Origin of the sequence: Ectopseudomonas khazarica (genome assembly GCF_004521985.1) — a bacterium.
In the GTDB taxonomy this organism is placed as follows: Bacteria; Pseudomonadota; Gammaproteobacteria; order Pseudomonadales; family Pseudomonadaceae; genus Aquipseudomonas; species Aquipseudomonas khazarica.
On the sequence record NZ_SBHZ01000002.1, the window covers coordinates 170,757 to 226,649 of the forward strand.

The 55,893-nt window shown below is 67.5% G+C and carries 53 protein-coding genes (2 of these 53 running past the window's edge); 24 read left to right on the top strand and 29 right to left on the bottom strand.

Annotated features, from left to right (window positions below; all coding sequences use genetic code 11):
* On the top strand, positions 1-725 hold the 3' portion of the coding sequence (locus tag EPK82_RS02610; protein WP_047587811.1) for an adenosine deaminase. It extends 223 nt beyond the left edge of the window; 725 of the gene's 948 nt are visible here — the last part of the coding sequence; its start codon lies beyond the left edge, outside the window; its stop codon occupies positions 723-725.
* 65 nt (positions 726-790) lie between these two features.
* Here EPK82_RS02610 and EPK82_RS02615 read toward each other — a convergent pair whose 3' ends face one another.
* The 9 genes from EPK82_RS02615 to EPK82_RS02655 form a co-directional block, all read right to left on the bottom strand.
* On the bottom strand, positions 791-1,327 hold the full coding sequence (locus EPK82_RS02615; protein ID WP_037051018.1) for a cytochrome b/b6 domain-containing protein: 537 nt from the start codon (positions 1,325-1,327) through the stop codon (positions 791-793).
* Positions 1,327-1,593 carry a PepSY domain-containing protein gene (locus tag EPK82_RS02620; RefSeq protein ID WP_037051020.1) on the bottom strand — a complete coding sequence of 89 codons (267 nt, stop codon included), beginning with the start codon at positions 1,591-1,593 and terminating at the stop codon, positions 1,327-1,329. The genes EPK82_RS02615 and EPK82_RS02620 overlap by 1 nt, the downstream gene beginning before the upstream one ends.
* Before the next feature lie 175 nt (positions 1,594-1,768).
* Positions 1,769-3,853: a TonB-dependent copper receptor gene (locus EPK82_RS02625; protein WP_134675697.1), complete on the bottom strand. Its 2,085-nt coding sequence runs from the start codon at positions 3,851-3,853 to the stop codon at positions 1,769-1,771.
* A 64-nt stretch (positions 3,854-3,917) separates the two neighbouring features.
* Positions 3,918-4,292, bottom strand: a complete 375-nt coding sequence (locus tag EPK82_RS02630) for a DUF2946 domain-containing protein (protein WP_134675698.1) — start codon at positions 4,290-4,292, stop codon at positions 3,918-3,920.
* Positions 4,292-4,786: a copper chaperone PCu(A)C gene (locus tag EPK82_RS02635; RefSeq protein WP_037051032.1), complete on the bottom strand. Its 495-nt coding sequence runs from the start codon at positions 4,784-4,786 to the stop codon at positions 4,292-4,294. The genes EPK82_RS02630 and EPK82_RS02635 overlap by 1 nt, the downstream gene beginning before the upstream one ends.
* Positions 4,787-4,820: 34 nt before the next feature.
* Positions 4,821-6,347, bottom strand: a complete 1,527-nt coding sequence (locus EPK82_RS02640; protein WP_134675699.1) for a PepSY domain-containing protein — start codon at positions 6,345-6,347, stop codon at positions 4,821-4,823.
* A gap of 11 nt (positions 6,348-6,358) precedes the next feature.
* Positions 6,359-8,518, bottom strand: coding sequence for a TonB-dependent receptor (locus EPK82_RS02645; protein ID WP_134675700.1), 2,160 nt, complete (start codon positions 8,516-8,518; stop codon positions 6,359-6,361).
* A gap of 81 nt (positions 8,519-8,599) precedes the next feature.
* Complete coding sequence (locus EPK82_RS02650; RefSeq protein WP_037051042.1) at positions 8,600-8,983, bottom strand: DUF2946 domain-containing protein; 384 nt, start codon at positions 8,981-8,983, stop codon at positions 8,600-8,602.
* 106 nt (positions 8,984-9,089) lie between these two features.
* Entirely contained in the window at positions 9,090-10,010 is a 921-nt protein-coding gene (locus EPK82_RS02655) for a LysR family transcriptional regulator (RefSeq protein ID WP_037051043.1), read from the bottom strand.
* A gap of 107 nt (positions 10,011-10,117) precedes the next feature.
* On the opposite strand from EPK82_RS02655, the gene EPK82_RS02660 reads away from it, so the two are divergent.
* From EPK82_RS02660 to EPK82_RS02670, 3 genes are all read left to right on the top strand, one after another.
* Entirely contained in the window at positions 10,118-10,411 is a 294-nt protein-coding gene (locus EPK82_RS02660; protein WP_037051044.1) for a putative quinol monooxygenase, read from the top strand.
* Positions 10,412-10,429: 18 nt separating this feature from the next.
* Entirely contained in the window at positions 10,430-11,446 is a 1,017-nt protein-coding gene (locus EPK82_RS02665; RefSeq protein ID WP_037051048.1) for a zinc-binding alcohol dehydrogenase family protein, read from the top strand.
* Positions 11,447-11,601: 155 nt separating this feature from the next.
* Positions 11,602-11,784 carry a hypothetical protein gene (locus EPK82_RS02670; protein WP_134675701.1) on the top strand — a complete coding sequence of 61 codons (183 nt, stop codon included), beginning with the start codon at positions 11,602-11,604 and terminating at the stop codon, positions 11,782-11,784.
* Positions 11,785-11,787: 3 nt separating this feature from the next.
* On the opposite strand, the gene EPK82_RS02675 is transcribed toward EPK82_RS02670, so the two are convergent.
* Positions 11,788-12,417: a TetR family transcriptional regulator gene (locus EPK82_RS02675; RefSeq protein ID WP_037051049.1), complete on the bottom strand. Its 630-nt coding sequence runs from the start codon at positions 12,415-12,417 to the stop codon at positions 11,788-11,790.
* 180 nt (positions 12,418-12,597) lie between these two features.
* Here EPK82_RS02675 and EPK82_RS02680 point away from each other — a divergent pair, with 180 nt between their 5' ends.
* The 3 genes from EPK82_RS02680 to adeC are packed head-to-tail and all read left to right on the top strand — an operon-like array spanning position 12,598 to position 18,320.
* A complete protein-coding gene (locus EPK82_RS02680) occupies positions 12,598-13,746 on the top strand; it encodes an efflux RND transporter periplasmic adaptor subunit (RefSeq protein ID WP_037051050.1) in 1,149 nt (382 codons plus the stop codon).
* A gap of 15 nt (positions 13,747-13,761) precedes the next feature.
* Entirely contained in the window at positions 13,762-16,902 is a 3,141-nt protein-coding gene (locus EPK82_RS02685) for an efflux RND transporter permease subunit (protein ID WP_134675702.1), read from the top strand.
* On the top strand, positions 16,899-18,320 hold the full coding sequence (adeC, locus tag EPK82_RS02690) for an AdeC/AdeK/OprM family multidrug efflux complex outer membrane factor (RefSeq protein WP_037051767.1): 1,422 nt from the start codon (positions 16,899-16,901) through the stop codon (positions 18,318-18,320). The genes EPK82_RS02685 and adeC overlap by 4 nt, the downstream gene beginning before the upstream one ends.
* A 90-nt stretch (positions 18,321-18,410) precedes the next feature.
* Here the strand turns inward: adeC and EPK82_RS02695 are convergent, their stop codons facing one another.
* From EPK82_RS02695 to EPK82_RS02710, 4 genes are all read right to left on the bottom strand, one after another.
* Positions 18,411-19,004 (bottom strand): HAD family hydrolase, encoded by a 594-nt coding sequence (locus EPK82_RS02695; RefSeq protein WP_134675703.1) that lies wholly within the window; start codon positions 19,002-19,004, stop codon positions 18,411-18,413.
* Between the two features lie 16 nt (positions 19,005-19,020).
* Positions 19,021-19,890, bottom strand: coding sequence for an acyl-CoA thioesterase II (gene tesB / locus EPK82_RS02700; RefSeq protein ID WP_047591382.1), 870 nt, complete (start codon positions 19,888-19,890; stop codon positions 19,021-19,023).
* Positions 19,891-20,035: 145 nt separating this feature from the next.
* The gene (locus tag EPK82_RS02705) at positions 20,036-21,625 is read right to left on the bottom strand and encodes a SagB/ThcOx family dehydrogenase (RefSeq protein ID WP_134675704.1); all 1,590 of its coding nucleotides are present in this window, start codon (positions 21,623-21,625) and stop codon (positions 20,036-20,038) included.
* The gene (locus EPK82_RS02710) at positions 21,622-22,182 is read right to left on the bottom strand and encodes a GNAT family N-acetyltransferase (protein ID WP_134675705.1); all 561 of its coding nucleotides are present in this window, start codon (positions 22,180-22,182) and stop codon (positions 21,622-21,624) included. The genes EPK82_RS02705 and EPK82_RS02710 overlap by 4 nt, the downstream gene beginning before the upstream one ends.
* 420 nt (positions 22,183-22,602) lie before the next feature.
* Between EPK82_RS02710 and EPK82_RS02715 the strand changes: the two genes are divergently transcribed.
* The 3 genes from EPK82_RS02715 to EPK82_RS02725 all read left to right on the top strand — a co-directional run bounded on the left by EPK82_RS02715 (position 22,603) and on the right by EPK82_RS02725 (position 25,629).
* Positions 22,603-23,685, top strand: coding sequence for an L-dopachrome tautomerase-related protein (locus EPK82_RS02715; RefSeq protein WP_134675706.1), 1,083 nt, complete (start codon positions 22,603-22,605; stop codon positions 23,683-23,685).
* Between the two features lie 121 nt (positions 23,686-23,806).
* Complete coding sequence (locus EPK82_RS02720) at positions 23,807-24,727, top strand: histone deacetylase family protein (protein ID WP_134675811.1); 921 nt, start codon at positions 23,807-23,809, stop codon at positions 24,725-24,727.
* Positions 24,728-24,804: 77 nt separating this feature from the next.
* Positions 24,805-25,629: a class I SAM-dependent methyltransferase gene (locus tag EPK82_RS02725; RefSeq protein WP_134675707.1), complete on the top strand. Its 825-nt coding sequence runs from the start codon at positions 24,805-24,807 to the stop codon at positions 25,627-25,629.
* 7 nt (positions 25,630-25,636) lie between these two features.
* On the opposite strand, the gene EPK82_RS02730 is transcribed toward EPK82_RS02725, so the two are convergent.
* Positions 25,637-26,770, bottom strand: a complete 1,134-nt coding sequence (locus EPK82_RS02730) for an aminotransferase class V-fold PLP-dependent enzyme (RefSeq protein ID WP_037051748.1) — start codon at positions 26,768-26,770, stop codon at positions 25,637-25,639.
* A gap of 113 nt (positions 26,771-26,883) precedes the next feature.
* On the opposite strand from EPK82_RS02730, the gene EPK82_RS02735 reads away from it, so the two are divergent.
* From EPK82_RS02735 to EPK82_RS02750, 4 genes are all read left to right on the top strand, one after another.
* Complete coding sequence (locus EPK82_RS02735) at positions 26,884-28,119, top strand: TIGR03862 family flavoprotein (RefSeq protein WP_134675708.1); 1,236 nt, start codon at positions 26,884-26,886, stop codon at positions 28,117-28,119.
* Positions 28,120-28,274: 155 nt separating this feature from the next.
* On the top strand, positions 28,275-29,276 hold the full coding sequence (locus EPK82_RS02740) for a response regulator (RefSeq protein ID WP_037051744.1): 1,002 nt from the start codon (positions 28,275-28,277) through the stop codon (positions 29,274-29,276).
* Between the two features lie 4 nt (positions 29,277-29,280).
* A complete protein-coding gene (locus EPK82_RS02745) occupies positions 29,281-29,730 on the top strand; it encodes a PAS domain-containing protein (RefSeq protein WP_037051742.1) in 450 nt (149 codons plus the stop codon).
* 76 nt (positions 29,731-29,806) lie between these two features.
* The gene (locus EPK82_RS02750) at positions 29,807-30,169 is read left to right on the top strand and encodes a VOC family protein (RefSeq protein WP_134675709.1); all 363 of its coding nucleotides are present in this window, start codon (positions 29,807-29,809) and stop codon (positions 30,167-30,169) included.
* A 59-nt stretch (positions 30,170-30,228) separates the two neighbouring features.
* On the opposite strand, the gene EPK82_RS02755 is transcribed toward EPK82_RS02750, so the two are convergent.
* From EPK82_RS02755 to EPK82_RS02765, 3 genes are all read right to left on the bottom strand, one after another.
* Entirely contained in the window at positions 30,229-31,581 is a 1,353-nt protein-coding gene (locus tag EPK82_RS02755) for a DEAD/DEAH box helicase (RefSeq protein ID WP_134675710.1), read from the bottom strand.
* Positions 31,582-31,882: 301 nt separating this feature from the next.
* Positions 31,883-32,485, bottom strand: a complete 603-nt coding sequence (locus EPK82_RS02760; protein ID WP_037051736.1) for a 3'-5' exonuclease — start codon at positions 32,483-32,485, stop codon at positions 31,883-31,885.
* 9 nt (positions 32,486-32,494) lie between these two features.
* Entirely contained in the window at positions 32,495-32,974 is a 480-nt protein-coding gene (locus EPK82_RS02765) for a LabA-like NYN domain-containing protein (protein WP_037051733.1), read from the bottom strand.
* A gap of 103 nt (positions 32,975-33,077) precedes the next feature.
* Between EPK82_RS02765 and EPK82_RS02770 the strand changes: the two genes are divergently transcribed.
* The 3 genes from EPK82_RS02770 (at position 33,078) to EPK82_RS02780 (ending at position 34,784) form a co-directional block, all read left to right on the top strand.
* On the top strand, positions 33,078-33,563 hold the full coding sequence (locus EPK82_RS02770; protein WP_134675711.1) for a YbaK/EbsC family protein: 486 nt from the start codon (positions 33,078-33,080) through the stop codon (positions 33,561-33,563).
* Between the two features lie 87 nt (positions 33,564-33,650).
* Positions 33,651-34,319 (top strand): YciC family protein, encoded by a 669-nt coding sequence (locus EPK82_RS02775; RefSeq protein WP_134675712.1) that lies wholly within the window; start codon positions 33,651-33,653, stop codon positions 34,317-34,319.
* Positions 34,320-34,349: 30 nt separating this feature from the next.
* Positions 34,350-34,784, top strand: coding sequence for a VOC family protein (locus EPK82_RS02780; RefSeq protein WP_047588400.1), 435 nt, complete (start codon positions 34,350-34,352; stop codon positions 34,782-34,784).
* Positions 34,785-34,796: 12 nt separating this feature from the next.
* Here EPK82_RS02780 and EPK82_RS02785 read toward each other — a convergent pair whose 3' ends face one another.
* Both EPK82_RS02785 and EPK82_RS02790 read right to left on the bottom strand, forming a co-directional pair.
* Positions 34,797-35,543 carry a substrate-binding periplasmic protein gene (locus tag EPK82_RS02785; protein ID WP_134675713.1) on the bottom strand — a complete coding sequence of 249 codons (747 nt, stop codon included), beginning with the start codon at positions 35,541-35,543 and terminating at the stop codon, positions 34,797-34,799.
* A gap of 10 nt (positions 35,544-35,553) precedes the next feature.
* On the bottom strand, positions 35,554-36,387 hold the full coding sequence (locus EPK82_RS02790) for an SDR family oxidoreductase (protein WP_134675714.1): 834 nt from the start codon (positions 36,385-36,387) through the stop codon (positions 35,554-35,556).
* 223 nt (positions 36,388-36,610) lie between these two features.
* On the opposite strand from EPK82_RS02790, the gene EPK82_RS02795 reads away from it, so the two are divergent.
* Positions 36,611-37,699 (top strand): endonuclease/exonuclease/phosphatase family protein, encoded by a 1,089-nt coding sequence (locus EPK82_RS02795; RefSeq protein WP_134675715.1) that lies wholly within the window; start codon positions 36,611-36,613, stop codon positions 37,697-37,699.
* A 94-nt stretch (positions 37,700-37,793) separates the two neighbouring features.
* Positions 37,794-38,528: a substrate-binding periplasmic protein gene (locus tag EPK82_RS02800; protein WP_134675716.1), complete on the top strand. Its 735-nt coding sequence runs from the start codon at positions 37,794-37,796 to the stop codon at positions 38,526-38,528.
* A 12-nt stretch (positions 38,529-38,540) separates the two neighbouring features.
* Here EPK82_RS02800 and EPK82_RS02805 read toward each other — a convergent pair whose 3' ends face one another.
* From EPK82_RS02805 to EPK82_RS02825, 5 genes are all read right to left on the bottom strand, one after another.
* Entirely contained in the window at positions 38,541-39,338 is a 798-nt protein-coding gene (locus EPK82_RS02805; protein WP_134675717.1) for an energy transducer TonB, read from the bottom strand.
* A gap of 1 nt (position 39,339) precedes the next feature.
* Positions 39,340-39,783 carry a protein TolR gene (gene tolR / locus EPK82_RS02810; protein ID WP_134675718.1) on the bottom strand — a complete coding sequence of 148 codons (444 nt, stop codon included), beginning with the start codon at positions 39,781-39,783 and terminating at the stop codon, positions 39,340-39,342.
* A 13-nt stretch (positions 39,784-39,796) separates the two neighbouring features.
* Entirely contained in the window at positions 39,797-40,513 is a 717-nt protein-coding gene (tolQ, locus tag EPK82_RS02815) for a protein TolQ (RefSeq protein WP_134675719.1), read from the bottom strand.
* A gap of 88 nt (positions 40,514-40,601) precedes the next feature.
* Positions 40,602-42,512: a phytase gene (locus EPK82_RS02820; protein ID WP_134675720.1), complete on the bottom strand. Its 1,911-nt coding sequence runs from the start codon at positions 42,510-42,512 to the stop codon at positions 40,602-40,604.
* Between the two features lie 131 nt (positions 42,513-42,643).
* Positions 42,644-45,118, bottom strand: coding sequence for a TonB-dependent receptor (locus EPK82_RS02825; protein ID WP_134675721.1), 2,475 nt, complete (start codon positions 45,116-45,118; stop codon positions 42,644-42,646).
* A gap of 388 nt (positions 45,119-45,506) precedes the next feature.
* Between EPK82_RS02825 and EPK82_RS02830 the strand changes: the two genes are divergently transcribed.
* The 3 genes from EPK82_RS02830 to EPK82_RS02840 all read left to right on the top strand — a co-directional run bounded on the left by EPK82_RS02830 (position 45,507) and on the right by EPK82_RS02840 (position 48,915).
* A complete protein-coding gene (locus EPK82_RS02830; protein WP_134675722.1) occupies positions 45,507-46,907 on the top strand; it encodes a purple acid phosphatase family protein in 1,401 nt (466 codons plus the stop codon).
* A 68-nt stretch (positions 46,908-46,975) separates the two neighbouring features.
* Positions 46,976-47,890: a GGDEF domain-containing protein gene (locus EPK82_RS02835; RefSeq protein ID WP_037051692.1), complete on the top strand. Its 915-nt coding sequence runs from the start codon at positions 46,976-46,978 to the stop codon at positions 47,888-47,890.
* A gap of 5 nt (positions 47,891-47,895) precedes the next feature.
* Positions 47,896-48,915: an AraC family transcriptional regulator ligand-binding domain-containing protein gene (locus EPK82_RS02840; protein ID WP_037051690.1), complete on the top strand. Its 1,020-nt coding sequence runs from the start codon at positions 47,896-47,898 to the stop codon at positions 48,913-48,915.
* A 22-nt stretch (positions 48,916-48,937) separates the two neighbouring features.
* Here EPK82_RS02840 and dsbG read toward each other — a convergent pair whose 3' ends face one another.
* From dsbG to dsbD, 3 genes are read right to left on the bottom strand one after another with little or no spacing between them, the layout of a single operon-like run.
* Positions 48,938-49,699, bottom strand: a complete 762-nt coding sequence (gene dsbG, locus EPK82_RS02845; RefSeq protein WP_134675723.1) for a thiol:disulfide interchange protein DsbG — start codon at positions 49,697-49,699, stop codon at positions 48,938-48,940.
* Between the two features lie 2 nt (positions 49,700-49,701).
* Complete coding sequence (locus EPK82_RS02850; protein ID WP_134675724.1) at positions 49,702-50,511, bottom strand: TlpA family protein disulfide reductase; 810 nt, start codon at positions 50,509-50,511, stop codon at positions 49,702-49,704.
* The gene (gene dsbD, locus EPK82_RS02855; protein ID WP_134675725.1) at positions 50,511-52,241 is read right to left on the bottom strand and encodes a protein-disulfide reductase DsbD; all 1,731 of its coding nucleotides are present in this window, start codon (positions 52,239-52,241) and stop codon (positions 50,511-50,513) included. Before dsbD ends, EPK82_RS02850 begins: the two co-directional genes overlap by 1 nt.
* A 144-nt stretch (positions 52,242-52,385) precedes the next feature.
* On the opposite strand from dsbD, the gene EPK82_RS02860 reads away from it, so the two are divergent.
* Together EPK82_RS02860 and EPK82_RS02865 are read left to right on the top strand one after the other, a co-directional pair.
* Entirely contained in the window at positions 52,386-53,066 is a 681-nt protein-coding gene (locus EPK82_RS02860) for a response regulator (RefSeq protein WP_134675726.1), read from the top strand.
* A complete protein-coding gene (locus EPK82_RS02865; protein ID WP_134675727.1) occupies positions 53,063-54,397 on the top strand; it encodes an ATP-binding protein in 1,335 nt (444 codons plus the stop codon). Before EPK82_RS02860 ends, EPK82_RS02865 begins: the two co-directional genes overlap by 4 nt.
* An 11-nt stretch (positions 54,398-54,408) precedes the next feature.
* Here the strand turns inward: EPK82_RS02865 and hrpB are convergent, their stop codons facing one another.
* Positions 54,409-55,893, bottom strand: partial view of an ATP-dependent helicase HrpB gene (gene hrpB, locus EPK82_RS02870; RefSeq protein WP_134675728.1) — the 3' portion only. It continues 1,050 nt past the right edge of the window; the window shows 1,485 of its 2,535 coding nt (coding positions 1,051-2,535); its start codon lies off the right edge, out of view; the stop codon is at positions 54,409-54,411.

Below are 55,893 nucleotides of genomic sequence, written 5' to 3' on the forward strand. Positions count from 1 at the left end.
ACGACCTGACCTGGGCCTACCTGCAACGCTGCAAGGCGCAGAACGTCATCCACGTCGAACCCTTCTTCGATCCGCAGACCCACACCGACCGGGGCATTCCCTTCGAAGTGGTGTTGCGCGGCATCCAGCAGGCGCTGCGCGACGGCGAGCAGCAGTTGGGCATCAGCCACGGCCTGATCCTCAGTTTCCTGCGCCACCTGCCCGAGGACGAAGCGTTCAAGACCCTGGAACAGGCGATGCCGTTCCGCGACGCCTTCATCGGCGTCGGCCTCGACAGTTCGGAAAAGGGCTTCCCGCCGCGCCTGTTCGAGCGGGTGTTCGCCAAGGCACGCAGCGAGGGCCTGCATGCGGTGGCACATGCCGGCGAGGAAGGGCCGCCCGAGTACATCTGGGAGGCCCTGGACCTGCTCAAGATCAAGCGAATCGACCACGGCGTACGCGCCATTGAGGACGAACGCCTGATGCAGCGCATCATCGACGAGCAGATCCCGCTGACCGTGTGCCCGCTGTCCAACATCAAGCTGTGCGTGTTCGAGCACATGGGCCAGCACAACATTCTCGAGATGCTCGAGCGCGGCGTGAAGGTGACGGTCAACTCGGATGATCCCGCCTATTTCGGCGGCTATGTCGGCGAGAACTTCGCCGCCCTGCATGAACACCTGGGCATGACCGAAGCGCAGGCCCGGCGCCTGGCGCAGAACAGCCTGGATGCGCGCCTGGCCTGAGCAAGAGCGTCGCCGCTGAAGCGCCTCCCACAACCGTGGGAGGGGCTTTAGCCGCGACCATAGGTTCAGTGCTCGTCCAGCTTGCGGCGCCTGCCGGTCACCATCGACAACGGCAGGTTGTCGCGCAACCGGTAGCTCTCGAACAGCGCGGCGGCGACATGCAATCCAACCAGTGCCATCAGGGCATTGGCACAGAATTCGTGGATTTCCAGCGGCAGGTCGGCGCCCCAGAAGTAGTCGACCTCCTCCATCAGAAAGCCGGTCACACCCAGGCCGAGCATCAGCGCCATCATCAGGATCATCACCAACGCCCCCAGCGGCGAATGCCCCAGGCGGTGATACGCTCGCCCGGACAGCAGCGCCCGCAGGTGCTCGCCCAAACGCGCAGGGGTTGGCCAGAAATCCGCCCAGCGCGCCGCCGGCGTACCGACGAAGCCCCACACCAGACGGATCGCCAGCCAGGCCACGGCGTAGTAACCGAACCAGCGGTGCCAGTTCTCGCCTTCCTCGGTGAAGAAGTAGTTGGCCAGGAACGCGCCGGCCAGGGACCAGTGAAACAGGCGCACCAGCGGGTCCCACAGGCGCACGGTCGCGCGGTTCATCAGCCTTCCACGTTGCTCTTGACCGGCTTGCCGCTGACCGGGTCGAAGTAGATTTCGACCTTCTTGCCGGCCTTGTCGAAGCCATAGATCTCGTAGCAGTTGCCGCTGGTGACCTTGAATTTCTTGATCTGGTAGCCCTCGGCCTTCAGCTCGCTCTGGAACTTGTCCTGGTCCTGCCACTGCGCCTGGTCAACGTTGGTGCATTGCGTGGCGGCAAAGCTTGCCGGGGCGGCCAGCAGCAGGGAAAGCAGAAACATCTGGTTCATCGTGTCGTCCTCGAAGCAGTGGAAAGTTGTTTGCTGCGGGGAGGCACTATCACGCCTGAACCTTAAGGCTCTCTTAGCGCGCAGAAAATCTTGGCGCGGATGCAATCCGGGGCCTGCTCGATGGCCCCGGGTTGCATCCGGACTACAGCACTCAAGTCCCTGCACAAGGGATGGCTCAGAAGTCGTAATCGACCTTGGCCCAGAAGGTACGCCCCGGCTCGTCGATACGGGTGTCGCCGGGGAAGCCGAATCCGGCGTTGCCAGCCAGGTTGAGGTGCTCGGCGTAGCGTTTGTCGAACAGGTTGTCGACGCCGGTACTGAGCTTGACCTCGGAGGTCAGGCGATAGGCGCCGTTGAGCGAGAACACGCCGAAGCCGGCGCTCTCGTCGAGGTCCTGCCCCACCACATTGCCCCGCCCCTCGGCGATGCGCCCCTGGCCATCGACCACGCGCCACAGTGCGCCGACGCTCCAGTCGTCGCGCTGGTAGCTAAATCCCAGGCGCGCCTCCAGCGGCGGCATCTGCGGCAGCGCCTCGTCGTCACTGCTGTTCTTGCCCCAGGCATAGGCCAGGGTCGCGTCAGCCTTCCAGTTGCTCGCGAAGCTGTAGGCCACGCCCAGCTCGCCACCCATGATGCGTGCATCGACGTTGTCGGCACGGGTGTTCATGCCCCGGTAGTCGAACAGGATGTAGTCGCGAACCTGCCCGGCATAGGCCGAGGCCCAGGCTTGCAGCGCGTCGTTCTGGTACTGGATGCCGACATCCAGCTGGGTGGTCTTCTCCGGCTTGATGCCATCGAAGGCGTTGTCCGCGCCGGCCGGACCATTGAGCCCGGCGGAGAACAGTTCCCAGTAATCGGGGAAACGCTGCACGTGGCCGATGCCGGCATAGACGGTGGTCGGTGAACCGGCCAGGTCATGCTCGTAACGCACGAAGCCGCTGGGCAGGGTATCGGCCCGGGTCTCCCCCGCCGTCGGGTTGGCCGTGCTCATGCCCATCATGCTGCTGAAGCGCTGGCGGAAATCCTTCGCCGAGGCGCGGTCGAGGCGGGCGCCGGAGATCAGCCGATCACGCTCGGCCAGATTCCAGGTGGCCTCCGCGAACACGCCGTAGTTGTGCATCAGCGCATCTTTGTTCCACGGGTAGCGATCGGCATCGGTGTAACCGCTCATCATGCTGTAGCTGGAACGACGCGCGCGGTGCTCGCTGCGCTGGGCGTCGACGCCGGTGATCAGCTCGAGCTCGTCCCAGCGCCAGGTGGCAGCCAGGCGCGCACCGAGGGTGCGGCGATCGACCTGCGAGGCCATCGGCATGGCCATCATGCTGCTCGGGTCCGGCACGCGCAGGCGAAAGTTGTCCATGATGTGGTCGGCATAGTTGTAGTAGACCTTGGCCTCCACCTTATCCAGCACGTCACCGAGGTTGCTGCGTTCGATACGCAGGCCGAGGCTTTCGCGCTTGAACTGGGTGCCATCCATGCCACGCCCGGCGTAGCGCGCCTCGCCATCGCCACGCCCGGCGGTGAGTTCGATCAGGCTGTCGTCGTCCGGCGTCCAGCCCAGTACCACATCGCCGTTCCACTTGTCCCAGCGCGAGGGGACGGTGTCGCCATTGCCGTTGTCGTAATCGTCCGAATGCGAGCGGTTGCCGGTGAACCGCAGGTAGCCCTGTGCGCCGCCGACGGCACCGTCGAGCGCCTGGTCGAAACGACCGTTGGAGCCGGCCAGCACGCTGGCATGCAGGCGCGCGCCCAGCTCGCCGAAACGCTCCGGCTCACGGTCGAAACGCACCACGCCCGCCGACGCACCGGGGCCCCAGATCACGGTCTGCGGGCCCTTGGTCACGGTCAGCAGGTCGAAGGTTTCCGGCGCGATGTAGGAACTGGGCGCATCCATCCGCCCCGGGCAGGCTCCGATCATCTGCCCACCGTCGGTGAGCAGCAGCAGACGCGAACCGAACAGCCCGCGCAGCACCGGATCACTGTTGCTGCCGCCGCTGCGGATGGCGGAGAAACCGGGAATGGTCTTGAGATAGTCGGCGGCATCGCTGGCCGGCACCGGCTGGCGCGGGTCCTTGGGATCGGCCACTACGGTGAGAGGCGAGCTTTGCTGGATCGCCGTGATCACGCTGGGCGGCAGTTCATGCACAGCCTCCTCGGCATGAGCGGCAGCGATGGAACACAGGCCACAGGCGATGGCCAGGGCGGACAGGGGAAAACGAACGCGCACGGAAGCGGCGCCCGGAACGAAGGAAGCGGACATGCGGATACCTGAAAGTCGGTTTGCGAAGAGACCCGGCAAGGGTCTCGATAGCCAATGGATGACCTCAGATCGGCATCGGCGGCGCGCGTGACAACGCATCAGGGAAGTGCGCACTGGCCCGTGGCGGAGCCGGCCACTTGACGGTGGCCGGTTGCGCCAGCGGCAATCGCCCGAGCAGCGGCCAGGCGCCATCGGCCAGCACCGGGCAGTGCGAGAACAGCGAACAGTAGCCACAGGCATCGGCCTGCAGGACGGGCCGATGAGCATCGACGGTCGCCGGCGCGCTGCCGGCTCCGTCATGACAGGCGAGTTCGTTCAGCCAGCGCCAGTCGGCCGGCTCGGCACGCAGTTGCGACGCCACGGGCGCCAGAACGATGAGGACGAACGCCAGCAGCCCGAGCCGGGCGGCGAGGTTTCGTCTGCGTGCCGTGAACAGCATCAGTGCTGGTGTTCGCCTTCGCCATGACCCGCAGCGTGGTCATGGGCGGCCGGTGCATCCTTCTGCACCGCGACTTCGACTTCGACATCGCCGGCCTTCTCGAAGGTCAGGGTCAGCGGGAAGCGTTCACCGTCCTTGGCCTGCTGCTGCAGGTTGAACAGCATGACGTGGTAGCCCATGGGCTCGAACTTCACCTCGCCACCGGCGGGGATGGCCACGTCCTGCACCTGCTGCATCTTCATCACGCCATCGGCATGCAGGTGTTCATGCAGCTCGGCCTTGCCGGCGACCGGGGTGCTGACGCGGATCAGGCGGTCGGCTTCGCTGCCCTTGTTGTGCACCACGAAGTACGCCGCGGCGGTCGGTGCCACCGGCGGCATTTCACGCGACCAGGGGTGGTCGATATGCAGTTGGCCGACCTCGTACTCGTGGGCTTGAGCGAACAGCGCCGGCAGCAACAGCGTCAGGCCGAGCAGGGTTTTCTTCAGGGTCATGGTATTACCTCCGGGTTTGAAATCGAATCATGGGTCAAGGGTACAACGTGTCACGGCGGCCAGCGCTGCGCGCAGGCCGAGCCCTGCTCGGCGACGGTCGCGGACGACGACGCAGGCGACGCCAGCCCAGCAGCGTGCCGCTGAGACAGATGAGCAGGCCGCCCAGGCTCGCCAGCCACATCCAGCCATCCCACAGCGGCCGGTTCTGCAACAGCGGCAACCAGTCCCAGCTGTGCAACAGGGCGAACAACCAGCGCGACGTGCGCTGACCTGCGTCGAGCCGGCCCACTACCGACCCCGTGCGCGGATCGAGGTGCAGCCAGGTCTGTGCCGGGTCGTCGAAACGTACCCGCAGGGCCGGCAACGGTCGCTCCAGATGACCGAGCATGCTGTGCTCGGCGCGGGCGTAGTAGTAGAAGTCGTAGGCGTTCAGGCGCTCGACCTGCAACCGCTCCTGCGGGCGAATCGCCTGCGCGGCGCGCAGCAGTTCCGCGTCCGTCAGGCCGTGCAGCAGCGTGCCGTCGCCCTCCGCCGGCAGCAGCGCGGTGGCGCCACTGGCATCGACACCCAGCAGGTAGGCGCTCCCACCGACCAGACGCCAGTGCAGCTCACGTGCGTTCAGCCCCGCCTCGCGCAGGCGCACGATGGCCTGCTGCGCAGGTAGCGGGAACGCCTCGGCACGCAGCTCTGCGCCCTGGTAAGCGGCCATGTCGAGCGGCGAGGGCGTCGTGAACAGGCGCCAGGGGTTCATGGACATCAGGCCACTGAATATCCAGGTCAGCACCAGCGCGCCGAACGCCAGGCCGCCGATATGGTGCCAGCGGGCCAGCCCCCGATAGGGGCTGCGTGCGCCACTGCGATAGGGCTTGGCGAAACGCCAGCGCAGCAGGCCCACGACGATGCCCAGCAGGGTCATCAGCGTGGCTGCCAGCGACAGGTAGATGACGATGTCGCCCCACCAGCGATCCAGCGTCCCGCCACGCAGCGGATACAGCCAGTGCAGCCAGGCGCCCAGCCAGTTCCAGCTGCGTTCGCTGGCCGTCGCATCACGCACCACCTCACCGCTGTGGCTGGAAACGTAGAGCAACGTGCCATCGTCCAGTTCGACACGATGCAATGGACGGTCCGCATCCAGCGCCCGGGAATGGGTCCAGGCGTCCTCGTCCACCAGCCCCTGGTAGGAGGCGCCACGTCCGGGGGCGAACTGCCGCGCCGCAGCCCGTGCAGCCTGTTCGTCGACGCCCGCCAGGCGCTGGCCGCTGCGCGCATCGACAGCCAGCACGCGCTGGCCATAGCGCAGCAGGTAACGGGGCTGGCCAGCGACAGTGGTCAGGCGCACGGCCGCCGGTGCCTGCCGTTCATCGGCGGCTGCCAGCACCTGCGCCAGGGGCACGCAGCAGTCCTCAGCGGACAACGCCGGCAGCTGCGCCAGGTGCTCGCGCGGGGTCAGCTTGGGATAGCCCACGTACATCATCACCAGCCCGGAGACGAACCACAGCGCCATCAGCAGACACAGACCGATGCCCAGCCAGCGATGCCACAGGTAGAGGTAGCGTTTCATGGCTGCTCTCGTCAGAACCGCGACTGCAAGGCCAGCTCGAACGAGCGCGGCGCCCCGAGGAACAGCATGTCGCTGCTGGCCCAGCTGGCGTACACCTCATCGGTGAGGTTGCGCGCGCGCAGCGTCAGACGGCTGTCGGCGTCGACCCGATAGCTGACGAAGGCGCCGAACAAGGTATAGGCAGGCGCCTTCAACTGATTAGCCGCATCGGCATACACGGAGGCGACGTAGCGGCTGTCGACGCCGACCTGCCAGCGTGGCGCCAGGTCATAGGTCAGCCACAGGTTGGCCACCTGGTCCGGCACGTTGGTCGGCGTATTGCCCTTGCGTGATACCGACTGGCCGGCGACGTTCTCGTTGAACGCGTCGTACTGGGCATCGAGCCAGGCCAGGTTGGCCTCGGCCAGCAGGCGCGGGGTGACCCGCAGCGCCGCGGCGATTTCCAGCCCGAGGGTCGACTGCTTGCCAACCGCCAGTGTCTGCCCGGGGTTCGCGGGGTCGCGCGTGGCCAGGTTCTCCCGCTCGATCCGGTAGGCCGCCAGCGCTGCCGACCCTCGTCCGGCGAGAAAGTCGAACTTGCTGCCCACCTCCAGCTGCCGTCCTTTGGTCAGGTCGAAATCCTGCACCTGGCTGAGGCTCACCGTGGTCAGGATGCCAGCGGGCGGGTCGGCCGCCGTGCTGTATTGCACGTAGACGTTGGCCGCCGGGGTGAGCGCGTAGATCAAGCCCACTCGCCCGGTGGTCGGCTCGTATTCGCGGGAGAAGAACGCCGGGTTGCTCGCCGTGGCGGCCTGGTGGTTGGTGACCTCCAGGTCGATGCGGTCGTGACGCAGCCCGGTGAGCAGCGACAGGCGCTCCGTCAGTTGCAGGCGGTTTTCGACGAACAGTGCCCAGGTATCGACCTGATTGGTGCGCTGCCGGGCATAACCGGGGCTCATCCCCGGCAGGTCGAAGAAATTCCCCGGAGTGAAGTGCTCGGCATCGACCACGCCGAAGGGGCCGGACACCGAGCGGGGGTAGCGCGTCTGCACATTGTGGCTGTAGTCGACACCCACCGCCCATTCGCTCGACAGCCCGAACAGCCCGTGCTGATGGCGCAGCTCCAGGCGATTGCCGTTGAGCTCCTGATCATGACGTTGCAGCAGGGCGTTGCTGCGCTGCACCTGGCTGTTGCTGGCATCGGTATAGGCGTAAGTCTCGAGGTTGCGGTACTCACGCCGGGCGTTGTAGTGGTACAGCGTATTGAGCACGCGGGTCGCGTCGCTGAAGCGGTACTCGGTCATGGAGCGCAACCAGCGCACGCGCTGCTCGTAGCGCCCGTCCTCCACGTTGTAGTTCTCGAAACGCCGACTCTCGTCCACCTTGAGATCGCCCGTCCGCCCCTTCAGCACCGGGCTGCCCCAGTACGGGCTGTCGACTTTCTCCTCCTGGTATTCCAGCGCCAGGGTGTGAGACAGCTGCTCGGTGAAATCCGTCAGCAGCGAGAACGCACTGGTCCAGGCCTCGCGCTGTTCCCGGTCGACGTAGCCGTTGCTGGCGCTGCGGCTGACATCCAGACGCACGTGGTTGTAGTCGCCCAGCGGCTGATTGAAGCCGTAGGCCAGCTCGTTGCTGTCGAACGAGCCATAGCGGATTCGCCCCTCGCTGAAGGCTTCGTCACGGCTGGCCAGCTTGGTCACGTAGTTGAGCGAGCCACCCACCGCGCCAGCGCCATTGAGAAAGCCGGACGCACCACCCACGGCCTCGACACGCTCATAGATCCAGCCATCCACGGGACGCGCGGCAATCGCGTCGTACTGCACGGTGATGCCATTGAACATCTGCGTCACCTGGCTTCCGCTGAAGCCACGCCAGGAAACCGCCCCCGCGAAGCCAGGTGGAGCCGCGGCGACCACACCCGGCACGCCCATGAGCATCTGCTGCGTGTTCTCGGCGCCGCGCCGCTCGATCTGCTCGCGGGTCACCACGCTGACCGAAGCCGGCGTCTCCCGCGGTGTGAGGCCGAGACGCGAGGCACTCTCGGCCGCTACGTCGAGGGAAAGCGCCGAGGCGGGCGCGGCGGCGGCACGGACCTCGGTGTCGGGGAGCGTGACGGCCTGCTCGGCCCACAGCATGGGGGAACACGTGCACAACAATACCGCACTCGATGCGCGGGAGAACGACCTGGACATAGCCTGTTGTTTTCCTGAAAACCAGAACGACAGCGCCGGCCAGACAAGGCCGCAGCGCATGCAACGCAGGAGTGGCGCGGATCAGGAAAGGGGTGAGGCGCGGGGGTTGGCCGATGGCCAGAGGTAGCGGATGGTGCGGGGGATGTGCAGTGTCAGCAGCGGCCTTGCGCGGTCGCTGGCGAGCAGCCCCAGCAAGCCGAAGAAGGCGGCGAGAATGATCGCCGTGAACAGGCTGCCCAGTGCACAGCCCGTGCCGGTCGCGGGGTTCGGCGGGACAATGCCGGAGCCGTCGAGGTCAGCGCCCGCACCGAAGTTGCCATCGAAGGAGCAGTACTGGCCATCCAGGCCACTGAGCTGCATGCCGGCCATCTGACCGTGACTGATCGCGCAGACGAACGCACCGAACAGAATGCTGAAGTACAGCACCCAGGCGGTCAGTGAGCGGTCTTTGCGAGCCAGTTTCATGGGGCGCGACTCTAAACAGAGGATGTAAGCACGACACTGCGGTGCGTTGCCGCAGGCATTTGCTGCGGGAGTCTAGCAGAGGCCGCCGCGACTATCGCGCGCGTCCTCAACACGCTTGCCAGGGCGCCGCGTCCAGCAACCGCCGGCAACGCAACTGCACGAACTCGCGCAGCAGGTGCACGGCCTTGCTCAGCTGTGCGCGATGGGCACACACGAGATACAGCGGCGTCGCCTCGCCGAGCCAGCCTGGCAGCAGCACCTGCAGCCGGCCCTCGCGCACATCCTCGGCGACGTCCAGCCAGGACTTGTACACCACGCCCTGCCCGGCGATGGCCCAGCGGCGGGTGACATCGGCATCGTCGCAGACCCGGTCGCCGCTGACGTGCAGGACGCTTTCGCGCTTGCCGTCGTGAAAGCGCCAGCGGTCGTGCACACGGCCGTGCAGCATGTACAGCAGACAGTTGTGCTGATGCAGCTCCTCCACCGTCCGTGGCGCCCCGTGACGGGCCAGATAGGCCGGTGAGGCGCAGAGCACTCGGCGGTTGTCGGGGGCCACGGGCAGCGCCACCAGGCTGGAGTCTTCCGGCGCGCCATAGCGCAGGGCGATGTCCACGGGCTCGCGAAACAGGTCGGCGACGCGGTCGGCCAGCAGCAGACGCAGTTGCAGCTGCGGGTGCTCGCCCTGGAACTCGTCGAGCCAGGGCAGCAACGTGTTGCGCCCGAGGTCGGACGGTGCCGACAGCTGCAGCACACCGCGAATGCCCTCCTGGCTGCCGGCCAGCTGCTGGCGCCCCTCCTCCAGGCTCTGCAGCGCCAGGCGCGCATGCACCAGGTACAGCTCGCCCTCGGGCGTCAGGCGCAGGCTGCGTGTGGAGCGCGCCAGCAGGCGCACCTGCAGTTGCTGCTCCAGGCGTTTCAGCGCGGCGCTGGCGACCGCCGGCGATACGTCCAGCACACGGGCGGCGGCGGACAGGCTGCCGGTCTCGGCAGTGCGAACGAACAGGTGCAGATCATCGAGACGCAGCATGGCAGCCCAACTTTCAAAAAAATAATGAAAGAGACTCTACTAGCAGCTTCTTTTTCTCGCCACACGAATAAACGAGCATGCACCTGTACCGCCAACGGAGCGCCCCGATGCCTACCCCAGTCACCCTCATCGCCACGATCAACAGCCTGCCGGGCCACGCCGAGGCCGTGGCCGCCGGCCTGCAGGCGCTGGTCGTCGCCAGCAACGCCGAAGCCGGCTGCCAGCGCTATGAGCTGCACACCAACCCGGCCAACCCGCAGCAGTTCGTGATGCTCGAACAATGGCGCGATGACGCCGCCCTCGAGCTGCACCGCAATGCGCCGCACTTCCAGCATTTCACCCAGACCTTCGCTGCACGGCTCGCCAGCATCGAGCTGCTGCCCCTGCAGCGTCTTGCCTGAACCACCGAGAGACCCCTCATGAAAGCCGTCGCCTACTACCAACCCCTCCCCGCCGAACACCCCGAAGCCCTGCAGGACGTGCAACTGGCCGAGCCGGTACCCGGCCCGCGCGACCTGCTGGTCGAGGTCCGCGCCATTTCGGTCAACCCGGTCGACACCAAGATCCGTCAGGGCGTCACGCCAGCGGACGGCGCCGCCAAGGTACTCGGCTGGGACGCCAGCGGCGTGGTCAAGGCCGTGGGCAGCGAGGTCAGCCTGTTCCAGCCGGGCGACCGGGTGTTCTACGCCGGCGCCATCGACCGGGCCGGCGCCAACAGCGAGCTGCATGTGGTCGACGAGCGCATCGTCGGTCATATGCCCAGCAGCCTGTCCTTCGCCGACGCGGCGGCCCTGCCGCTGACCGCGATCACCGCCTGGGAACTGCTGTTCGAACGCCTGCAGATCAGCGAAGGCTCGGCCAACCAGAACCAGACCCTGCTGATCGTCGGTGCCGCCGGAGGCGTCGGCTCGATCCTCACCCAGCTGGCTCGCCGCCTGACCGGCCTGACCGTGATCGGCACCGCATCGCGCGCGCAGACCCAGGCCTGGGTGCGCGAACTGGGTGCCCATCACGTGATCGACCACAGCAAGCCGCTGAGCGAGGAACTGGCGCGCATCGGCGTCGGCCAGGTGACCCACGTCGCCAGCCTGACCCAGACCGAGCAGCACTACGAGCAACTGATCGAGGCGCTGGAGCCCCAGGGCCGCCTGGCGCTGATCGACGACCCCGTGCAGCCGCTGGACGTGATGAAACTCAAGCGCAAGAGCCTGTCGCTGCACTGGGAGCTGATGTTCACCCGCTCGCTGTACCAGACCGAGGACATGATCGAGCAGCACCGCCTGCTGGAGCGCGTGTCCAGCCTGGTCGACAGTGGCGTGCTGCGCACCACCCTGGGCGAGCACTTCGGTCGCATCGACGCCGCCAACCTGCGCCGCGCCCATGCCTTGCTTGAAAGTGGCAAGGCCAGGGGCAAGATCGTCCTCGAAGGGTTCTGAGCGACGCCAGACAACCGCCCCGGTGCGCCTGGCGCGACCGGGCAGCGGTTATTCAGCCGGGCACGGCCAAGCCTTGATCCACGTCAGCAAACAGTCATGTGATGGGACTAGCATGACCTCTCCTGCCACAAGCCTCAGCTCAGGAGATGGTCAGCATGAACATTCTCGTTCAACCGCACGCTCAAGGCGGCGCCTGCCTCTGGCAGGTAAGCCTGGACCAGCATTGCGTGAGTTTTCGCAGTGAAGAGGAAGCACGCCAGTTCGTCGCCAAGCTGGAAGCCCGGCTGCGCGCACCGCACAAGTTGCCGGACCTGCCCGCATACCGCCAGGCGAGCTGAGCCTCAGCTGCGCCGCAGGGCCGGGCTGAGCAGCATGTGCATCAGCGTGTCGATCAGCGCAGGGGCCTGCACGACCAGGTCGAAGTTGGGGACCAGCAGCCAGTTGGCCTCGATGCCTTCCATATAGGCATGCAGGCAAACGGCCGCACGTTCGCAGTCCAGGTCCTCCGGTAGCTGGCCCTTGTTCACGGCATTGCTCAGGGCCTTGGCGATGCGCTGGTCGCACTCGATGCTGAGCGCCTGCAAGCGTTCGCGCAGGTCGACCAGCTCTCCGGTGTACTCGCATTTGTAACGCAGGATGTCATGGGCACGGCGTGTCTGCTCATCCTCGGCCAGGCGGGTAAGGGCCTTTATCAGCAGTTCGCGCATGCATCCGAGGGGGTCCGGTTCGTCCTCGCTCTCGGTGGCGCGAGCCAATTCCTCGAGCGGTAGACGCAGGCGCTCGAGCATGGCCTGAAACAGGTCTATCTTGTTCTCGAAGTGCCAGTAGATGGCGCCACGACTGACTCCAGCCTCCTTGGCCACCTCCGCCAGGGACGCACGGGAAACGCCCTGGGCATGGAACACCCGCTCGGCCGCGTCGAGTATCTGGACGCGTGTCGCCTGCGCTTCCTCTTTGGTTCTTCTGGCCATCTGTCTACCTGCATTTCTGTTGCCGTTACCCCCGACTCAGGGAGGACAAACGAGAGTATGCAGGCAGGTTTAGGCATTTACAAACATTCACGTATGTAAGTATATTCTCGACCTACCCCCTTGCCTTCGCCCCTCTTTGCCCTCCGGGTACTGATTTCAATTAAAACGAGGTTTCTTCAGATGCACACGAAGCCAGCCTTCGCCGCCTTGGTTTCCGCCGTCGCTTTGGCTCTGCTCAGCCTCACCGGCTGCCAGGAAGACAGCGCACCACAAGCTCAACAAGCCCCTCAGGTCGGTGTGGTTACCCTGCAACCTCAACCTTTTGCGCTGACCACCGAAGTGCCGGGCCGCACCTCGGCCTATCGCATCGCCGAAGTCCGTCCGCAGGTCAACGGCATCATCCAGAAACGCCTGTTCACCGAAGGCAGTGAAGTCAAGGCCGGCCAGCAGCTGTACCAGATCGACCCGGCCATGTACGAGGCCGCGTACAAGAGCGCCCAGGCCACGCAGATTTCCGCCAAGTCGCTGGCCGATCGCTACAAGCTGCTGGTCGCCGACAAGGCCGTCAGCCAGCAGGCCTATGACGAGGCTCGCGCCGCCGGCCTGCAGGCCGACGCCGCGCTGGAACAGGCACGCATCGACCTGCGCTACACCAAGGTACTGGCACCGATCAGCGGCCGCATCGGCCGTTCCGGCGTGACCGAGGGCGCACTGGTCACCAGTGGCCAGACCATGGCCATGGCCACCATCCAGCAACTCGACCCGATCTACGTCGACGTCACCCAGTCGAGCAAGGAATTGCTCCGCCTGCGCGCCGACCTCGCCGCGGGCCGCCTGCAGAAAGCCGGCGACAACTCGGCCAAGGTGCAGCTGGTGCTGGAAGACGGCAGCCACTACGCCCACGAAGGTACCCTGGAGTTTTCCGAAGTGGCCGTCGACGAAGGCACCGGCTCGGTGACCCTGCGCGCAGTGTTCCCCAACCCCGACCACCTGCTGCTGCCGGGCATGTTCGTGCACGCCGAGCTGCAAGCAGGGATCAAGCAACAGGCGATTCTCGCACCGCAGCAAGGCATCACCCGTAACCAGCGCGGCGAACCGACCGCCCTGGTGGTCAACGCCGAGAACAAGGTCGAGCAGCGCGTACTCAAGGCCAGCCGCACCGTCGGCAGCGCCTGGCTGGTCGAGGATGGCCTCGACGAAGGCGACCGCCTGATCACCGAGGGCCTGCAGTTCGTGCAGCCTGGTATCGAGGTCAAGGCCGTACCGGCGGGCAACGTCACGACCGAGCAGAAGGCAGACGATGCCAAGCCAGGCAACGGCCAGGGCTGAACGGAGAACTACTGAATGTCCAAATTCTTCATCGACCGGCCCATCTTCGCCTGGGTGATCGCCCTGGTGATCATGCTCGCCGGTGGCCTGTCCATCCTCAAGCTGCCGATCAACCAGTACCCGAGCATCGCCCCGCCTGCGGTGTCGATCTCGGTCAGCTACCCGGGCGCCTCGGCGCAGACGGTGCAGGACACCGTGGTGCAGGTCATCGAGCAACAGCTCAACGGCATCGACGGCCTGCGCTACGTCAGCTCGGCGAGCAACTCCGACGGCAGCATGGAAATCGTCGTGACCTTCGAACAGGGGGTCAACCCTGACATCGCTCAGGTTCAGGTGCAGAACAAGCTGCAGCTGGCCACGCCGCTGCTGCCGCAGGAAGTGCAGCAGCAGGGTATCCGCGTGACCAAGGCGGTGAAGAACTTCCTCATGGTGATCGGGGTGGTATCCACCAACGGCAGCATGACTCGCGAAGACCTCTCCGACTACATCGTTTCCAACCTGCAGGACCCGATCTCGCGGACCAAGGGCGTCGGCGACTTCCAGGTGTTCGGTGCCCAGTACGCCATGCGCATCTGGCTCGACCCGGCCAAGCTCAACAGCGTCCAGCTGACACCGGTCGACGTGCGCAGCGCCATCCAGGCGCAGAACGTGCAGATTTCCTCCGGCCAGTTCGGCGGCCTGCCCGCCGCACCGGGCAATCAGCTGAACGCCACCATCATCGGCAAGACCCGTCTGCAGACCCCGGAAGAGTTCCGCAACATTCTGCTCAAGGTGCAGACCGATGGTTCTCAGGTACGCCTGGGTGACGTGGCCAAGGTCGAGCTGGGCGGCGAGAACTACGCCATCAACGCCCAGTACAACGGCCTGCCGGCCTCCGGTCTGGCGATCAAGCTGGCCACCGGGGCCAACGCCCTGGATACCGCCAAGGCGGTGCGCGAGACCATCGACAACCTCAAGCCGTTCTTCCCGGCCGGCATGGAAGTGGTGTTCCCCTACGACACCACGCCGGTGATCTCGGCCTCCATCGAGGGGGTCGTGCAGACCCTGTTCGAAGCCATCGTGCTGGTGTTCCTGGTGATGTTCCTGTTCCTGCAGAACCTGCGGGCGACGATCATCCCGACCATGGCGGTGCCGGTGGTCCTGCTGGGCACCTTCGGTGTGCTGGCGGCATTCGGCTTCTCGATCAACACCCTGACCATGTTCGCCATGGTCCTGGCCATCGGCCTGCTGGTGGACGACGCCATCGTGGTGGTGGAGAACGTCGAACGGGTGATGCGCGAGGACGGCCTGTCGGCCCGGGACGCCACGCGCAAATCCATGGGGCAGATTCAGGGCGCGCTGGTCGGTATTGCCCTGGTGCTGTCGGCGGTGTTCCTGCCGATGGCCTTCTTCGGCGGCTCCACCGGGGTGATCTACCGGCAGTTCTCCATCACCATCGTCTCGGCCATGACCCTGTCGGTGCTGGTGGCGCTGATCTTCACCCCGGCGCTGTGCGCCACCCTGCTCAAGCCCATCGACGGTGATCACCACGAGGCCAAGGGCGGCTTCTTCGGCTGGTTCAACCGTACCTTCGAGCGCGGCACCGAGACCTACCAGCGCGGCGTGGCGGCGATGCTCAAGCGCAAGCTGCCGTACCTGCTGCTGTATCTGGTGATCGTCGCCATCATGGCGTGGATGTTCTCGCGCATCCCCACCGCCTTCCTTCCGGAAGAAGACCAGGGCGTGCTGTTCGCCCAGGTGCAGACCCCGGCCGGTTCCAGTGCCGAGCGCACCCAGGTGGTGGTCGATGACATGCGCAAGTACCTGCTCGAGGACGAAGACGCCGTGGTCAAATCGGTGTTCACCGTGACCGGCTTCAACTTCGCCGGCCGTGGCCAGAGCTCGGGTATGGCCTTCATCATGCTCAAGCCCTGGGGCGAACGTCCCGGCGCGGAGAATGGCGTCGCCGCCCTGGCGCATCGCGCGCAGATGCACTTCTTCAGCTTCCGCGATGCCCTGGTGTTCGCCTTCGCCCCTCCGGCGGTGATGGAGATGGGTAACGCCACCGGCTTCAACCTGTTCCTTCAGGATCAGGCTGGCGTCGGCCATGAGGTGCTCAACCAGGCCCGTGACAAGTTCATCCAGCTGGCCAACAAGCATCCGGTGCTCAGCAGCGTGCGGGCCAACGGCCTGCGTGACGAGCCGCAGTACCAGTTGCTGATCGACGACGAACGCGCCAGCGCGCTGGGTCTGTCGCTGGCAGACATCAACAGCACCCTGTCGATTGCCTGGGGCGCCAGCTACGTCAATGACTTCATCGACCGCGGTCGCGTGAAGAAGGTGTACCTGCAGGGCACCGCCGAGTCGCGCATGAGCCCGGAAGACCTGAACAAATGGTACATCCGCAACGATCAGGGGCAGATGGTGCCGTTCAGCGCGTTCGCCAGTGGCGAGTGGACCTACGGCCCACCCAAGCTGTCGCGCTACAACGGTGTTTCCGCAGTGGAGATTCTCGGTGCGCCGGCCCCCGGCTTCAGCACCGGTGACGCCATGGCTGCGGTCGAGGAAATCGCCTCGCAACTGCCGGAGGGTGTCGGCTTCGCCTGGACCGGCCTGTCCTACGAGGAGCGCCTGGCCGGTTCGCAGACCACCGCGCTGTTCGTGATTTCGGCGATCGTGGTGTTCCTCTGCCTGGCCGCGCTGTACGAGAGCTGGTCGATCCCGTTCTCGGTGATGCTGGTGGTGCCGCTGGGGATCATCGGTGCGCTGCTGTTCACCGAGCTGCGCGACCTGTCCAACGACGTGTTCTTCAAGGTCGGCCTGCTCACCACCATCGGTCTGTCGGCGCGTAACGCGATCCTCATCGTCGAGTTCGCCAAGGCGCAATACGAGCAGGGCATGGGCCTCGCCGAGGCGGCCATCGAAGCCTGCCGGATGCGTCTGCGCCCGATCGTGATGACCTCACTGGCGTTCATCCTCGGCTGTCTGCCGCTGGCCATCGCCAGTGGCGCCGGTGCCGGCAGCAAGCACGCCATCGGTACCGGGGTGATCGGCGGGATGATCAGTGCCCTGGTGCTGGCGATCTTCTGGATTCCGCTGTTCTACGTCGTGGTCTGCTCGCTGTTCGAAAAGAAAAAGCAGTCGGCCGATAACAACGAGAAGGAGGTACTGCAATGAGGCAGTCCCTGTTGTCCCTGGCCGTCGCCACTGCTCTGCTCAGTGGCTGCAGCCTGATTCCCGACTATGAGCGCCCGGACGCCCCGGTCGCGGCCGACTGGCCGCAGGGCGAGGCCTACGGCAGCGCTGCCAGCGAAGGCAGCCGCGCCGCCGCCGACCTGCAATGGCGCGAGTTCTTCCGTGACCCGGCCCTGCAGCGGCTGGTGCAACTGGCACTGGAGAACAATCGTGACCTGCGTGTCGCGGCGCTGAACGTCGAAGCCTACCGCGCGCTGTATCGCATCCAGCGCGCCGACCTGCTGCCCTCGGTGTCCGCCGACGGCAGCGGCACGCGCCAGCGCCTGCCGGGTGACCTGAGTCAGACCGGCGAGGCCCGCACCTCCGGGCAATACAGCGCGACACTGGGCGTCAATGCCTGGGAACTGGACTTCTTCGGGCGTATCCGCAGCCTCAGCGAGCAGGCCCTGCAGCAGTACCTGGCCACCGAGCAGGCCGCGCGCAGCACGCAGATCAGCCTGGTCGCCAGCGTCGCCACCGCCTACCTGCAGTGGCAGGCCGACCAGGCCCTGCTGCAGCTGACCCAGGACACCCTGAAGACCTACGAAGACAGCTACCGCCTGACGCAGCGCAGCTTCGACGTCGGCGTCGCCGACGCCCTGGCCCTGAGCCAGGCACGCAGCGCGGTGGACAGCGCCCGCGTCAGCCTGGCGCAGTACCAGCGCCTGGTCGCCCAGGACCGCAACGCCCTGACCCAACTGCTCGGCACCGGCCTGCCTGAGGAGCTGCCACAAGGGCTGGCGCTGGACGCCGATCTGCTGGAGCAGGTGCCTGCGGGCCTGCCTGCCGACCTGCTGCAGCGTCGCCCCGACCTGCTGCAGGCCGAGTACCAGCTCAAGGCTGCCAATGCCAACATCGGCGCGGCGCGTGCGGCGTTCTTCCCGAGCATCAGCCTGACCGCCAACGCCGGCACGGCCAGCAGCCAGCTGTCCGGCCTGTTCGACGGAGGTTCGGGCACCTGGCTGTTCCAGCCGCAGATCAGCCTGCCGATCTTCAACGCCGGCCGTCTGCGCGCCAACCTCGACTACGCCGAGCTGCAGAGCGACATCAGCGTCGCGCAGTACGAGAAAGCCATCCAGGTAGCCTTCCAGGAAGTCGCCGACCGCCTGGCGGCGCGGACCACCTACCGCCAGCAACTGGACGCCCAGCGCGCCCTGCTGGAAACCACCGAGACCTACTACGAACTGGCCGAACGTCGCTACCGCACCGGTGTGGACAGCTACCTGACCCTGCTCGACGCCCAGCGCCAGCTGTTCGCCGTGCGCCAGCAGCTGATCGGTGACCGCCTGGCCCAGCTGAGCAGCGAAGTGGAGCTCTACAAGGCCCTGGGTGGTGGCTGGAGCCCCGCCGCACAAGATTGATCGCGCGTCACCCGCATCAAGGACGACCTTATCCAACGCGCCGCCCCCGCAGTCTTTGCGGGGGCGTTTTTTTGCCGAAGCGCTTGGGGCTCAGCGCAACTGCGCCAGCAGCTGCGCGCAATCCTGCGCATGCAGCTCGGTCAGCTCCGGCCAGGGGTTGTCCGGCAGGTTGACCAGCACACCGCGTGCCCCCGCAGCCTGGGCGCACTCCAGGTCGAAGCGGTAATCCCCCACCATCACCAGGTCCTGCGCGGCCACCGCCCAGCGCTGCGCCAGGTGCAGCAGGCCACCCGGGTGCGGCTTGGGCGGGGCTTCGTCACGGCCGAGAATGTCCGCCCTGGCAAAGCAGTCATCGAGACCGATGGCCTGCAGCGTCAGCAAGGCCAGCTCATGGGCATTGCGGGTGAGGATGCCCAGCTGGCAACCCCGCTCGCTCAACTCACGCACCAGTTCGATGGCCCCCGGCGCCGGTCGTGACGCCACGGCCAGCTCACGCTCGTGCTCGAGCAGCCAGGCATGCTTGGCCGCCGCCTCGTCCGCCGGCAGGGCCGCCAGGTGATGGAGGATGTCGTCCTCCTCGGGAATGCCCAGCGCCCGCTTGATCGCCGGGAAATCATGCACCGCCAGGGTCAGGGTGCCGTCCATGTCGAATACCCAGTAGCGGGCCTCGCGCAGTGCCTTCACGAGCGGATCTCCTGGCTCATTTCCAGTCCTCGCGCACGCGGGTCAGGCCTTCCTGCGCGGCCGAGGCCACCAGCTCGCCCTGGCGGTTGTAGATGCTGGCGCGGGAGAAACCGCGCGCATTGCCGGCCCAGGGGCTGTCCATGGCGTACAGCAGCCAGTCGTCCATGCGCAGGTCGCGATGGAACCACAGCGAATGGTCGAGGCTGGCCACCTGCATGAACTTCTGGAACACCGACACGCCGTGGGGCTGCATGGACGTGGTGAGCAGGTTGAAGTCGCTGGCGTAGGACAGCAGGTACTTGTGCAACTGCGGGTCGGCCGGCAATTCGCCAGCGGCGCGGAACCACACGTACTTGACCGGTTCGCAGGGCTGCGGGGCAAAGGGGTTGATCAGGGTGACCGGGCGAATCTCGATGGGCTTGTCGCTGATCGCCCGTTCACGCAGGCGCTCGGGAATCATCGAGGCCACCATGCGCGCCAGTTCGGTCTCCGACTTCAGGTCTTCCGGGCCCGGTACATCGGGCATCTGGCTCTGGTGGTGAAAGCCTTCCTCGTCGTACTGGAAGGAGGCACTGCAGAAGAAGATCGGCTTGCCCTTCTGCACCGCCACCACGCGCCGGGTGCTGAAGCTGCCGCCGTCACGGGTGCGCTCGACCTGGTAGACCACCGGCAGGCTGGCATCCCCGGGGCGCAGGAAATAGCCGTGCATGGAATGCACGTGGCGCGCTTCCTCGACCGTCTGGCTGGCAGCGGAAATGCACTGGCCGAGCACCTGGCCACCAAACAGCTGGCGGAATCCCAGGTCCTGGCTGCGGCCACGGAACAGGTTTTCCTCGATCTGCTCCAGGCTGAGCAGCGCGACCAGATCGTCGAGCACCTGGGTCATGGAGTGTCTCCTCATGCAGGGGGGTTACGGACCGTTGCAAAACTACCTGCGTTGGCAATACGGCGTTGAAAACACCCAGAAAATGCTCGTTCAGTCCAACCAAACTGCGCTTTCAGCCGTTTCTGCCTTGTCTTGCCCAGGTTTTTCAATGGTCTGCTAGTCGCGGTTGAGAATAGGCCGGCAGGGACGTCAGGCGTTCGTCCCACACGGCGCGGCCGAGGGTGAAATGGTAAAGGCTTTGCCAGCCGTTGTCGGCATCTCCGAGCAATTCGCGAAGAGCGTCGTCGAAATAGCAGCCAATCCCCGTCCCGGAAAGCCCCGCCGCCTCGGCCTCCAGATAGAGCAACTGGCCGATCAGGCCACATTCCCAGTAGAGCCTGGGATAACGCCAGTTGCCATTGGCAACGGCGCGCTCCACCCGCGCCAGCATGGCCAAGGCCACGCAGCCGTCGGCTGCGATGTCCTGGCCGCAACTGAGAAAGCCCGCCAGGCCACGGGCGTCGCCTTCGAGCAGGCGGTACAGCGGCAGTTCGTCATCGACCCGCTGCCACAGGTAGTCCTCGCGCAGCGGCTGCACCCCGCTGCCGCTGCGATCCAGCCAGTACAGACCGGGGGCCAGCCCCTGCACGCGATGGACGAACAGCAGCAGGTCGACCTCGCTCGGCTCGCCGGTCACGGCGAACGGCACCGGCGATTGCGCAGGCATCAGGCGGCGCAGCCAGGCCAGCAGCAACCCGGCCTGGATGCCGCTGCGCCCATCCATGCTCTGCGCACTGCGCCGACGGTGCAGGATCGGCCGCAGAGGCAGCCCCGGATTATCGCCATGCACACTGGCCGGCGCCGTGTGCCACGAGGCGCGCGGACGCGCCGGTGCCCGGCAGAGTCCCTGCACCCGCTGCAATTCGGGCCAGTGGCGGTAGTCGCGTGACAGGCGATTGGGCGTGCCGCAACGCTGCAGGTGCGCCAGCGCGCTCAGCAAGGCCTCGGGCAGGGCGAACTCCCGCGTCTGCGCCGGGCCGATCCACAACAGGCAATCGCCGTGCTCGGCCTCGTGAAAGCCTTCGTCATCCAGCCCCAGCAGCGCATCCAGGTGCGCTTCGGCCACGCCATGCAGCAGGCGCACCTGCCAGCCCTGCACGCTGGCGGCGATGGCCAGCGCGGCCAGGGCATGGCCGAGATCATGCTGGCAGTAGCGATAGGCGCGCTCGCCATACTTCCAGGCCTCGCGCCAGGCGATGCTGCTCAGGCCGAGGAGCAAGCCGCCGGCTGGCAGGCTGCCGGCCAGTTGCTCGGCAACCGCCGCTGGCAGCTCGCTGCGCACCTCCAGCGCGTGCTGGTCGGGCGCGTAGTGCGCCAGCACAGCGTGCGCCTCGACGGCACCAGCCGGCAGCAGCAGGTAGGCCTCGGTCGGGTGCAGGTTGCCGGATGAGGGGTTGACCCGCAGCGCCCAGCGATTGCCGCCGGCCTCCTTCCAGGCGGAAATGGCCAGGCTGTCATACAGCAGCTGCGAGACGCTGGCGCGATCCAGCGGCGCGGGCGGCGCCTGCACGCCGGCGAATGCCAGGTCGTACGCCGGGCTCTCCTCCAGCGGACGGTGGTACAGCGCGATCAGCCGGGCACCGTCATAGCGGCGAAACGGCGCCGGCTGGGTGGCCCAGTCCAGCTGTCCCGGGCCAGGAGCGAAACGCTCCGGGGCATGCTTGCTGAGCTGGTGATAGGCGAGCACATCGTTCATCGCTGCGCCTCCCACTGCGCACGGCGGATGCGATAGAGCACATGGGGCTGCAGCGGGTGGCCATCCGGCAGCTTCGGATGGAGGAAGTCCCCGTCCTCGTCACGCTGCATGCCGATCGAGCGCATCACCGCCTGCGACGGCAGATTGGCCGGCACGGTAAAGCTCACCACCTGGTCCAGCCCCAGCTGTTCGAAGGCCACGGCCAGCGCGGCACAGGCCGCCTCGCGGGCATAGCCCTGGCGCCAGTGCGCCCGCGCCAGGCGCCAGCCGATCTCGACGGCTGGCACGAACGGCGCGGCGAAGCTGACCCGCGCCAGGCCGGTGACGCCGATCAGCTCCCCGCTGTCACGCCGCTGCAGCGCCCAGAAGCCGAACCCATGCTCATCGAGGTGCTCGCGCATGCGCGCCAGCATCTGGGCGCTCTGCTCGGCATCCAGCGGCGAAGGGAAATGGCGCATCACCTCGGCATCGGCATTGAGCGCGGCCAGCGCCGGCAGGTCACTGTCGCGCCAGGCGCGCAGCAACAGGCGTTCGGTAGCGGTTTCGATCAGGGGCATGACAGTTGTCTCGATTGGCGGCGAGCAGATAGCGTCGACTCGCTGGACACTTATTGTATGCCGCCTGGATCACACCCTTCGCGCCAGGCATTGTCTGTCCATGGAGAAATGCCGCCGGCACGATCGCCGGGTGGCAGCGTCGCCGACAGTCCCCAGCGCAGTCCCTCGCCCTGCGGCCGCCGCACCTGCTGCATGTCGTGGCGATGCGGCTCTGCGTGGCGTGACGACTTTCTCGCGCAGATTGAAAGAGGTTCAACGCAGCCCGTCTTTTTCGCCTTTGCCGATAAAGCCAGACTGAGCCTCACTGCCTGCCGCCTTCAGGGCGCACATTCGTCGCCATCGATCAGCGGGGCAGCCGCAACGACGGATAACGCTCGTGTAGCGCATTCGCCTGTCCCAGCGCACCACAGGAAACCTGTAATGACCTCTCTTTCTCGCCCCATCCGCCGCGCCGCCAGCGCCTCCCTGCTGGCCCTTTCCATAGCCTTCGTCAACTCGGCCCTTGCCGCCCAGGTCGGCGATCTGGAAGTGGTCGCCGAACTGCCGATCCGCCCCGGCAACGTCGCCCCCAGCGCAGACGACCGGGTGTTTGCCACGGTCCATCCCCTGGGTGCGCCGGCTGCCGCTCAACTGATCGAAATCACCGGCCGCGACAGCTACAAGCCCTGGCCCAGCAGCACGCTGCAACGCGGCACCGCCGCTGCCAACGATGCGCAGATCGATACGCCGCTGGGCATCGCCATCGATGGCAAGAACCGCCTGTGGATAACGGACATGGGCCTGAACCTGGGCAAGACACGTCTGTGGGGCTTCGATGTCGCCACGGGCAGCGAGCTGTATCGCATCGAACTGCCCGCCGATGTCGCCCCCAAAGGCAGCTTCATCCAGGACCTGGCCGTCGACGACGACGCTGGCTGGATCTACCTGGCGGACATCGCCAACCCCGGCCTGATCGCCGTCGAAATCAGCAGCGGCAAGGCGCGGCGCTTCAGCGGCCATGCCGCGCTGCAGGCCGAGCCCGACGCCAGGATGGTCATCGGCGGCGTGCCGATCCAGTTCCAGGGCAAGCCCGCCAACGTGGCGGTCAACCCGATCACCCTGTCGGCCGACCACGCCACCCTGTACTTCGGCGCCATGAACGGCAAGACCTGGTACTCGCTGCCCAGCGAGCTGCTGCGTGACGGCGCCAGCGACGAGCAGATCGCGGCGGCCATCCAGCGTGTCGGTGCCAAGCCCGTTTCCGATGGCGCCGCTACCGACGCCAAGGGCCGGCACTTCTTCACCAACCTCAACGACAACGGCATCGACCTGCTCGATAGCGATGGCACGCTCGAGCCACTGGTGCGCGACGCGCGACTGGACTGGCCGGACAGCGTGCATGTGGGTCACGACGGCTGGCTGTACATCTCGGTCAATCAGCTGTACAGAACCCCGGCCTTCACCGGTGGCAGCGATAGCGGCAAACCGCCGTATCGCGTGATGCGCGTGTGGCCGGGGAAATAAGCCGCCGCCGAATCATCCATGCCCTGGCAGCGGTCATCCGCAGCCGCTGTCGAACAGGGGCATGGCGATCGCCTCGATTGGCTGCGACCATATGCCATCGCATTCGATGAGCACTGAGCGTATGCCGCTGCCGCTGGTCTACCACGAGGACTACAGCCCGCCCTTCCCGGCCGGGCACCGCTTCCCCATGGAGAAATTCCGCCTGCTGCGCGATCACCTGGTCGCCAGCGGCCTGACCACGGATGCCGAACTGCTGCGCCCCGAGCTGTGCCCGGCGGAGATCCTGGCCCTGGTGCACTGCCCGGACTATATCGCCCGCTACATGGCCGGCGAGCTGGCGCCGGAGGATCAGCGCCGCCTCGGCCTGCCCTGGAGCGACGCCCTGGCGCGGCGTACCGTGCGCGCCGTGGGCGGCTCGCTGCTGACCGCCGAACTGGCGCTGCGGCATGGCCTGGCCTGCCACCTGGCCGGTGGCACGCACCACGCGCACTACGACTTCCCCTCGGGCTTCTGCATCTTCAACGACCTGGCGGTGATCGCCCGCTACCTGCTCGCGGCAGGACGCGTGCAGCGGGTGCTGATCTTCGACTGCGACGTGCATCAGGGCGACGGCACCGCGCGCCTGCTGGAAGACGAGCCAGAGGCGATCACCGTGTCCCTGCACTGCGAGCAGAACTTCCCGGCGCGCAAGGCACGCAGCGACTGGGACATCCCCCTGCCGCGCGGCATGGGCGACGCCGACTACCTCAAGGTGGTCGACGACACGCTCAACTACCTGCTGCCGATCTACCAGCCGGACCTGGTGCTCTACGACGCCGGTGTCGACGTGCACAAGGACGACGCCCTGGGCTACCTGCAACTCACCGACGCCGGCCTGGCGGCCCGTGACGAAGCCGTGCTGGATCATTGCCTGGGCCGTGACATCCCGGTGCTGGGGGTGATCGGCGGCGGCTACTCGAAGGACCTGCCCGCCCTCGCCCGCCGCCATGGCGTCCTCCACCACAGCGCGGCGCGCGTGTGGGCCGCGCGCGGGCTGGGCTGAGCGACAAACGCGAACAGCGCTATCGATTCGGCCATGGCATCGGCATAATCCGCCGTTACCCTCAAGGAGAACACCTCATGGATGATTCATTCGCGCTGAACAAGGCCAACTGGAACGACCGCGCCGCCCTGCATGCGGCCTCTCCCGAGTACCAGGCGCAGCAGTTCATCGACACGGCCGAGCACCTGTCCGACGTGGTGCGCTTCGACCGTCCTCGCCTCGGCGATATCTGCGGACTGCAGGCGGTTCACCTGCAATGCCACATCGGCACCGACACCCTGTCACTGGCGCGCCTGGGCGCCGAGCTTACCGGCCTGGACTTTTCCGATGCGTCGCTGGCGCAGGCGCGGCAGCTGGCCAGTGCCTGCAACCAGCCTATCCGCTTCGTCGAGGCCCCGGTCTACGACGCCGCGCAGGTGCTCGGCGAGCAGCGCTACGACCTGGTCTACACGGGCATCGGCGCGCTCAACTGGCTGCCGCGCATCGACGACTGGGCCGCCAACGTGGCCGCGCTGCTCAAGCCGGGTGGGCGACTCTTCCTGCGCGAGGCGCACCCCGTTCTGCTGAGCCTCGACGAGACCTGCGACGGTGAGTTGCGCATCGTCCATCCGTACTTCGAACACCGTGAGCCGCTGGTCTGGGACGACGCGCAGACCTATGTGCAGACCACGGCGCCGCTGACGGCGACCGTGACCCACGAGTGGAACCACGGCCTGGGCGAGATCATCTCGGCCCTGCTGCGCCACGGCATGCAGCTGAGCGCACTGCAAGAGCACGACAGTGTGCCCTGGGAGGCGCTGCCAGGGCAGATGGTGCGCGGCGCCGACGGCGAGTGGCGCCTGCAGACGCGACCGGAGCGCCTGCCGCTGAGCTACACGCTGCAGGCGGTGAAACGCCCCTGAGCGTGCTTCAGGGCGCCAGCACCTTGTCCAGCGCCTGTTCCAGGGTTGCCACGCTGCGCTCGACGTTGCCCAGCTTGTCCAGCCCGAACAGGCCCAGGCGGAAGGTCTGGAAGTCCGCCGGCTCGTCGCATTGCAGCGGCACGCCAGCGGCGATCTGCAGGCCGACGGCAGCGAACTTGGCGCCGTTCTTGATCTGCGCATCGTCGGTGTAGCAGACCACCACGCCGGGCGCCTCGAAGCCCTTGGCCGCGACACTCTTGAAACCACGCCCGGCGAGCATGGCGCGCACGCGGTCACCGAGTGCCTGTTGCTGCTCGCGCACGCTGGCGAAACCGATGGCCTTGGCCTCCAGCATGGCATCACGGAAGCGCGCCAGGGCGTCGCTGGGCATGGTGGCGTGGTAGGCGTGGCCGCCCTGCTCGTAGGCCTGCATGATCTGCAGCCACTTCTTCAGGTCACAGGCGAAACTCGTGCTCTGGGTGGCCTCGACGCGCGCCTGGGCGGCCTCGCTGAGCATCACCAGGGCGCAGCACGGCGACGCGCTCCAGCCCTTCTGCGGGGCGCTGATCAGCACGTCGATGCCACAGGCCTGCATGTCCACCCAGAGGGTGCCGGAGGCGATGCAGTCGAGCACGAACAGGCCGCCGACGGCGTGCACGGCGTCACTCACCGCGCGCAGGTAGTCGTCCGGCAGGATCATCCCCGAGGAGGTTTCCACGTGCGGGGCGAACACCACCTGCGGTTTCTCCGCGGCGATGGTCGCCAGCACCTCGTCCAGCGGCGCCGGGGCGAAGGCGGCCTGCGGGCCGTCGGCAACCGGGCGCGCCTTGAGCACCAGCGCCTCGGCGGGAATGCGGCCCATGTCGAAGATCTGCGTCCAGCGGTAGCTGAACCAGCCATTGCGCAGCACCAGGCACTTCTGCTCCGTCGCCAGCTGTCGCGCCACGGCCTCCATGCCGAAGGTGCCACTGCCGGGCACCACCGCCACCGCATGCGCGTTGTAGACCTGCTTCAGGGTGCTGGAGATGTCGCGCATCACGCCCTGGAACGACTGCGACATGTGGTTCAGCGAGCGGTCGGTGTAGACCACCGAATATTCGATCAGGCCATCGGGATCGATGTCGGGGCAGATATGGGACATAACGGACTCCAGCCGAAAAGGTTCGAGCAGAACCTGCCCTAAGCCCGGGCAAATGACAAGGCCGGGGAGCTCTCGGGTAGAATGCGCAGCCACCTGCCGATCGTCCTTGTGCCATGACCACCGCCATTGCTCCCACCGCTCACCACGTCGCCATCATCGGCGGCGGCCCTGCCGGGCTGATGGCCGCCGAAGTGCTGGCCCAGGGCGGCGTGCGCGTGGAGCTGTTCGACGCCATGCCCTCGGTGGGGCGCAAGTTCCTCCTGGCCGGCGTCGGTGGCATGAACATCACCCATTCCGAGCCCAGGGACGCCTTCATCGGCCGTTACGGCGAGCGCCAGGCCGAGGTCGCGACGCTGCTCGCCGACTTCGACGCCGACGCCCTGCGCGAGTGGATTCACGGCCTGGGCATCGACACCTTCGTCGGCACCTCCGGCCGCGTGTTCCCCTGCGACATGAAGGCGGCGCCGCTGCTGCGCGCCTGGCTGCGGCGCCTGCGCGAGCTGGGCGTGAGCATCCATACGCGCAGCCGCTGGCTGGGCTGGAACGAAGACGGCAGCCTGCGCATAGCCGGAGCGGATGGCGAGCGCGCGCTGGCCGCCGCTGCCTGCCTGCTCGCCCTCGGCGGCGGCAGCTGGGCACGCCTGGGTTCCGACGGCGCCTGGACTCGCCTGCTGCAGGCGCGCGGCATCGAGGTGGCGGCACTCAAGCCGAGCAATTGCGGTTTCGAGGTCGCGGCCTGGAGCGAGCACCTGCGGACCCGCTTCGCCGGCGCGCCACTGAAGAACGTCGCCCTCGGCCTGACTGGCGAAGACGCGCGCATCGGTGAGTTCGTGCTCACCGCCGGTGGCATCGAGGGCAGCCTGGTGTATGCCTTCTCCGCCGCGATCCGCCGCGCCATCGAAACCGACGGCCAGGCCGTGGTCCACCTCGACCTGCTGCCGCAGATGCCCCTGGCCAGGCTGCAACAGGCGCTGGGCAAGCCCCGCGGCAAGCATTCCATGGCCAAGCACCTGCACCGCCAGGCCGGGCTGGATGGCGTCAAGGCCGCGCTGCTGCGTGAGCTGGCGCCCGCCGCAGCCTTCGCGGAGCCCGCCGCGCTGGCGCCGTGGATCAAGGCGCTGCCGATCACCCTGCTGCGCACCCGGCCGCTGGACGAGGCGATCAGCAGCGCCGGTGGCGTGCCGTTCGAGGCACTGGACGCCGGCCTGATGCTCAAGGCCCTGCCCGGCGTGTTCTGCGCCGGTGAAATGCTCGACTGGGAAGCCCCCACCGGCGGCTACCTGCTCACCGCCTGCTTCGCCAGCGGCCGGGTGGCCGCGCACGGCCTGCTGAACTGGCTGAAACCCTAGGGCGGGTGCACGCTGCCTTGTCCGGGCGGCGGGTTGCACCCGCCCTACGCACGCCGGCGAACGAATTCGCCCGTCAAGCGGGCAATGCCGGGGCATGCGCAACGGCATGCGTCTATGCTGAGTGTAAGCGCTCCCCACACAGGTAATCCCCCGCCGTGATCCCTTTGCTGGTCTGCGACGACTCCAACATGGCGCGCAAGCAGCTGATCCGCGCCCTGCCGGCGGAATGGCCGGTCACCCTCAGCCAGGCCGCCAATGGCGAGGAAGCCCTGGCGCTGATCCGTCAGGGCCAGGGGCAGGTCATGCTGCTCGACCTGACCATGCCCGTGCTCGATGGCTACCAGACGCTGGCGGCGCTGCGGGCCGAAGGCCTGAGCAGCCAGGTCATCGTGGTGTCCGGCGACGTGCAGGAAGAGGCGCTGCGCCGCGTCCGCGAGCTGGGCGCCCTGGCCTTCATCAAGAAGCCTGCCGACCCCGCGATCCTGCGCCAGACGCTGATCGAGCTGGGCCTGTTCGACCCTCGCGGCAGTGCGACGGCGCAGGCCCAGGCGGCGGCCCTGTCGGAGCTGAAAGTCAGCTTCCGCGACGCCCTGCGCGAGGTGAGCAACGTCGCCATGGGCCGCGCCGCGGCCCTGCTGGCCAAGGTGCTCGGGGTGTTCGTGCAGCTGCCAGTGCCGCAGGTGAACATCTTCGAGGTCAGCGAACTGCACATGACCCTGCTCGACGCCCAGCGCGGCGAACGCTTCAGCGCCATCTGCCAGGGCTTCATCGGCGAGGCGATCGCCGGCGAGGCGCTGCTGCTGTTCCATGATTCGGAAGTGGACGACATGGCGCGCCTGCTCGGCTGGCAGCCGGAGAACGAGGCGCAGACCTCGGAGATGCTGCTGGACCTGGCCAGCATCCTGACCGGTGCCTGCCTCGCCGGCATCGCCGAACAGCTCGACCTGCGTTTCTCCCAGGGCCATCCGCAACTGCTCGGCCAGCACGCCAGCCTCGACCAGCTCATCCAGATCAACCGCCAGCGCTGGCGCAAGACCCTGGCCGTGGAAATCAGCTACAGCCTGGAGGGCCATGCCATCCATTTCGACCTGCTGCTGTTGTTCACCGAAGACTCGATCAAACGCCTGACCGGCAAGATCGGCTACCTGATGGAGTGAAGCGATGCCTGCGCAGATCGATATCAAGGAAGTTCACTGGCTGCTCGACATCGTGCAGTGCATCGACGTCGGCGTGGTGGTGCTCGACCGCCAGTACCATGTGGAGGTGTGGAACGCCTTCATGGAGAACCACTCCGGGCTGGGGCCGGACCAGGTGCAGGGGCGCTCGCTGTTCGAGCTGTTCCCCGACATCGACCGCGCCTGGCTGGAACGCAAGGTGGAAAGCGTGGTGCAGCTCGGCACCCGCGCCTTCAGCCTGTGGCAGCAACGCCCCTACCTGATGCGCTTCAAGAGCTACCAGCCGATCACCGGCCAGGCCGACTTCATGTACCAGAACGTCACCGTGCTGCCGTTGGCCGGACAGCCGGTGGAGCATGTGTGCCTGGTGATCTACGACATGACCGCAGCGGCCGTGGCGGCCCAGGCGCAAGCCAGCCCTGCCCAGCCCGGGTAGAATGCAGCCAGGCCTGGCCCGCCAGCGGCGCACAGGCCTCGCCTCGCCCGCCCCTCACCCACGCAAAGAGACTGGCATGCTACGCAGCGTCGAACTGAAGACCTTCGTCCCGGCACGGGACTTCGCCCTCAGCCTGGACTTCTACCAGGCCCTGGGCTTTCGGCTGGCCTGGTCGGATGAGCAGATGGCCTACTTCAGCCATGGCGACCACTGTGCCTTCCTGCTGCAGAACTTCTACGTGAAGGAACAGGCGGAGAATTTCGTCATGCACCTGCTGGTGGAGGACGTCGATGCCTGGTGGCAGCAGATCCAGGCCGCGAGCCTGGACACCCGTTTCGACACGCGGCTGATTGCGCCGCAGGACCAGCCCTGGGGCATCCGCGAGTTCATGCTCTTCGACCCCAGCGGGGTGCTCTGGCGCATCGGCCAGAACATCTGAGCGCCATTGCGCTTTGGCCGCGAGCGCGTCTCGCGGATTTCGTCCGGCTACGTCGAGCGCTACTTCTTGCCGCCTTTGGGCTTGCTGCCGAAGCTCGGCACCTTGCGCACGGCCTTGGCCTTCGGCTTGGCGTCTTCTTCCTCGAACCAGCGGCCGAGGTGGATATTGCCCTTGCCGCCGCTCTTGGCCGCGCCGCCCGCATCCGGGATCAGCTTCTGCTTGGGCTTCTTCGGCTTCTTCAGCACCTGGCCGTCGATGGTGGTCTGCGGCACCCGGTGGTCGGGGATGAAATCCGCCTCCTCGCGACGCGGCAGCACCTGGCGGATCAGCCGTTCGATGGCGGCGAGCAGCTCCACCTCGTCGGCGCAGACCAGGGAAATGGCTTCGCCGCTGCTGCCGGCGCGGCCGGTACGGCCGATGCGGTGCACGTAATCCTCGGCATTGATCGGCAGGTCGAGGTTGACCACCAGCGGCAGGTCATCGATATCCAGGCCCCGTGCGGCCACGTCGGTGGCCACCAGAATCTGCACCTCGCTGGCCTTGAAGCGCTCCAGTGCGCGCAGGCGGCTCGGTTGCGGCTTGTCACCATGGATCGAGTCGGCCGCCACGCCCATGGCCAGCAGCTCCTGCTCCAGCTGATCGACCCCCTTGCGGGTCTTGGCGAACACCAGCACCTGGCCCCAGCGCTTCTGCTCGAGCAGGTGCAGGAACAGCTCGCTCTTGCGCTTCTTGTCCACCGGGATCAACCACTGCTTGACGCTCTTGGCCGCGGCGTTGCGCGGGCTGACTTCCACCGACAGCGGGTCGCGCAGCAGCTCGCCGGCCATCTGCCGGATGGCGTCGGAGAAGGTAGCGGAGAACAGCAAGGTCTGGCGCTTCTTCGGCAGCGCGCTGAACAGTTCGTCCAGCTCGCGGGCGAAGCCGAGGTCGAGCATGCGGTCGGCCTCATCCAGCACCAGGGTCTGCAACTGGGTGAATTTCAGCGCGTTCTGCCGGTACAGGTCGAGCAGTCGCCCCGGCGTGGCCACCAGCACATCGACGCCCTTGCGCAGCTTCATCATCTGCGGGTTGATGCTGACCCCGCCGTACACCGCATAGCTGCTCAGCGGCAGATGCTGGCCGTAGGCCTGGAAGCTCTGCAGCACCTGCTCGGCCAGCTCGCGGGTCGGCGTCAGCACCAGTGCGCGCACCGAGTTGCTGGCCACCTGCGGGCCCTCCAGGGTCAGGCGCTGCAGCAACGGCAGGGCGAAGCCGGCGGTCTTGCCGGTGCCGGTCTGCGCCGCCGCCATCAGGTCGCGCCCCTTGAGCACGGCGGGAATGGCCTGGCTCTGCACCGGCGTCGGGGTCTGGTAGTCGAGTTCGGTGAGGGTACGCAGCAGCGGCTCGATCAAACCGAGGGAGGCGAAGGTCATGGGGCAACCAGCGAGGCAATGGGAACAGGCGCGCAGTTTACCCTGTCCCCCACCCGTGGAGCGCTCTCCGCCATGAAAAAGCTCGCCGCTGCAGCGCCCAGCCGCGCCGCAGGCAGTGGCAAGGGCGTCCGTTCGCCGTGACTGCACGCATGGATGCAGAGGGCATGACCTCACGTAGCCCGCAAGGGCGGCTTCAGCCTTCGGCGTAGCACTCAGCAATGAAGCCAGGGCCTCCGTGGGAGGGGCTTTAGCCGCGACAAGCGCTCGCGGCTGAAGCCGCTCCTGCAGATACGAGGCAAGCTCAGCTGGCAGTCGCCAGCAGTGTGCGCACCTTGGCTGCCGACAGGCTCTGCAGCTGGCAGAGGAAGGCATGATCGGCCTGGTGCCGGCCATGCCGGTCACGCAGCAGGTCGAACAGGTGCAGGGTCAGGTTGGCGGCCATCTCGGCATCGGCCAGGGCCCGGTGGGCACGTCCGGTATCCGGCAGGCCGGCCCAGCTGTTGAGGTTGCCCAGCTTGTGGCTCGGCGCCTCCGGCAGCAGGCGCCGCGAAAGCAGCAGCGAACAGGCGAACGGCTGCGCGCGTCGCCGGCTCACGCGGGCCAGTTCGGCATCCCAGAACTTCTGGTCGAAGGCCGCGTTGTGCGCCAGCAACGGCCGCTCGCCGATGAAGTCGGCCACCTCGTTCATCACCTGCTCGGAAGGCGGCGCCTGGCGCAGCATGGCATTGCTGATGCCGGTGAGCTGCTCGATGAAGGGCGGCACCCAGGCGCCGCTGTACATCAGGCTCTGATAGCGGTCGACGATGCGCCCGTCCTCGATGATCGCCACGCCGATCTCGGTGGCACGCGCCTGGGCAGGTGAAACCCCGGTGGTTTCGAAGTCGATGACAGCAATGGATTCCAACGTGAGACCTCAGTGATTGCGCAACAACAGATCGCCCTCGATGGGCACGTACAGGCTGGCCGCTCGGATCAGCGATTGCGCGGTCAGCCCCGGGACACCGAAAGCGATGGCGGCGACGCCCTGGCTGCGCACGCGTTCGAGCAGCAGGTCGAAGTCGCCGTCCCCCGAGGCCAGGACCACTTCGTCGACCCGCGAGGCGGCGTCGAGCACATCGATGGTGATGCCCACGTCCCAGTCGCCCTTGGCCGAGCCGTCGCTGCGCTGGATGTAGGGTTTGAGCTTCACGGTGAAACCGAGCTTGCGCAGGATCTGCTGAAACTGCTGCTGCTTGGCATCGCCACGGTCGATGGCATAGGCATAGGCCTCGACGATCACGCCACGGCGGCTGACCTCGGCCCACAGCACGCTGTAGTCGAAATGGCAGCCGTACACCTGGCGCACCGTGTAATAGAGGTTCTGCACATCGGCGAATACGGCGATCTTCTTCACCGGGAGTCCTCGTACGGGCAACGAAGGCGCCAGTATGCCAGAGCCGACCGCCCGACGCGCCGGGGACTGGCCGGAGCACCGCTCCTGCCCCTATCCTTGACGCATGACACCGCTAGAAAGCCTCTGCCAACGCAACCTCGACCTGCTGCGACGCCTGGACATTGCTCATCGCCTGGTCGAGCACGAAGCCGTTCTCGACTACCCCACCGCCCACGCCGTGCGCCAGCGCTTCGCGCTGCGCGGGGTGGAAAGCAAGAGCCTGTTCCTGCGCGTCGCCAGTCAGCGGCATGCCATGCTGGTCAGCGTCGAAGGGGCGCGTGCCGACTGGGCACGGCTCAAGGCGCTGCTCGGCAGCCGCCCGCGTATCGCCAGCGACGAGGAACTGACCGCGCTCACCGGCTGCGTGCCGATGTGTGCCTGCCCGTTCGGCCACGACGCTGGCATCACCCTGCTGATCGACCGCGCCGTGCTCGCCTGCGACTTTCTGCTCTACTCGCCCGGCCCGCCCGAGCTGACCCTGGAGGTGCCTGGCAGCGAGCTGCCGCGTCTGCTCGCCGCGCTGCCCAATGCGCAACTGGAGTACCCTTGAATCCTCTGCGGCCAAGCGCCGGCGTGGCGTGGCCGAACGCGGCGCGCGATGCAACCTCAACAGCCCTCTACATCTGGTAGCCTGCCGATGAATCCACTTTCCGTGCTCCGCGATGCCTGGTTCTTCTCCAGCCACAACCTGGCGGCCATCGCCCGGCTGACCCTGCCCCTGCTGGTGCTCGAGGCCATCGCCCAGGCCGTGCTGGCCGCGCAGCTCGGCGAAGACGCCAACCCGGCCTACGGGGTCCTGCTCGGCATCCTCTTCTATCCGCTGTATGCCGCGCCGCTGATCCTCTTCCTGCATGCACGCAGCAACGGGCAGACGCCGGGCAACGCCCAGCTGTTCGCCGCCGGCCTGCAGCTCTGGCCGAGCTTCGCCCTGATGACCGGCCTGAGCACGCTGGCGATCATGCTCGGCCTGTCGCTGTTCATCGTGCCGGGCATCTGGATCATGATGCGCCTGGCCTTCTCCGAGCTGATCCTGGTGCTGCGCCAGGAGCCGCCATTGCGCGCCCTGCAGAGCAGCTTCAGCATGACCGAGGGGCGCTTCTGGCCGGTATTCGCCTGCCTGGCCAACGTCCTGCTCCCGCTGTGGCTGCTCGACTGGTGGACGCAGCCGAGCCAGGGCGACACCCTGCTCTGGGTGCTGCACCAGGCGGGCAACGGCTTCCTCCAGCTGTTCGCCATCGTGGTGCTGTTCCGCCTGTTCATGCTGCTCGACCCCAGGCAACCGGCAGCATCGCAGAACAACGACTAGGCTTGCTGCTTTGCCCAAGAGGAGCACGCCATGAGCGACAGCAACCCGAGCATCCTGTCCCACATTTCCATCGGTACCAACGACTTCGACGCCGCCAGCGCCTTCTACGCCAAGGTGCTGGCGACCCTGGGCTGCCGCGAGATCATGCGCCATCCGGGAGCGGTGGCCTTCGGGCGCGAATACCCGGAGTTCTGGGTGCAGACACCGATCAACGGCCAGCCGGCCACGCTCGGCAACGGCAGCCACTTCGGCTTCGTCGCCCCGGACAAGGCCTCGGTGCACGCCTTTCACCAGGCGGCGCTGGAGGCCGGTGGTCGCGACGAAGGCCAGCCCGGGCCACGCCCGGACTATGGCGAGCCGTACTACGGTTGTTTCATCAGGGATCTCGACGGCCACAAGATCGAGGCGGCCTTCTGGGACATGGCGCTGATGCTGGCGAGCGGCGCGCAGCACGAGCATGGCTGACGACATACCCTGCTACTGGTGCGCGACCACCGGCTGATAGCGCAGGGCGGCATTGGCGACCCACCCCTCGCGCAACAGGCTCTCGAGCGCAGCCGCCAGCTGCGGCATGCGCTCCAGGCGCTGGCGCGAGAAGCCGATGTAGAGTTCGGTACGCGCCTCGGGCTGATAGGCAGCCTTGACGATGCGGCCGGCCAACCTGGGGTCGAGCAGCGCATAGTCGACCTGGCAGTCGGTACCGACCAATGCGTCGATACGGCCACGGGTCAGCATCCCCAGCAACTGGCTTTCATTGCTGACCCCGACCTTCTTCAGTCCCTGGTCATCATCGAATGGCTGAAAGTACACCGACTCCAGCACGTAGCCGATGCGCAGCTCGTGCAGCGCCGCATAGTCCTTGAGGCGCATGGCCAGCGCCGGGCTGGCGTAGAAGCGCGGCGAGCAGGCGTAGTAAGGCGCATCCAGGTACTGGATGTAGCGTTCGCGCTCCGGCGTTCTGGCCAGGCCGGTCATCATGTCCGCCGTGCCCTGTTCGAGCGCCGCCAGGCCCCTCGCCCAGGGCGCGCGATGCACCTCGAAGCGCAGTCCGGTGCGACGTGACAGCTCGTCGAGCAGATCGATATCCAGCCCCTGCAGCTGCCCATCCTCCTTGAGCATGCGAAACGGCGGCCAGAGATCGGTCATCACCTGCAGCGCACGGGGCTCTTCGGCCCGGCACACCACAGAGGCCAGCAGCAGGACGAGCAGCAGCCAGGCACGCATCGGACACCTCCTAGCTTCGCGGTTTCAAGCCGGAAAGCCGTGGCAACAGCACACGCTCGAACAGCCGCGGGAAGAAACGCGCCAGCACCCGCGCCCGCCAGTCGACGTTGGACAGTACCAACAGCCGCCGGCGCTTGAGCGCACCGTGATAAATGGCCTCGGCGACATCCTGCGGCGAAGCGACCTTGCCCATTGCCAGCGGTGGCTGCGCCGCCACCGAGCCGTCACCGACCAGCGCGTTCTTGCGCAGGTCGGTCGCGGTGAAGCCCGGGCATACCAGCATGACGTTGACGCCCGAACCCTTGAGTTCGAAACGCAGGGTCTCGAACAGGCCGTGCAGGGCATGCTTGCTGGCGTTGTAGGCACTGCGATAGAGCAACGGCGCGATGCCCGACAGCGAGCTGAGCACGATGATCTGCCCGCGCCGGGCGATCAGGCTGGGCAGCGCGGCCTGGGTACAGTGCAACGCGCCGAAGTAGTTCACCGCCATGACCCGCTGGAACACGTCCAGGCTGGTCTCGGCGAACGTGCTGCGGTGGGTGATGCCGGCATTGTTGACCAGCACGTCGATGCCGCCGAAGCGCTCGCAGGCCAGGGCCACGGCACGCTGCACCGCATCGGCATCGGCGACGTCACACATCAGACCCAGCGCCTCGGCGTTGTGATGGTCGGCCAGGTGCTGCACCAGGCCATCCAGCGCCGCCTGGTGCAGGTCGAGAATCACCAGGCGCGCGCCAGCCTGCGCCAGGCGCACGGCCAGGGCGCGGCCGATGCCGGCGCAACCGCCGGTGATCAGCACCACCTTGCGATCGAAAACCTTGTTGGCGAACACCTTGCGATACATGTGCGGCTCCCGGAATCCACGCTCACCGATATCAACTGCCGCCCTTCGCCAGGGCGACCCACACAACAGTCTTTCGCATGCTACTGCAGCTCATGCCATCTGTCCCTGGGGCCGAACGACCGTGCGAACTCGGCAGATACTCGACAATCGCCCAGCAATGCCTGGGCCGATCCGGTGCACTCGGGTATCCTCGCCTCCTTCCAGCATAGTCGCTCATGCCGCCATGTCTCTGCCCCGCCCGCTTCGCCTGCTGTTGCTCGTCGCCCTGCTGCCCGTCATTCTGCTGGCCCTGGTCCATGTCCTGGCCTGGAACCCCGCTGCGCGCGAGGAGGCGGACGTGTCCTGCACGGGCCAGGTGGCACAGCTGCAGCCAGGGCAGGCGCTGAAGGTCATGACCTGGAACGTGCAGTACCTGGCCGGCAAGCGCCACGTGTTCTGGTACGACCTGCCTGGCGGCGACGGCCCGGACGAACGCCCGAGCAGCGCCGACCTGGTGCGGACGCTGGACGAGGTGGTGCGCATCCTGCGCGATGAGCAACCGGACGTCGTGCTGCTGCAGGAGCTGCACGACAACGCCAAGGCCACCGACTACCAGGACCAGCAGGCCCTGCTGCAGGCGCGCCTGGCAGACCTCTACCCGTGCAGCAGCCAGGCGTTCTACTGGAAGTCCGCCTTCGTGCCGCACCCGCGCATTCTCGGCAGCGTCGGCATGAAGCTGGGCACCCTCAGCCGCTTCCAGATCGCCCGCGCCGAGCGCCTGCAACTGCCGATGCTGGCCAGCAACCTGCTGAGCCGCCCCTTCCAGCTCAAGCGCGCCCTGCTGGTCAGCTACCTGCCGATCCGCGGTGGCGGCGAGCTGGCGGCGATCAACACCCATTTCGATGCCTTCGCCCAGGGCGAGGACACCATGCAACGCCAGGTCGAGATGACCGATGGCCTGTTGCGCCAACTGCAGCAGGCCGGCCAGCCATGGGTCCTGGGTGGCGACCTCAACCTGCTGCCGCCAGGTCAGTTCGAGCACCTGCCCGACGACCAGCGCAGCTGGTATGCCGCCGACAGCGAGCTGCAGGACCTGGCCAGGCGCTACCCGATGATCCCCAGTCTGCTGCAGGCCAGCGGCGCGGACCAGGCGCGGTGGTACACCCATTATCCCAACGACCCTGCCGCCAGCGGTCCGGATCGCACCCTCGACTACCTGTTCTACAGCCCGCGCCTGACGCCGCTGGCCAGCCAGGTGCGCCAGGACGACACGCTGGCCATCTCCGACCACCTGCCGGTGATCGGACGTTTCTTCATCCCCAGCCAGGAATAGGCACGACAGGGCTGGACAACGCCACTGCCTGTTGTCCATGCTCGACCGGCACCGCCCCAAGAATGACAAGACGGCAAACAGCCGCGACACCTCGATGCCAAGACGCTTCTGCCTGATACTCATCGCCCTGCTGTGGTTGCCGGTCGCCTGTGCGGCCGGCAGCGAGCGACGCATTCATGTCGGCTACTACGAATTCCCTCCCTACTCCTACACCGACGACCAGGGCCACCCCAGTGGCGTCGGCCTCGAACTGACCGCGCGCCTGCTCGACGAGGCCGGCTACCAGGCGGAGTTCCGCTCCTACCCCGGCGCACGCCTGTACAACGGCCTGATCGACGGCAGCATCGCGCTCTGGTTCGGCGCCCCGGGCAAGCCCGAACTGGCCGAGCACACCCTGGAGAGCCGCTACCTGCTCGGGCAGATCGCCCTCAACCTGTACTACCGCCCGGGCACCGCACCGCCCAGGTTGCCCGACGACCTGCAGGGCCGTGGCGTGATCCTGATCACCGGCTACAGCTACTGGCAGGGCATCAACCAGTGGCTGCAAGACCCGGCGCGGCACATCACCCTGCATCGCACCTCGCGGCACACCGCGGCGCTGGAGATGCTGCTGCGCCGACGTGGTGACCTCCTCCTCGACTACCAGATGCCGGTGGAGCAGGCCCGGCGCAGCCTCGGCATCGGCGACCTGCCGTTCGTCGAGGTGCAGCGCCTGCAGCTCAAGCTGATCGTCTCCCGCCACGCGGCGGATGCCGTACAGCTGCGCGACGCGCTCGACCATGCCTACCAGCGCCTGCAGGCCAGCGGCGAAGACCTGCAACTGCCGTGAGTCGCCCGGCCCCTATTCGATGCGGTAGCTGAAGGTGTTCTTCACGTTGGCCACCGCCACCGCCTGGCCGTTGACCACGCGCGGCTGGTAGCGAAAGGTCCTGGCCGCGGCCAGTGACGGTTTGACGAAGAACGGATGGCAATTGCCGACCACCTGCGGGTCTTCCACGCGCCCGGCAGCGTTCACCGTATAGGCCACCGTGCATTCGCCCTCGATCTTGCGTTCCAGCGCCTTGGCCGGATAGTCCGGCGCCTGCTTGGCGATGGGCAGGTACTGGCGGCTGGCCGCCTGCGCCTCGGCGCGCGCCGCAGCGGCTGCGGCATTCGCCGCCGCCACGCGCTCGGCTTCGAGCCGGCGGGCCTCGGCCAACTGCTGCGCTTCCAGCTGCGCCTGACGCGCCGCCTCTTCGCGGGCCAGACGCTCCTGGCGCTGCGCCTCGGCACGCCGCTGCTGACGTTCACGCTGCAAGCGCAGCGCCTGTTCCTCACGCGCCTGCTCGGCCCTCTTGAAGGCCAGGTCCGCCTGTTCGGGTGCTGGCGCCTCGACCGGCGCCTCCGCCGGCGGCGGCGCCACTGCCGGTTCGGCGACGACGGGCGCCGGCGGTTGAACCACGGGGGCCGGCAGGCTGATCAGCTCGGTGGTGAGTACCGTGGCAAGCGGTGTCGGCAGCGGCGCCTGGTGAGCCAGGTGCAGCAGCACATAGGCCAGGCCGGCATGCAGGGCGATGGCGACGCCGATGGCGAAACCATGTTCGCGCCAGGCCGGCCAGGCCAGACGCGGCGCGGGCATTTCCAGGGTCAGGCTGCTCATGTCAGGGCGCCTCGGTGATCAGGCCCAGGCGGCTGACACCGCCACGCTGCAACTCGGCGATGCCGGCGATCACCGACGCATAGTCGGCATGCTGGTCGGCGCGCACGTAGACCTGAGTCTGCGGGTTGGCGGCGACGATGGCGGCGATCTTCTCGCGCATCGCCTCCTTGCTCGGCGCACTGTCGGTCTGCGACTCGATATCCACTTCGCTGCCCAGGTTCCAATGGAAGCTGCCGTCGTCCTTCACCGACAGGGTGACGATGCGCTGCTCGCCCGGTGCCGGCAGCGCTTCGGCCGCCACCTTGGGCAGTTCGATCTGCACGCCCTGCACCAGCATCGGTGCGGTCACCATGAAGATCACCAGCAGCACCAGCATCACGTCGATATAGGGCACCACGTTCATTTCGGCCTTCAGGCCATGCTTGTGCGTCGGTCGAACCAGCATCGCGTCATCCTCCTCAAGCGGCAGCGGCCATGCCCGCACCAACGCCATTGAGGCGACGGTGCAGACGGCCCTGCAGCTCGTTGGCGAAGGCGTAGTAACGCGCGATCAGGGTCTGGCTGCGCGCCGAGAAGCGGTTGTAGGCCATCACCGCCGGAATCGCCGCGAACAGGCCGATGGCCGTGGCGATCAGCGCTTCGGCAATGCCCGGCGCCACCGTCGACAGCGTGGCCTGCTGCACCTGGGACAGGCCGAGGAAGGAATTCATGATCCCCCACACGGTGCCGAACAGACCGATGTAGGGGCTCACCGACCCCACCGTGGCGAGGAACGGCAGGCCCTTCTCCAGGCGTTCCTCCTGCTCGGCAATCGCCACTGCCAGGCTGCGCTCGACGCCGTCGAGCACGGTCTCCGTGCTGTTGCCGGCATGCGCCTGCAGCTGGCTGAAGCTCTGATAACCCGCCAGGAAGATACGCTGCAGGGCGGCATCGGCGGGCAGCTCCTGCTGCACGCCTGCGCGGTACAGGGCGCCTGTTTCATCGCTGCGAAAGCGCTTGAGGAAGTCTCTCGCCAGCGCCTCGGTGCGGCGCAGCACGCCGCCACGCTGGACGATCAGGTACCAGCTGATCAGCGAGGCCAGCACCAGGCAGAGCATCACCGCCTGCACGACGAGACTGGCCTCGCTGACCAGCCCCCAGACGGTCATGTGTTCGAGATGGGCTTGGTTTTGCATCATGCTTTCCTTCAATGGCTCGAGCCCCATGGCTCACATTTCAAGACACTGGCGTTACACCGGGATGACAGGCGTGACGCCAGCCGTCTCATTCCAGGCCCAGCGCGGCGGCGATCGCCGTCCAGGGCACGTACTTGTAGTTCTGGTTACCCTCGGGCATGCGCTTGCGGCCGTCCTGCACCACCAGCAGGCCAGCGCTCCAGGGGCCGCCGAGGTTGGCTGAAGTCACCTCCAGACCATCGGTCTCCGAAGCCCCGTCGATGCCGCGTTCGGCGTTCAGGCCGATGCGCAGGCTGCCGCGCAGCCTGTAGGGCGCCTGCGCCTCGACCACCACATAGCTGTCGTTGCCCTGGCTGGAGATCAGCAGGTAGTCACGCTGCCGCCCCTGATAGAGGGCCAAGCCCTCGATGTCGTCTTCGAGCGGGCCGCCCACGGCGATGACCTGCTCCAGCTCGGCCGGGGCGTCGGCACGGGCATCGAGCGTCCACACCGCCACGTCCTCCTCGCCGATGTACAGGCGCTCGTTGCGGTCGTCCGCCACGCAGCCTTCCGGCTGGGTCGCGGTGCGGAAGCGACGCACCAGCTGGCCGCTGGCCTTGCCGCCGGCACCGCTCAGGCGGTACTGCAGGAAGCTGCCGTCCTTGTCGTTGACGATGGCGTGAATGGTCTCCTGGCGATCCTTGAACAGACACAAGCCATAGATCTCCCGCAGTGGCGTGGGGATCTGGCCAATCTCGCCGAGTTCACCGCTGGCGGGGTCGATGGCGAACAGCTGCAGGCTGTTGTGATCGCGGTTGCTGGCCACCGCCAGGTCGACCCGGCGCGCGCCCAGCTGGAAGCCGTTGCGCACGTCAACGTTGTTCAGCCGGCCGACGCGCAGGTCCTGCAGTTGCCTGCCGGCCAGGTCATAGACCAGCAGACCGCCCTGCTTGTCGGTGCCCAGCACGCGGCTGCGCTCGGGCTGTGCGTGATTGACCCAGATCGCCGGGTCGTCCGCCGCATCGCCCAGGCTCGGCGCGACCTCGCTCTGCACCAGGGGGGTGACCACCGGCACCGCCGGCGGCGCTTCAGCGCTCTCGGGCTGCCAGTTCAGCGCGGCGCGACGGGCGCCATCGTCGGCCACCAGCAGCAGCTCGAGCCCCTGCGCCGTGCGCCGGGCACTGACCTGCTCCGGCTCGTCCAGCCCGGCCAGGTTCAGTACAGCGGCACGCTGCCACTGTGCGGCGTGGCGCTGGAACAGGTGCAGGTTGGCGGCGGCCGGATCCAGTAGCAGCAGGGCATCGGGCAGCACTGCCATGCCGCCGGCGTCCTGCAGCTCGCCGAAGGGCGCGACCAGCTCCACCGGCTCACGCAGCAGCGGCGCCTCGGCAGCGGCGGAGTAGCGCCACAGGCCCACGCCTTCCTCGTTGACGTAGAGGCTGGCGGAGCTGTCATCGACCTGGCAGAAGCTGCTCTGCGGCGGCAGGCTCAGCGCCCGCACCCGCTGTGCCTGCGCCAGCGGTCGGCCGTGCTCGGCCACCAGCCACTGTTCGCCGATGCCCTCCTCGCCGACCAGGAAGAGGAAGTCGTTGCGCGCTTCGTCGCGATACAGGCACAGCCCTTCGATGGCGAAGCGGGTCTTCGGCAGGTAGTGCGGCGCGCTCCACTGCTGCGCGTCGTCGAGGCGCGCCAGCAGGGCCTGCTGACGCCGCTTGTCGAGCGTGGCGACCAGCACGCCACGCTCGTCGGCACGCTGGTCGAGGGTAGCGAAACGCCCCGCCAGCTCGCTCAGCACCTGGCCGTCGGCGTCGACGACCTGCAGGCTGCGGGCGCCGACCTGCAGGCGCTCGGCCCCCGGCAGAAAGGGCAGCGGTGCCAGCCACTGGGTGTTTTCGCTGGCGATCAGCGCGTCGCTGAGCACGACGTTCGGCGCGGCCGAGACGGCCTCTTGCGGCTCATGGCTCTGGCACGCGGCCAGGATGATGCAGAGCCCCAGCAGGGACAGGTTGGAAAAACGCATGAAGAGTTCCTGGTAACGGTGGCCCGGCCCGCTGCCGCCGAGTGGCGACGGGCCAGGCCATTGAAGATGTCGGTGTGGCGAGCGCCTTCCGGTGGACGAAAACGCGTTGTCCACCCTGAAACACGCAGCGCTCAGAAATGGGTCAGGGTCAGGCCGATCTTGTAGGTCGGGCCGTACTCCTCGTACTGGGCGTTGTAGCGGCGGCTGCCGGTGTAGACGTAGTAGGACTCGTCGGTGATGTTCTGCGCCTCGAGCGTCAGCTGCAGTTCGGGGGTGATGAAGTAGCCGGCCTTGATGTCGACGAACACCTGGTCGTCGACGTACAGGTCGTGGCGCTTGTCCTCCACCGCACCGATCTCGTACAGGTAGCTGGACTTGTAGTTGGCGGCCAGGCGCAGGTTGAAGCGCTCGTCCTCCCAGCCGAGCATGAAGTTGCCGACGGTGTCGGACTGGTTGGGCAGGTCGATGGAGCGCTTGGCACCCTGGCCTTCGATGCTCGCGTCGGACTGGCTGAGGGTCAGGTTGGCGCCCAGCAGCAGGCCGTTCCACGGCGCCGGCAGCCAGTCGAACTTCTGCGAGTAGGCCAGTTCGACGCCAAACAGCTTGGCGCTGCTGCCGTTGTCGAAGGTCAGCGCCTCGTCGAAGCCGATCCACTCGCCGCTGCCGGCCAGGTCGGTGTTGTAGATGAAGTTGTCGATGTCCTTGTAGAACAGGAAGCCCGAGACCACACCGGCACGCCCCATGTAGTGCTCGATGCCGAGGTCGAGGTTCATCGACTCCAGCGGCTTGAGATCGGGATTGCCGAAGGAGGCGTCCGCGCCGTCGATGGCGAAGCCCGGCGCCAGCTGGCCGAAGGTCGGGCGCACCACGCTGTTGGTCCAGGCGGCGCGGATCGCGGTGGACGGCGACAGCTGGTAGCGCGCATGCAGGCCCGGCAGCCAGTGGTCGTAGCGGTTGCGGCTCTGGCTGTCCTCGTACACGCCATCGCGCAGGCCGGTGCCCTTGGCCTCGAACTCGGTGCCCTCGTAGCGCAGGCCGGCGATGAAGCGCCAGTCGTCCACATCCAGGGTGTTCATCAGGTAGGCCGCGTTGATGTCCTCGCGCATGTCGAAGTCGTTGATGCGCGAGTTCTCCTCGTCGTAGAACTGGCTGCGATCCAGCCCGCCGATCAGGCCCTTGATGGCACCGGCGCTGATGCCGTTGCCGAAGCGGCCCAGCGAGTAGTCGACGCTGCCGCTCTGCAAGCCGTCGAGCCCGACGCCGGTGAAATCGTCGTAGACCCAGACCTCGGTATCGCTGGTCTTGTCGCGCCGGCTGAGCTTGCCACCGAACTTCACCTGCGCGGCGTTGCCAGCCAGGTCGTAGTCACGGGCCAGGTCGAGGCGGATGTTCTTTTCCTTGTCTTTGCCGCTGACTTTCTCCCACTCCACCTCGTCGAGTTCGAAGGCGGTCGGATCGTAGAACGCGCCCCCGGCAACGAGGTGCGGCTTGCGCGTGCCATCGAAACCGATGCCGGTGAAGTCGCCGACGAACTTGGCGCCGGCGATGCCGCCCGGGTCCTTCTCGGTGGACTGGCTGTAGCCGGCCTGGCCGCTGATGGTCCACAGGTCGATCATGCGCTCGCCGCCGAACACGTAGGACTGGATTTCCTGGGTGTCTTCACGCGACTTCAGCTCGCGCCAGCCTTCGCCATCGCCACGCTCACCGGACAGCTGCGCGTCGTCGAACTCGATGCCGGCGGCATTGCGCGTCTCGGTGTCCTTGAACTTGCTGTACAGGGTGCGCAGGTAATAGTTGGAATAGTCGTCCGGCTGATAGTCGAAGTTCAGGCCGAAGCCGGTGCGCTCGCGGGTGATCTGGTAGTCACGCTGCTCGACCTCTTCCAGCCGCGCACCATCGTCGAAATCCCAGGCGCCGCCGGTCTCCACGTTCTCCGAGCCGAACTTGCGCTTCTGCCAGCTGAATGCCGCGGCCACGCCAAAGTTGTCGGTGCCCTCACCCAGGCTGAAGCGATCGCTGATGGCGCCGGAGAACTTGGGGCTGGTCTTGTCCACGTTGGTGTCGTGGCTGGCCTCGCCGGAGAGGGTGTAGAACAGGCCGTCGTGGTCGAAGGCCGAGAGGCTCTCCACCTCGATGGTGCCGCCCAGGGAGTTGGCGTCCATGTCCGGCGTCAGGCTCTTGACCACCGACAACGACTGCACCAGCTCCGCCGGCAGCACGTCCAGCGCCACCGCACGGCGGTCGCCCTCCGGGGCCGGCACCAGGGTGCCGTTGATGGTCACGCTGTTGAGGTCCGGCGCGATGCCGCGCACGCTGACGAAACGCCCTTCGCCCTGGTCGCGCTCCACCGACAGCCCCGGAATGCGCTGCAGGGCCTCGGCCGCGTTGTCGTCAGGCAACTGGCCGACGCCGTCAGCATGCACCACGCTCTTGATGCTGTCGGCGCTCTTCTGTTCCTGCAGCGCCTTGTCGATGCTCGCCGCCTGGCCGATCACCTCGACGCGCTCGACCGCCTCCTCGGCCCAGACCGGTGTGGCACTGATGGCGATGGCCAGCAGGCTGACGTTGAATCCCGCTGTGCGGATATGACGAAATGGCTTTGCCACCTTGAATCCCTCGTTTCAATGGCCCCTGGCGACACCAGGCGATGGCAGCGAAAGCTAGGAATGCTTTGTGGCACTTGCGTGACAGCCCCTGCCGGAGCAGCCCCTGAAAGCCTGTTTCGTGGTGGTTTCACGGGGGTTCTGAGCTGAAATGACCCGGCCATGCCGCGTTGACCGAGGCTCTGCGCGGGAATCGGAGCGGCCAGTGCCGGGTGGACAGCGGCGCCACTGCGCCCACGACCCCGCACCGGCTTAATCCAGGCTGAAAAAATCGCCCTGCACGGCACCTTTCACCTGAGCCGAATCGACCCCCGGCGCGGTAACCGAACCGTCATGCGCCTTTGTTTCCTTGGCGCCGAACGCACTTCCGGATCAGCCAAGGAAACCGCACATGCATCGCCCCCTGCTGCTGGCCACGCTGCTGGCCACCGCCCTGAGCAGCCCCCTGACCCATGCCGAGCCGCCGCTGCCACGCTCGCCAGGCCAACCCTATGCCGCCGGCAACCTGGCGGACCGCATCGTGCTGACGCCCGGCGCCGACGCCGCCACGCAGATGGCCGTGAGCTTTCGTACCGACCTGCGCCAGGACAGAGCCGTGCTGGAGTTCGGTCCGGCCCTGGCCGGCCCGCAGGTGGTGGCCAAGGCCCGCCAGCTCAGTGGCAGCAGTCGCCGCCTGGACGCCGAGAACGGCCCGTCGCTCTACCATCAGGTACGCCTGGACGGCCTCAGCCCGGATACCGCCTATGCCTACCGGGTGCAAGGCAGCGCAGGCTGGAGCGAGTGGCATCAGTTCCGCACCGCCAGCCGGACCTTCGCTCCCTTCAGCTTCATCTACCTGGGCGATACCCAGAACGGCATCCTCGAGGTCGCCTCACGCAGCATTCGTCAGGCCCTGCGCAGCGTCGCCCGCCCGGCGCTGGTGGTGCATGCCGGTGACCTGGTGGCCTCGCGCGACGACCTCGCCCATGACGACGAATGGGGCGAGTGGAACCAGGCGGGCGCTTGGGCCTACGCCGCCATCCCGCAACTGGTCGCCGTCGGCAATCACGAATACCTCGACGACCTGCTGCCCGACGGCAGCGAGAGTCGCACGCTCGGCGCGCACTTCCCCGCCCAGTTCGCCCTGCCACGCAACGGCGCCGAGGGCGTGACCGAGACCAGCTACGTCAGCGACTACCAGGGCGTACGCTTCGTGGTGCTGGACGGCACCTCGGCACTCGACCTCGGCACCCTGGAGGCCCAGACCCGCTGGCTGGAGAACGCACTGCAGAGCAGCCAGGCGCGCTGGAACATCGTGGTCATGCACCAACCGATCTACACCTGCGCCCGCCCCGAGGACAGCGAGCCACTCAAGGCCGCCTGGCAACCCCTGTTCGAACGCCATGGCGTCGATCTGGTGCTGCAGGGCCACGACCACTGCTACAGCCGCCTGACCCATGTCGCCGGCCGCGCCGCCACGCGCCAGGCCCTGCGCAGCCAGCAGGCCATCGGCCCGGTGTACATGGTCTCGGTGACCGGCTCGAAGATGTATGGCCTCAACGATCGCGCCCACAGCCAGCCGGACCGCAGCGCCGAGGACACCCAGCTGTACCAGACCATCAGCGTGGCGCAGAACCGCCTGAGCGTCAGGGCCTACAGCGCCGACGACCGGCTCTACGACGCCTTCGACATCCAGCGCGACGCCAGCGGCCACAAGACCCTGCACGAGCCCGACCTGGCTACCCCAACCGAGCGCTACTGCACCCGGAACGCAGGCCCGGACGGCCTGCCCTGCAGCGCGAGGGACAAATGACTGTCATCGAAATGAGACCTGCCTCCGGCATGCTCGGCCACGGACGGACATTGCCGGGAGAATCGACCATGAAAGCACTGCTGAAACTGCATGGCCTGACCCTGGCCGGCCTGCTGCTGGCGGCCAACGCCGGACTGCTGCTCTACCTCGGTGCGGGCGAGATCAAGTCCTGGGCCGAGATCAACTGGATGGACGTGGCCGGCGAAGGCGGCACCTGCCTGATTCTCTGCGGCTGGCTGATCATGCTGCTGAGTGGCCGCCCGGCCGGCTGGGTCACCCGCCTGCTGTCGCTGGGCCTGTGCTGCATCGCCTTCTCGATGTGGATGGACAGCCTCGACGAGTTCATCCGCCTGCCGCAGGAGACGGTCTGGGACAACTGGCTGGAGACCGCGCCGATGCCGCTCGGCATGCTGCTGCTGACGCTAGGCATGTACCACCTGCAGCAGGAACAGCGCGCCATCAGCGCGCAGATGCGCAAGCGCGAACACCTGCAGCGCGACCATCGCCTGTTCGACAAGCTCACCCCGCTGTCCGGCGCCCAGTACCTGCGCCAGCATCTGCAACAGGCGCTGCAACAGGCGCGCGCGGAGCATCAGCCGCTGTCGCTGGTGGCCATCGACCTCGACGATTTCAGCCTGGTCAACCAGCGCTACGGCCAGGCCGAAGGCGACCAGGTGCTGCAGGTGGTGGCCCAGTTGCTGCTGTTCAACCTGCGCCAGCAGGACATGCTCTGCCGCCTGGCCGGCGACCGTTTCGTCGCCGTGCTGCCGAACACCGGCGAACAGCAGGCACTGAGCATCGCCGCCGAGTTGCGCCAGAGCATCGCCAGCCTCGCCCATCGCAGCCAGCGCCATGGCGAACGCCTGCAACTGCGGGCCACCGTGGCCGCGGTCATGGCCCTCGACGATGACGAGGAGCAACTGCTCAAGCGCCTCAACCTGACGCTGGCGCGGGCCAAACCGCGTCTGGCACACAGTGCGTGAGCGCCATGGGCTACGAGTGCGACAGTCGCTTCATCGCCGCTCATGATCTGCCCGCCGTGCTGATCGACCTGGCACGTTCACGGGGCATCGATACCCATCACCTGCTGCGGGGCTGCGAGCTGTTCTACGAGGACATCGTCACCGGCCGGGCACGGGTCAGCCCCGCGCAGTTCCTGCGCCTGATCGCCAACGCCAGGCGCCTGCTGGACGCGCCGGACAGCAGCTTCCTGTTCGGCCAGCGCCTGTGGCCCGGCCACTATGGCGCCGCCAGCCAGTTGCTGGAGCAGGCCGACAACCTGCTGCAGGCGCTGCAGGACCTCGGCCGCTACCGTGCCCTGCTCTCGCCCCTGCTGACGCCGGTGCTGCACCTCGACGAGCAGTACCTGCACCTGTACTGGCGCGACAGCTGCGGCGCCGCCGAGCAGCTGCCCTTTCTGCTGGAGGCGAGCATGACCGCGGTGGTCGCCCTGGCCCGCCGCCAGCAACACGAACGCCTGCCCTGGCGTCTGCAGTTCGCCTACGCCGAACCACGCCATGTCGAGCAGTACTGGGTGCATCTCAGCGACGAACTGAGCTTCGATCGCCCATCGACAGTCATGAGCCTGCCCCGCGAGTACCTGCTGCGCCCCTGGCCGCACGCCGGTGCCACCGGCGCGCACATCGCCCGCCAGCAGTGTGACCAGCAGCTCGCGCAATGGGGCTGGCAGGGCAGCCTGCTCGACGAGCTGCACGCCCACCTCAGCGCCCATATCCACCAGCCGCTGAGCCTGGAGCGAGTGGCCGAGGCCTTCGCCACCAGCCCGGCGACCCTCAAGCGCAAGCTGAGCAAGCACGGCAGTCATTTCCAGGAGCGGCTCGACCGGGCCCGCTGCGAACTGGCGCTGTACCTCTACCAGGTCAAGGGCTGCAGCAACGACGAGGTGGCGCAGCGCCTGGGCTTCAACGACATCACCAACTTCCGCCGCTCGTTCAAGCGCTGGACCGGCCGCGTGCCGAGCGAGCTGGGTGGCCTGCTGTGCCGTTGACAGCGGCCACTGCGCCCGCGCCTCAGGGTTTCGCCGAGCCCATGATGGCTTCCAGGCTGTCCGGGCGTGGCGCCCCCTTGTGCTGCTGCAGGCGGCTCCGCTCGTCGAGGTAGTAGATGGCCGGCGTCGCCTCGCCACCCATCTCGCCCATCAGCGCCAGGTTGGCGTCGAGCTGGGCCGCGATCGCGCCGGGAATCTTCGCCACTGCCTGCAGCTTGCTCTCGCGCCCGGCCGCCTCATGCTCGCCGAGCGCCTGACGCGGATCCTGCGCCGCGAGCAGCGCCGCGGCCTTTCCCGGACTGTCGGCGCGCAGCATGCCGACCATGACATGGCGCAACTGCACCCGCCCGGCCTCGACCCAGGGCCGCGCCTGGCGCCAGAACAGGTTGCAGTACGGGCAGTTGGGGTCGGAAAACACGTAGACCACCCGGCTGGCCTTGTCGTCGCCATCGGCGATCCAGGTGCTGCTCTGCAAGCGCTGCCACATTTCCTCGCCCAGCGGCTTGTAGACCAGGCGCTCCAGCGGCTCCGCCGTCAGGTCGGCGCCCTTGGCATCGAGCAGCGTGCCGATCAGCACGTGCTCGCCATCCGGCGTCAGGTACAGCGCCAGCCCCTGACCGTTGTAGCGGGCGGCATAGCCCTGCAGCCCGCCGGGGGCCTCGAAGGTGCCGACCACCTTGGCCCCACGGCCTTCGACGGCCTTGATCGCGGCGGGCAGCTCGGCGGCCTGCGCCAACGGCGCCAGCAGCGTGGCGAGCAGAACTAGAGACTTGATTGGTTGCATGATCATTCGTCCGTTTTCAGGGATTCCAGTGCCCGCGCCAGGCTGGCGCTGGACAGTTCGCCGAGATGGCTGCCGACCTGGCGGCCCTCGGCGTCGTAGAACAGGGTGGTGGGCAACGCTCGCGAACCGACCAGTTGCCCCAGGCGCCCGCCGCTGTCGAGCAGCACGTTGTCCAGTTGCAGCGTCTGGCTGGCGAGAAAGGTGCGGACCTCACCAGCACCCTCGCCCTGGTTGGCGAACACGAAGGTCACCTGCGGATACAGGCGCTGCGCTTCGGCCAGCACCGGCATCTCGCGGCGGCAGGGCGGGCACCAGGTGGCCCAGAGATTGATCACCATTGGCTGCCCCAGATGCTCGCGCAGCATCACCGAGCGGCCCTGGACATCGCGCAGGGCCAGGTCCGGCAGACGGGTGCCACGCTCCAGGGTATGCAGCACCAGGCTGCCCATGCCCCACACCAGCAGCCCGGTGGCCATGCCGGCGCCCAGCGCGGTGCGCAGCTCTGGCCGGCGCCACAGGTACCAGCCCCCGAGCAGGGCGGCGGCCAGCAGACCGCCCCAGGCGATGAAGCCGCCGTCGCGGATATCGATCACCCGCCAGGGCGCATCCCGGTAGTGCCCGGCATACAGGGCGACGAACGCCAGGCGTGCGCCCAGCAGGGCCGCCAGCAACAAACGGAAGATCAGCGCCTCCGGGTTGACCTGGCGCTTGCGCCCCAGCCACCAGCCGACCAGCGTGGCCAGCAGCAGGCTGACCAGCAGCAACACATGGCCGACGCCGAGCGCCAGCGGTCCTACATCCATCGTCAACATCAGCCACGCTCCATCGCACTGTCCCATACCTGGATGAACTGCCGGGCATCGACCTCGCCGGTGATGCGCTGCTGGCGTCGCTCCGCGCCGTCCGGGCCGATCAGCAGCAGCGTCGGCGGCCCCAGCACGCGATAGCGGCCGAGCAGCTGATTGCTCGCGGCGCCCGGCGCGGTGACGTCCAGTCGCAGTTTACGCGCCTGCGCCAGGCGCGCCTGAACCTCGGCATTGCCGAAGACCTCGCGCTCCATGACCTTGCACGACACGCACCAGTCGGCGTAGTAGTCCACCAGCACCCACTGCCCACTGGCCTTCGCCGCCTCCAGTTCACGCTGCAGATGCTCGGGCTCGTGCACGTCGACGAAACCCGTGCTGCGCGCCTCGGTCTGCGGCGCCGCCACGGCGCTGAACACCCCCAGCGGCCGCATCGGGTCATGCCCACCGCCCGCTGCCCCGAGCACCATCGCCACGCCCCACAGGCCCAGCAGCGCGGCGCCGGCGTGGGCCAGCGCACGCTGCCGCTGCAGCTGCCCCGCCAGGTGCAACAGGCTGCTGGCCGCCAGCACCAGCCAGGCACCACTCAGCGCCAGCCAGGTGGATTCGCCCAGCAGCGGTTGCAGCAGGTACAGCGCGGTGCCCAGGAAGAGAAACCCGAACACCGCCTTGACCCGCGCCATCCACGGCCCGGGACGGGGCAGGAAACGCTGGCCGAGCGTCACCAGCAACACCAGCGGCGTACCGATACCCAGGCCGAGGGCGAACAGCACCAGGCCACCCTGCAACAGATCACCGCTCTGCCCGATGAACAGCAGCGCAGCCGCCAGTGGCGCGGTCATGCACGGCCCGACCAGCAGCCCGGAAAGCACCCCGAGCAACCCGGCGCCAAGCAGGCTGCCGCCCTCGCGCCCACGCCCGGCCCGCTCCAGGCGGTCACGCAGCGCGGCAGGCAGCTGCAGCTCGAAGAAGCCGAACATCGGCAACGCCAGCACCACGAACAGCGCCGCGAACGAGGCGATCAGCCAGGGCTGTTGCAACAGGCTCTGCAGGTTCGCCCCGAGCAGCGCGGCGACGACGCCAAGCAGGGCGTAGACCAGCGCCATGCTCAGCGCATAGCTGCCTGCCAGGGCGAAACCACGCGCCGGCGAAGCCCGGCTGCCCACCACGATGCCGGCCAGAATCGGCAGCATCGGCAACGAACAGGGGGTGAACGCCAGCAACAGGCCGAGGCCGAAGAACACCGCCATGCTCAGCCACAGCGCCTGCTGCTGCAGGCCGTCGAGCAGCGCCAGGTCGTCGGCCTGGGCGACGTTGATGGCGCCGCCACCGCCAAGGTCGAGGGTGCGGCTCTGCGGCGGGTAGCACAGGCCGGCATCGGCACAGCCCTGCCACTGCACCTCGATACGCCCACGGGCCTCGGCCGGCAGGCTCAGTTGCAGACGCTCACGGTAGATCTGCGAGGCGCCGAAGTACTCGTCCTCATGCGCCAGCCCCGTGGGCAGTTCAGGGGCATGCGCGTCCGCCAGACCGATGAACTTCAGGCGCTGCCGATACAGGTAATAGCCTGGCGCGATGTCCCAGCTCAGTGTCGTTGCGCCCCCATCCTGCTGCTGCACATCGAACACGAACGCCTGATCGACAGGCAGGAATTCCTCGTCCGCGCGCGGGCCGTCGAACGGCAGTGCGGCGAACACGGAGGAGCAGAACAGGCTCAGCAGAAGGATGACGACACGCATGCGGGCACCTTGAAATCCAGGATGCGTCGAGCATGCCAGAGGGCAATTAACAGGCGATTAACAGTGCCCGGGGCAGCGCCGATAATCCTGTCTTAATCGGGATGAGCGATACTGTCGACTCGCCCTTCTCGCGCCCTTTCGAACATGCACGTGCTCCTCACCGAAGACAACTCGCTGATCGCCAGTGGCCTGATCGCAGGCCTGCAGGCACAGGGCTTCACCGTCGCTCACACCGCCAGCGCGGCGGCGACGCAAAGCCTGTTGCAGCACAGTCACTTCGACCTGCTGATCCTCGATCTCGGCCTGCCCGACGAAGACGGCCTGAACCTGCTGCGCCGCCTGCGCCGTGACGGCCTGGCCCTGCCGGTGCTGGTCCTCACCGCGCGCGACGCCGTGGCCGAGCGTGTCGCCGGCCTGCAGGCGGGTGCCGACGACTACCTGACCAAGCCCTTCGACCTGCGCGAGCTGGCCGCACGCCTGCATGCCCTGCTGCGCCGCGCAGCCGGCAGGACCACGCACCTGATCGAGCATGGCCCGCTGCAGTACGACCCGACCCGCTGCACCGTCAGCCTCGCCGGCGTCCCCGTCGACCTGTCGCGGCGCGAACAGGCGCTGTTGCAGGCGCTGCTGCAGAATCCGGGGCGGATTCTCAGCGGCGAGCACCTCAAGGACTCGGTGTACGGCCTGGACGATGACGTCGAGAGCAATGCCCTCAACGTGCACATCCATCACCTGCGCCGCAAGCTCGGCAACGGCATCGTCGAGACCGTGCGCGGCCTGGGCTACCGGCTCGGCACCGCCGGCCACGAGGAGCAGCCCCGATGAGCCTGCGCCTGCGTCTGACCCTCGGCCTCGGTGCCGCCTTCGTGCTGCTCTGGTCACTGGCCGCCACCTGGATGCTCTACGACCTGCGCAGCCAGCTGCTGCAGTCGCTCGACGAACGCCTGGCCGCCTCGGCCCGCATGGTCGCCGGCCTGCTGGTGCAATTGCCGCAGGCGCGCACCAGCCAGGACGGCAGCACCCGCCTGAGTGCGGAGCAGCTGGGCATTCCCAATGGCCTGGCCTGCCAGATCAGCTCGCTGCGCGGCGAGGTGCTGGCACGCAGCCACTCGACGCCGGAGAACATGCTCGATGCCAGCCAGCAGGGCTTCCACGATCAGGTCATCGGTGACCAGCTGTGGCGCAGCTTCACCCTGATCCAGGATGACCTGCGCATCACCACCGCCGACCGCCTGGATGAACGGGCCACGCTGCAGCGCTCGATCCTGCTGGCCGCTGCGGTGCCGGTGGCGGTCGCCCTGCTCGGCAGCCTCGCCCTGCTCTGGGTCGGCCTGGGGCGGGGCCTGGCGCCGCTGGAGCGAATCCGGGCGGCGCTCGCCGGACGCAGCGCCAACGCCAGCGAACCGCTGCCGTTGACCGACCTGCCCGCCGAGCTGGCGCCGCTGGTGGAGGCACAGAACCAGCTGTTCCAGCGCATCGGCGCCACCCTGGAGCGCGAGCGGCGCCTGACCGACGATGCCGCCCACGAACTGCGCAGCCCGCTGACTGCGGTAAAAACCCACCTGCAGGTCGCGGCCATGACCGAGGGTGAGCCGGCACGGATCGCCATCGCCATGGCGGAACAGGGCGCCGATCACCTGCAGCGCATACTCGAACAGCTACTGATGCTCGCACGGGTCGAAGGCAACCTGCCCTTCGATGAAGGCCTGCCATGCCGCCCGCTGGAAATCGCGCAGCAGGCCATCGCCGATGCGACGCACAAGCCGGGTGCGGCCGTAGAACTGAGTGTTGCCGACGACCTGTCCGAGCAGTGCCTGGCCATGCCCCCGGCCCTGGCCATCGCTGCTTTGCGCAACCTGCTGGAGAACGCCCGCCGGCACACGAGGCCAGGCACCCAGGTAGACCTGCACATCGCACGCGACGGCCAGGGTCGCGTGCGCTTCAGCATCCGCGACCAGGGCCCGGGCATCACCCCCGAGCGCCTGCAACGCGTCACCGAGCGCTTCTGGCGCAGCGCCGACAGCGACGGCAGTGGCCTGGGCCTGTCCATCGTCAAGGCCATCGCCGAACGCTGCGGCTGCAGCCTGCAGTTCATCGCCCATGCCGATGGCCTGGAGGTGTGCCTCGCGGCCCGGCTGCGCAACGAAGGCGGCTGAGCGACGCGCTCTTACTTGCGCGGCTTGGCACGTGCCGTGGGTTCGGCGATCAGCGGATCGTCCGGCCAGTAGTGCTTCGGGTAGCGCCCCTTCAGGTCCTTCTTCACGTCCAGGTAGGTATTGGCCCAGAAGCTGGCCAGGTCCTGGGTCACCTGTACCGGCCGGCGCGCCGGCGACAGCAGGTGCAACTTGAGGCCCAGGCGACCGCCTGCGATGCGCGGCGTGGCCGCCAGGCCGAACAGCTCCTGCAGGCGCACCGCGAGTACCGGCGGGTTTTCCGTGTAGTCGATGGCGATGCGCGAACCGGACGGCACGCTCAGCGCGCGCGGGGCCAGCTCGTCGAGGCGTTGCGGCAGCGGCCAGGGCAGCAGCGTCTGCAGGATCGCCGACAGGTCGAGGCTGGCGAAGTGGCTGAGTCGGTTGACCTTGCCCAGGAACGGCGTCAGCCACTGATCGAGACTGGCCAGCAGCGCCGCATCGGCCAGGTCCGGCCATTCGCTCTGCCCCTGCGCCTGCAGGTCCAGCTCGCGCAGCAGCGCCACGCGCGCCTGCCATTGGCGCAGCTCGGGCGTCCAGGGCAGCAGTTCCAGGCCCTTGCGCCGCACCAGGCCAACCAGCGCCCGGCAGCGCGCCGACTCATCGAGCGAGGCCAGGGCCTGGCGCTCCAGCACCAGCTCGCCGACCTTGCGCTGGCGCTCGGCACGCAGCGCACCTTCGCGCTCGTCCCAGTCGAGCACCTCCTGCTCCTCGACCTGCTCGGCCAGCTCGCCGGCGAACAATGCCGGGTCGAGATCGGCCGCCAGGTAGATCCGCTCCTCGCGCTGCCCTTGGCGGCTACCCAGATCGGCCACCACCAGCCATTCGTGCTTCATCAGGGCATCGGCCTCGCCGAACTGCGCAGCGCGGCCATTGGCCAGGCGGTAGTCGGCGCCACCGGCACGCCGCTGCTGGGCGATGCGATCGGGGTAGGCGAACGCCAGCAGGCAACCAAGCCAGCGCGGCTGATCGGGGTCGCTCACCGCCTGCGTCACCGGCCGCCCCTTGAGCTGCCCGCGGAACTGCCGGGCCAGTTGCCGGGCGCGCTGCACGGCGCCCTGTGCGTTACGTGCGACGCGGCCTTCCCCGCCGAGCAGGGCCAGGCGGCTGTGCAGGTCGGCGCCGCCACCGCGCAGGATGTCGCGTTCCGCCAGCAGCGCCGCCAGGTCACAGGCCAATGCGCCCAGCCCCAACGCCTGGCCACGCAGCAGCAGATGGGCGATTCGCGGGTGGCTGGGCAACTCGGCCATGGCCTGCCCGTGGGCATTCAAGGCGCCGCGCGCATCCAGGGCGCCGAGCCGTCCCAGCAGATCGAGCGCCTGGGCATAGGTGGCCTGTGGCGGCATGTCGAGCCAGCTCAGCTCCTGTGGCGTCACGCCCCAGCGCAGCAGTTGCAGGGCCAGGCCGGCGAGATCGGCCTGGAGGATTTCCGCCGTGGAATAGGCGCTGAGCTGTTCGTG

Bases quoted from the DNA above. Each gene is read 5' to 3' on its own strand.
- EPK82_RS02630 (WP_134675698.1), bottom strand. From the start codon at position 4,292: ATGCTGTTCACGGCACGCAGACGAAACCTCGCCGCCCGGCTCGGGCTG.
- EPK82_RS02645 (WP_134675700.1), bottom strand. From the start codon at position 8,518: ATGTCCAGGTCGTTCTCCCGCGCATCGAGTGCGGTATTGTTGTGCACG.
- EPK82_RS02710 (WP_134675705.1), bottom strand. From the start codon at position 22,182: ATGCCCCTGATCGAAACCGCTACCGAACGCCTGTTGCTGCGCGCCTGG.
- EPK82_RS02735 (WP_134675708.1), top strand. From the start codon at position 26,884: ATGACCACCGCCATTGCTCCCACCGCTCACCACGTCGCCATCATCGGC.
- EPK82_RS02790 (WP_134675714.1), bottom strand. From the start codon at position 36,387: ATGTATCGCAAGGTGTTCGCCAACAAGGTTTTCGATCGCAAGGTGGTG.
- tolQ (WP_134675719.1), bottom strand. From the start codon at position 40,513: ATGCAAAACCAAGCCCATCTCGAACACATGACCGTCTGGGGGCTGGTC.
- EPK82_RS02730 (WP_037051748.1), bottom strand. From the start codon at position 26,770: ATGTCCCATATCTGCCCCGACATCGATCCCGATGGCCTGATCGAATAT.
- EPK82_RS02795 (WP_134675715.1), top strand. From the start codon at position 36,611: ATGTCTCTGCCCCGCCCGCTTCGCCTGCTGTTGCTCGTCGCCCTGCTG.
- adeC (WP_037051767.1), top strand. From the start codon at position 16,899: ATGAGGCAGTCCCTGTTGTCCCTGGCCGTCGCCACTGCTCTGCTCAGT.
- EPK82_RS02720 (WP_134675811.1), top strand. From the start codon at position 23,807: ATGCCGCTGCCGCTGGTCTACCACGAGGACTACAGCCCGCCCTTCCCG.
- EPK82_RS02660 (WP_037051044.1), top strand. From the start codon at position 10,118: ATGCCTACCCCAGTCACCCTCATCGCCACGATCAACAGCCTGCCGGGC.
- EPK82_RS02685 (WP_134675702.1), top strand. From the start codon at position 13,762: ATGTCCAAATTCTTCATCGACCGGCCCATCTTCGCCTGGGTGATCGCC.
- EPK82_RS02715 (WP_134675706.1), top strand. From the start codon at position 22,603: ATGACCTCTCTTTCTCGCCCCATCCGCCGCGCCGCCAGCGCCTCCCTG.
- EPK82_RS02725 (WP_134675707.1), top strand. From the start codon at position 24,805: ATGGATGATTCATTCGCGCTGAACAAGGCCAACTGGAACGACCGCGCC.
- EPK82_RS02675 (WP_037051049.1), bottom strand. From the start codon at position 12,417: ATGGCCAGAAGAACCAAAGAGGAAGCGCAGGCGACACGCGTCCAGATA.
- EPK82_RS02620 (WP_037051020.1), bottom strand. From the start codon at position 1,593: ATGAACCAGATGTTTCTGCTTTCCCTGCTGCTGGCCGCCCCGGCAAGC.
- dsbD (WP_134675725.1), bottom strand. From the start codon at position 52,241: ATGCGTGTCGTCATCCTTCTGCTGAGCCTGTTCTGCTCCTCCGTGTTC.
- EPK82_RS02775 (WP_134675712.1), top strand. From the start codon at position 33,651: ATGAATCCACTTTCCGTGCTCCGCGATGCCTGGTTCTTCTCCAGCCAC.
- EPK82_RS02625 (WP_134675697.1), bottom strand. From the start codon at position 3,853: ATGTCCGCTTCCTTCGTTCCGGGCGCCGCTTCCGTGCGCGTTCGTTTT.
- EPK82_RS02865 (WP_134675727.1), top strand. From the start codon at position 53,063: ATGAGCCTGCGCCTGCGTCTGACCCTCGGCCTCGGTGCCGCCTTCGTG.
- EPK82_RS02780 (WP_047588400.1), top strand. From the start codon at position 34,350: ATGAGCGACAGCAACCCGAGCATCCTGTCCCACATTTCCATCGGTACC.
- EPK82_RS02615 (WP_037051018.1), bottom strand. From the start codon at position 1,327: ATGAACCGCGCGACCGTGCGCCTGTGGGACCCGCTGGTGCGCCTGTTT.
- EPK82_RS02785 (WP_134675713.1), bottom strand. From the start codon at position 35,543: ATGCGTGCCTGGCTGCTGCTCGTCCTGCTGCTGGCCTCTGTGGTGTGC.
- tolR (WP_134675718.1), bottom strand. From the start codon at position 39,783: ATGCTGGTTCGACCGACGCACAAGCATGGCCTGAAGGCCGAAATGAAC.
- EPK82_RS02665 (WP_037051048.1), top strand. From the start codon at position 10,430: ATGAAAGCCGTCGCCTACTACCAACCCCTCCCCGCCGAACACCCCGAA.
- EPK82_RS02705 (WP_134675704.1), bottom strand. From the start codon at position 21,625: ATGAACGATGTGCTCGCCTATCACCAGCTCAGCAAGCATGCCCCGGAG.
- EPK82_RS02755 (WP_134675710.1), bottom strand. From the start codon at position 31,581: ATGACCTTCGCCTCCCTCGGTTTGATCGAGCCGCTGCTGCGTACCCTC.
- EPK82_RS02840 (WP_037051690.1), top strand. From the start codon at position 47,896: ATGGGCTACGAGTGCGACAGTCGCTTCATCGCCGCTCATGATCTGCCC.
- EPK82_RS02820 (WP_134675720.1), bottom strand. From the start codon at position 42,512: ATGCGTTTTTCCAACCTGTCCCTGCTGGGGCTCTGCATCATCCTGGCC.
- EPK82_RS02805 (WP_134675717.1), bottom strand. From the start codon at position 39,338: ATGAGCAGCCTGACCCTGGAAATGCCCGCGCCGCGTCTGGCCTGGCCG.
- EPK82_RS02750 (WP_134675709.1), top strand. From the start codon at position 29,807: ATGCTACGCAGCGTCGAACTGAAGACCTTCGTCCCGGCACGGGACTTC.
- dsbG (WP_134675723.1), bottom strand. From the start codon at position 49,699: ATGCAACCAATCAAGTCTCTAGTTCTGCTCGCCACGCTGCTGGCGCCG.
- EPK82_RS02650 (WP_037051042.1), bottom strand. From the start codon at position 8,983: ATGAAACTGGCTCGCAAAGACCGCTCACTGACCGCCTGGGTGCTGTAC.
- EPK82_RS02640 (WP_134675699.1), bottom strand. From the start codon at position 6,347: ATGAAACGCTACCTCTACCTGTGGCATCGCTGGCTGGGCATCGGTCTG.
- EPK82_RS02745 (WP_037051742.1), top strand. From the start codon at position 29,281: ATGCCTGCGCAGATCGATATCAAGGAAGTTCACTGGCTGCTCGACATC.
- EPK82_RS02835 (WP_037051692.1), top strand. From the start codon at position 46,976: ATGAAAGCACTGCTGAAACTGCATGGCCTGACCCTGGCCGGCCTGCTG.
- EPK82_RS02635 (WP_037051032.1), bottom strand. From the start codon at position 4,786: ATGACCCTGAAGAAAACCCTGCTCGGCCTGACGCTGTTGCTGCCGGCG.
- EPK82_RS02850 (WP_134675724.1), bottom strand. From the start codon at position 50,511: ATGTTGACGATGGATGTAGGACCGCTGGCGCTCGGCGTCGGCCATGTG.
- EPK82_RS02830 (WP_134675722.1), top strand. From the start codon at position 45,507: ATGCATCGCCCCCTGCTGCTGGCCACGCTGCTGGCCACCGCCCTGAGC.
- EPK82_RS02800 (WP_134675716.1), top strand. From the start codon at position 37,794: ATGCCAAGACGCTTCTGCCTGATACTCATCGCCCTGCTGTGGTTGCCG.
- EPK82_RS02680 (WP_037051050.1), top strand. From the start codon at position 12,598: ATGCACACGAAGCCAGCCTTCGCCGCCTTGGTTTCCGCCGTCGCTTTG.
- EPK82_RS02655 (WP_037051043.1), bottom strand. From the start codon at position 10,010: ATGCTGCGTCTCGATGATCTGCACCTGTTCGTTCGCACTGCCGAGACC.
- EPK82_RS02860 (WP_134675726.1), top strand. From the start codon at position 52,386: ATGCACGTGCTCCTCACCGAAGACAACTCGCTGATCGCCAGTGGCCTG.
- EPK82_RS02670 (WP_134675701.1), top strand. From the start codon at position 11,602: ATGAACATTCTCGTTCAACCGCACGCTCAAGGCGGCGCCTGCCTCTGG.
- tesB (WP_047591382.1), bottom strand. From the start codon at position 19,890: ATGACCCAGGTGCTCGACGATCTGGTCGCGCTGCTCAGCCTGGAGCAG.
- EPK82_RS02770 (WP_134675711.1), top strand. From the start codon at position 33,078: ATGACACCGCTAGAAAGCCTCTGCCAACGCAACCTCGACCTGCTGCGA.